Genomic DNA, 50354 nt, shown 5'->3' on the forward strand with positions numbered 1-50354 from the left:
AGGGGCCCTCGTATGCGAGGTGAAGATGCTCCGGAGCGATCGGCATCTAGAAAGGCTACCGGTGAACCGCTGGTGCAGGACGTAATTTCATGCGACATCCTGACTGGAGCCAGCGTTAAATCGTGCTGGATGAGATCTCGTCGATCAGCATGAGCATGTCGTCGAGCCGGTTGCGCATGCGCTCGATCAGCAGGATCAGACCGTGATCTCCGAGCTCGGTGAGGTCAGCCGCGCGCGCTTCACCGAGATCGGCGCGGGCGAAAGCGACTCGGCTGTGCTGGGACTCGGTCAGGTCGATGGGGGTCACGGTTACCTCTGATTACGAGCCGGGGCATTTACGGGTGGGTGCGGGCGTGGGGCTCCCGGTCCGATCAGGCCAGCCCGTGGCCTGGCGCTGAAACGCCCGCCTCCGGCGTTCGGGAAGGCGGGCGGGGCCCCGTTCCTGGGGGCAAGTCCACACAGTTGAACATTCACGATGTGCATACTTCAACGTCATACTCTCACGATCACTCGAACGAGTGAACGAACGATCAGTGCAGGTGTGGCCGCAGATGTACTGTAAACGGTACAGACATTCGATGACTGGACCGGTGCCATGGACGGGTGCCACGAACCGATCCGCCCGAGTGGGTCCTCACCCGCCGCCGGGCCATCGGTGAGGCGATTCGTCAGGCCCGTCGCGGCGCCGGCCTCACGCAGGAACAGGTGGCCCTCCGCATCGGGATAGAACGCCACAACCTCAGCAGCATTGAGATGGGCCACGTCGGCGCCCGCCTCGACACGCTGCTACTCATCGCCGATGCGATCGGCGTCCCGCTCGCCGAACTCGTCCGATAGACCGGCGGCCCGCAGGAGGTCGGCGCTGCGGACCGCCGGGGCAGAGCGCTACTCCTCCGGCTCGGACGGGGCAGGAGCAGCAGGTGGGGGCAGATCGTCCGGGGTGATGGGAGCGCCGTGCCACATCAGCGTTACTCCACGCTCCCCGCAGCATGCTTCCCCCGTATCGGGGATCTCGTGTTCCGTGTCGCCATGGACGCACCACATCACCGACCAGCCTCTCGCCAGGCACGGCGCAGGTTCCTGCCGGTCGCGCACTCCCGGTTCGCCACGCAGTCATCGCAGGGCCAGAGGTGGTCTGTGTAGGCGTCATACGCCGCAGAGTGCGCGGCCTGTTGCTCGGGGGTCCACGGCGTCGGGCGGCGCGTCCAGCGTCCAGCCCTGGCGGTGGTGGGCGTGGGGGTCCCGGTCCGCATCACGACCCCCCTGACAGCCGGGCGGCGCCGACCGCGACGAGCTCGGCCACGCCTTGGAGATCGCAGAGGCGGCCGGGCGCCTGCATGGGGACGGCCCAATACGCCTCGAGCGGAGCGAGCTGAGTAACCCGTGGGACGTGCAGCCATTCGCCTTGTCCCAGGTACCTGGCCGCGGGTGACTGCCAGCGGTCTGCCCGACCGACCGGAACGAGCGGGTAGAACCACCGTTCCGCGTCCTGGATCACGGGTCCGCCGAGCAGCTCTTCCAGCCGTGGGGCGACCCCGGCCGGGGTGTCGTTGATGATCGCCGCATACAAGACATCGGCCGGGATACGGACCGCGTCGAAGCGGACGCCGAGCGGCAGATGCGCGATCCCCTCGGCTGCCCATTCCGCCCACACCTGCGGCGGGGTCCCGTGCGCGCTGGCAAGCCAGTCCGCGCCCGTGCTCGTCCCGATCACGACGCCTCACCCACCGTGCGCAGCAGGTCGGCGAGCAGCGCCGGGTCGACGAGCTGCCCTTCCTCGGCCGGGGGCTGTATCCAGTGCGGGCCCGGCGCGGCCGTGACCTCGGGGACGGGCACAGTCAGATAGCTGTTCAGCCCCAGGCACACGGCGTCCCCGGTCGGCTCCCACCTACTCGCTGTACCGGGGGGCACGAGAAAGAACATGGTCTGGCCCGCAGGGTCACTGATGACGGGCCCGTCGACTCCGGCCTTCTGTACCCGGCGGCCGACGTGCTCCGGCACCTTCACGGCGTCGAAGGATCGGCCGGTGGGCAGTACGACGATGGTGGTCGAGCCGAGCCACCGCGCGGCGTGGTCGGGGTCGGGGTCTGCCGCCGCGAGCCATGCGGTCGCGGCTGATACCGGTGTGGACATGGAACGATCCCCTCATTGCGATCAGTGAGGGGATCGTGCCGCGCCGGGGCCCGCTGTTTACCCACAGTTTGTGGGGATGATTTTCTGTGACCAGCCTTGACAGATCAGGCGATGCCTGCCCACCGGGCGAGCCCCGCGATTGAATCGTCTTGCGACCGGTCCAGCCGAGCCAGAGTCCCGGCCGTCGACCGCAGCGTGGGGTGATAGCGGGAGTGGTTCGGCGAGATCCGCCGAGCCTCCAGCAAATCCCGGTGAGCGCCCGTCCGGTCCCCCTCGGCGAGGCGGGCAGCCGACACGTCGATGTAGTGGTGGCTCGCCCTCTCCGCGGCGATACCGGTCGGCAATTCCCACTCGTCTCGGTCCTGCTCTGAACCCCACTCCCGCAGGCGGGCGAGCGCCTGCGCGGTGTCGCCGAGGTCGATCAGTGCGGCGACTTCGTGGATCCGCAGGTTCGTCGGCCCGAACGACATCTCGTAGTGGTCGGTGTCCCGGGCCAGCATCCCCGCCGCCGCGCGGGCCTCGGCGAGCCGTGCCTGCGCCGCTTCCGGCCGGCCGTCCCGCGCTTCGAGGATCGCGAGCTTCAGGAATACGGCGCCCTGCACGGCGATCTGTTCCTCGGACAGCGACGCCTCGGGGGCGAGCCGCTCGATCTCGTCGACGAGCGATTCGAGGACGCGGCGCCCCGACGAGTAGGTGCCCATACGGACCATAGCGCCGGCCTTGAGATAGGCGCCGGTGACCTGCATGAGCGGGTCGCCGGAGTGCTGGGCTGCCCATCGGACGCGCTCGATCGCGGTGAGGCTGAGGTCGTGGTACCCGAGCTTGTGCGCGAGGGAGTTCGTCGCGCGGTAGCCGCGGGCGAGCCACCAGTACGCGCGCTGCTGCTCGGCGCCCCGGGACTGCATCGCGACGTGGGTGAGCTCGGACAGCAGGCCCGGCAGCAGCGGCCCCATGGGGACGTACTGCCCGTTCTGCCGCATCTCCGCGATGTGATCCATCTCCGCGGCGAGGACCGGCAGCGGCCGGGGGGCGAGCAGCAGATCGTCGGGGTTGTCGTAGGTCAGCAGTATCCGGCGCAGCTCGGGGATCACCGCTTGCACCTGGTCGGCGGCTTCCGCACCGGACCAATACGGCTGCCCGGTCAGCCGGTCCGGGCCGACGTGCAGTGCGCGGGCGAGCTGCGCGATCACGCCCGGCGGTGGGTTGCGGTCGCCCGACTCGTATTTCTCCAGCGAGCTCGGGCTCAGAGCGACCATGGTCGCGAGCTGCCGAACGGACAGTTGGCGGATCTTGCGGACTTCGCGGATGCGCTTGCCGATGTGCTCCGTGCTCATGCTGCTCCCCATCTCGGGTGTGCCGACGGCCAGCGTACGACTGTGGCGTCCGGCGAGACCAGGGCTGTCGGTGAACAGCGGAGTACCCGGGCATGACGAAAGCCCCCTGCCTGGCCCGAAGGCCCGACAGGGGGGAAGATCACGGGTTCCTGCGGTACAAGCCGGGGGCTGGGGGCGACGTGTCGTCGGGTGGCGGCGTAGTCCCACGTCGGCAGACCAGGGCATCCGGGTCGTCGGGCGGGGGCTGGAGGGAGTAACCCTCTGGGCACGCCGGGGCCGGCGCCCCGTCCCGGCCGGGCTCACCCTGCGGACCGCGCTCGCCCGCAGGACCAGCAGGCCCCGTAGGACCGGCGGGGCCGGTGGGCCCCGAAGGACCAATCGGGCCTACGACAGATTTGCCGTCCACGCCTGGTGCACCAGGCTGGCCCGACGCCCCAGGAATCGGGAGACCCGGTTCACCCGGCCGCCCGGACGGGCCCGCCTTGCCACGCTCACCCGGCCGTCCCGCCGGCCCCGGCGGACCCGGTATCGGCACCGGCACCTCGGCCCGGTCCGGCAGATCGGCCACCGCGGCCGCAGGGTCCGGGACCGCCGGGGTCCCGCCGCGCGCCGTGATCTGCGCGCGCAGCACCCGTACATCCGTAGCCAGCACAGACACCGCGTTGCCCCGCCGATCAGCCTCGGCCGCCACGCGCGCCGTCCGCTGCGACTCCGTCTCGATCCTCACCCACACCAGCACCACCGCCCCTGAGAGAATCAAGAGGACCCCGACGACCGCGATCGATCGCCACCGACGGTGAAGCACCCCTCGGGAATGACGGCGGCGCCGGGGTCTGGTCGTCGTCTTCACGGGGTCCGTCCTCCCAGGTCGCGTATCTGATGTTCGAGGTGAGCGATCGTGGTTCGAAGACGACCGATCTCCGCTTCCAGTGCAGCCCGGTCAGCGCGTTCGCGGGCGAGTTCCACGTACGCCTCGGTGAGCTTGCTCTGTAGCAGGTTCCGTTCCTCCTGCAACTGGTCGATGAGCCCGCCGAATCCAGTCATGAGCGTGCCCTGGTGGGTAGCCCGTGCCGATGAGCGGTGTCCGATCAGCGCAGCGGTGGCCGCTGCGAGCCCGACGGCGATGGTGCCGATCGCCCCGAGGGTCGCAGCGTCCACGTGTGCACGTCCTCCCAGAGTCAGTCAGCGGGGTAACGGCGCCTGCACTACACGCCCTTGGCGAGGCTGGCGCTGTTCTCGGCGCCGAAGAACCGGGCGATCATCCCCTTCACGAGGGACCCCGCCGCGGCGATGCCGGCCGCCCCGACCGTCTCCCAGAAGGACGCGGAAAACATGTCCGCAGGGCCGGCCGCGATGGCGACACCGGATGCGGCGACGACGAACGTTGCCGCGGTGCGCTCGGCGAGATCGCGGGCGTACGCCGCGGTGGTCTTGACGATGGCCTCACCGTCGAAGTGGATCGGTTCCATGGGAGTTCCTCTCAGACATTCGGGACGCGCAGCCGCGCCCACGTGGTCGGGCCGGGGATGCCGTCGGCGGCCGCCCCGGAGTAGCCGCACCGGCGCTGCCACGCGGCGTACGACTGACGGTCGGCGTCGGTCCACTTCGGGCCGGGCCCCTGCGCGTAACGGCCGCAGCCCTCGGCAACGAGCCGCCGCCCCATGGCTGTGATGACTGCCGATCGGCGGCCGACCTTGAAGAACGACGCGCCCGGGAACGGCTCGTACGAGGGGCTCGGCGGTGTAGTGCCGCCCGGCCGGGGCGCCCCCTCCTGCACCCACGCGTACAGCGGGCCACCAGGGCAGGCAGTGGCATACCCGTCGCGGTGCCCCTTGATCTCGTCGCCCGCATCGCCCTCGGCGCGCAGGTAGTCGATCGCGTCCCGGATGCCATGCAGCATGGCGTCCGTCGGCTGCGTGAGCCCAGACGAGCCGAGCAGTGCACACACGCTGTAGTGCTGACTGTTCAGCGTCGCGGTGCCGTTGGCGCCGGTCCGACGGTGCGCGCCCCGCCCCTCATACACAGTGCCGTGCTCGCAGACGAGCATGTTGTACGCGACATCGGCGTACCCCTCGGTCTTGTTCGCCAGGTGCGAGGCTCGGACGTCGCGCACGTAGTCGTCGCACCGGTCGTGAGACCGGCTCGTGTAGGCCGTGCCCAGGTAGTGAACCTTCACGCCCCGGGTCGAAGCGATGAGCGCCGCCGCGGACGTAGCAGGGGCGCCCCATGTGGAGCGCCGAACGATTGTCATGGTGCCTCCATGCAGAAAGCCCCGGCCGGGATCGGCTCGGGGCTGCGCGGTTGTGCTGCTGGGGATCAGGTGACGGCGAGCGCCGACCACCGGGTCTTCGTGTCTCGCACGCCGAGGTGCGGGTACATCCCGCCCCGGTACGTCGAGTTCGTGATCGTCACCGAGTTCGGCGCGGTGATGTTCGTCCGAGTGACGATGATCTGCGTAGCCGTCACCTGCACCCGCAGGTGCTGCGTTGTGCCCGGGGTGATCGCCGCGGTCGCCACCGTGCCGATGTTGGTCGGTACACCGGCTGCCACCGAGTAGACGTCGATCGTGCCGTTCGTCCGCACGAGCACGTTGTACGCGCTCGGATTCGCCGCGCCGCCGCCGTTGTCGTCGAACTGCCGGTCGCCGACGCTGAGCGTGAGTTGGTGGGATGCCGAGGCGTAGTCGGACACGTCAAGCACGAAGTCATAGTCGATCGTGAACGCGGCCGGGAGCGGCCCGAGGTAGCCGTGCAGAACAGACACGTACCCGCCGTTCGCGAGGATGTCCGCCTGCCCCGACCCCGAGGCGTCCAGCCCCCACCAGGACGGCGTACCGAGCTGCCAAAAGCCTCTGTAGTCAGGGACGTCAGCGATGCCGGGCATGCCGTGCAGGAACGTCCCTGCGGCGAAATTGTCCGTCGTCCGCAGCGACTGCGCCCCGCGGACGTACCACGGGTCATCGCTGATCACCGCCCACACCCCGGTGGCAGGCAATGCCGCGACCGCGCTGCGGCGGTTGACGGTGTAGACCAGGACCCGCAGCCCGGCCGCCGCCGCGGCGGTGATCGTGGCGTTCGTGGTCTGGCTGTGGTCGACGCCGAGGTACTGCGTCCCTGCTGCGATCAGACCAGCGTAGGTCTGCCCTGACAGCACGCCGTCGACGTCGAGAAGTACGGACGGGATGCCGGCCGCGCGGGCGGCGACGAGCTCGGCCTCGGTCCACGCCATGATGAGCACCGAGTCGGCGAGCTCCTGGCGGAGGATCTCGGCGACCGCAGCCGCGCCACTGCCGCTGTTGTTGCAGTGCACGATCATCGGGATGGTGCCGCCGATGTCGGCGAGGACGTCCGAGAAGAGCGGGATCCGCAGGTCGGATGGCCAGGTGTTGGCGAACCAGGTGCCTGCGTCGATGCGACCGCGCAGGGCGGCCGGGGTCGTCAGTGCCGAGGTGGTGCCGGTGAGGTTGCTGGTCCTATCCATCGTGGTGTCGTGCATCACGAACAGACCGCCGTCGCTCACCTTGTACACGTCGATCTCGATCGCATCTGCGTTCAGGGCTGCACTCATCCGGAACGATTCGAGACTGTTCTCCGGGGCCATCAACGCCGCGCCGCGGTGAGCGAACCAGCGGGGTGCGGTCAGTGAGTCGAGTCCCGCCCACGGGGCAATCGTCCCCGCGGAGACACGCCCCCAGTAGACCGACGTCCCCGCCCCACGCAGCAGCGAGTCGCCCGCCTGCCCACCGGCCGGCCGAGGCAGATACGACGCACCGAGGTCCGGCAGCTGACCCGCCGGGACCTTCCCGCCGCCGTCGAGCGACGCGATCCCGCCCGGTGACCCGATCGCGGACGATGGCACCCCGTACTCGTCGACCATGGCTCGTGCGACCCGGTCCGGCTCGGTCGGCAGGACCGCCCACCGGGCGCCGCCGGAGTCCCACCACAGAGTCGACGTGACCCCGTCGGGCCCCTGCCACGCGAGGCGCCCGGTGCTGTCCGTTGTCACGGTGCCGCCGGTCGCCGCCCCGCCCAGGGTGAGGATGTCGGTCACCTGCGACCCGCCCGTGCGGGCAGTCCACACGGTGCCCGGTCGGCCGGACAGGATGTTGCCGGCGCTGTCGGTGACGACGCTGCCGCCGTCCGACCCGTACTCGTACCGCATTGGGTGCCTCTCAGTTCAGGGGGACGCGGACGCCGTTCAGGGACACCCACGTGGTGGGCTCGCCGATGTAGCGCACCGACCGGTCGGCGCCGACGTACAGGCGGCCGACCGGGGACCCGGTCCACTGAGTGGCGATCGGGTAGTCACCCGACAGCGGAGTTCCGAGCGAGGAAGGGATCGTGCCGAGGGTGGCGTTCGACGTGATCTGTGCGCCTTCGCTGCTGCGTTGGATGCCGCCCTTGAGGGTGATGAACAGCCCGCCCTCGACGGCGGCCGCCGGGACGGTGCCGTACGTCTCGTACCCGGACGCGAGTACGACGTCGGTCCATGCAAGTTGGCTCCACAGCGTCCGCCACCCGGTGGCGGTGCGCACCGTGTACGCCCCGGGGGTGGTGAGCCACGCGAGCGTGCCCTGCGCAGGGGCAGGAAGCGCAGCGTCACGCGCCGCTGCGTTGGCGAATGGGGTGGGCACCCGAACCGACGTCCACACCGCGAGCGCCATGATGTCGGCGGGCACAATGTCGGCGTCGGCACCGGACGGGTAGGGGGCGCCACCAACGGGTGTGACTGGCATGAGAGTCCTTCCTACGGGGCGGGGGTGAACTTGCCGACCACGACGTATCCGCCCCGCACCGGGATCACGAAGACGATGTCGCCGACGGTGCGGTCGGTGTAAGCGACCAGGCAGGCAGCAGGGACCGCGGCGCCTGCGACGGTGATTTCGACCGTGCCGTCGGGGAGCACCGCGGCGACCTTCGCCGAGCCCGGCGTCGGATTGCTCGCGGACGGCAGCAGCGCGTCGATCAACTCGGCCATCTCACGTCCCGTCGTCGGCTCGCGTCGACCGGGTCTCGCACTGCATTGCCCCAGTCGACGAGAGGGTGAGTTTGTCGATGATGTGAAGCTCGGCAGGGCGGTCGTCGGGGACGACCCGCACGACGTCGCCCGGTTCCAACGCCGGGTTCGGGAGTGCCGAGAACGACAGCCCGGCCGAGAGACCGAGCGAGTTCGAAAGCAGCGACCGCGCCGCCGTGTCCGCCTGCGCAGCGGTCCGCAGCAGCGGAGACGAGTAGTGCCGCGGGCGGCGCCCCATCGGCCCTGAGACCCGGGTCGGCGAGGTGGGGTCGGCGTCCTGGACGATGACGGGGCCGATCGGCGTCGACCCGTTGGACGCGTCGCCGATCGCTACGACGATGTTGTACAGCCCAGCGGTGGACGTCGAAGCGGCCGCGGTGATGAGCGCACCGCCGTCCCCGGTGTCGACCGTCCACACCGGTGGGTCCGACAGCGTCGGCACGCGGCTGATGACGAACTGGCCGGTGCCGTCGGCCCACACCTCGACCCCGACCGACCGGGCGAGCGACGCGTCGGTGCCGTCGATGGCCTCCCACCGCTCCCGCTCCCACGTCGTCACCGACACCACGGCGTCGCGGGTCGAGCGGCGCAGGACGGTAGCGGTGGGGACGCTTTCGAGCAGCAGCGCCTCGATCAGGTCGAGCGCCGAGCTGTTGCGTTCGGTGCGAGGGATCAGGAACTTGTCGTCGATCACCGCTTTCTCGCGGCCGTAGCCCTTGACGGAGATACCGCCGACCGGCAATGCCGCGTCCTCTTCGTCGAGCCTGAACCGGCCCTGCGGGATGAGCTCTTCGCTGCCGTCGAGGTAGTCAATGCCGACGTCGAGCTGCACGTAAGTGCCCTGCACGGTGACGCCGTCCAACCCGCGCCGCGCCCCTGGGGCGAACACGGCCTGCATCGTGCGGCGGACGTTCGCCGTACGATCCGCCGTCACCGACCACGACAGCAGCGGGGCCACGAACGGGGCGCCAGCCGGGGGCAGGACCGTCGCCCGCGCTTTCAGCCGGTGGGTATGCCGCAGCGCGGGATCCCACCGCCGGGAGACCGACCACACGTGCCCATCACCCCCCGGTCGTTACGTCCTGGTAGGTCTGGCCGGTGGCCGTACGGTCCGCGTACGTGGGCCACAGCACGGTGCTGTCGTCATACGACCTCCCGGGGATCCGCAGAGGCGTGTCGATCGTCGGCGGCCGGGCCACTGCGGTCATGGGGACATCCCATGTGCGGTGCGGGTCGCCGGCGTCCCCGGCCATCTGCTCGGACAGCTTGCCGGGCACCCAATACGCGTCCTCACGCCCGTACTCCTGCCGGGTCTGTACGAGCACCGTCGTCCCCACAGTGAGCAACTCCCGGAGCGCCAGGCGCTCGGCGAGCGTGGTCGTCTCGATCTGAGCCGCCGAGGTCGGCAGCGACCACGGGTCGACCCGCATCACCGGGGCCGACGAGCCCAGCACATCGAACCGCTCCTGCCGCTCCGCATATTCGAGGGTGGGCCACGCCATCACCCGCACCCGCAGCGACAGCCCCGGCTCGGTGATGCTCTTGATCCACACGTCGCGGGTCGGCTCGGGCTCGGACACGGTCACCGACACCCCCGCCGAGCGGGCGCCGACCACGCCCGCCCATGACACCGGATAGGCGAACCAGGAAGCGGCGAGCCCGAGCGGCGACTCGTGGTCGTACGCCACGGCGACACCGCCCGGTGACCACGCGAGATCACCGCCGCGCACGGGCACCTCGATGCCATCGGCGCCGACCCTCACGAACCGCACCTTCTGCGGCACCGTCGAGGCGGCACTGAAGTTGGCGATCAAGTACACGCCGGCGTGCGCGTCATCCCGTCGGACGGTCAGAATTCCATCCGGCGACACCGCCTCGACGGGCGGCACCGGTGGTAGTACGTCCGGGTCGAGGATGATCGACACGTCACGTCCTCCTTCCTGCTTGTGCCTGCATCACGAGCTCGCCCTGCGCTTCACGGACGACACCTCGAACCACGCCGAGCAGCTCACCGCCTTCGAGGTAGAGCGGCCCCTGCAACACCATCTGCCGCGGCTCGCTCGACGAGCTGCCGCTGCTTGCCGCACGCAGTCCCGAACGGCGGGAGCTACTCGGCACCGGGCCCGCCGCCGCAGCGCCGGCGCCCGCCATTCGCAGCGACGTCTCGTGGTCGAACACCTGCGACCCGGGCCCGAACCGCACGAGCTCGGCCCCTTGCTCGCCGACCCACGCGACCTCACCCGCCCGCGGCCGGCCGCCGCCTGCGTAGCCGAGGTAGCCCTCGGGGTTGATCGTGCGGCCGCCGCGCCGCGCCTCGAAGTGCAGGTGCGGGCCGGTGGTGTTGCCAGTCGCCCCCACCGCGCCGATGCGCATGCCGCGCAACACACGCTGCCCTGCCTGCACACCCATCGACGACAGGTGCGCGTATAGCGAGGACAGCCCGCCGCCGTGCGCGATGCTGACGTGGTTGCCGTACGGCCCGCCGGAAAGCGCGGACTGCACGACGCCGTTTGCGGCCGCGCGGACCGCCGTCCCGGTGGCTGCCGGGAAGTCGGTGCCGGTGTGGTAGCCGGACGACCACATGTTGCCGCGGACGCCGAACCGGGTGCCGAGAGCGGCCGATACGGGGCGCGCCCAGGAACCGCCACCGCCCCCTCCGCCACCGAAGAGCGAACCGGCGACCTTGACGATCTTGTCCTTCAGTCCGCCGAGCATCTTCGACGGAACCTTCGCAAGCATCTGCGCCATGGGCGATGAGCCGATCTCGGCGATCTTCCGCCGGATGAACCCGGTGACCTTCTCCCACATCTTCGACGGGTCCGACAGGAAGTCCACGCCCGACATGACGACGCTTCCGACCTTGCTCGCCGCACCCTTGATGCCGCCCCAGATGTCGCCGATGATCCCGCCGTCGGCCATAAGCTGAGACCCTGCCGCCTGCCACAACGACAGTGCGCGACCCCGATACTTCGGGTCGGTCGGGATCACGAACTCCGGGTGATTCGGATTGCCCTCGCCGACGATCGCCGTCGGCCTATTCGTCACCATCGGGGATGCCGGTCCCCAACCGGGGCCGACGGTGCCGCCTGCGGCGAGTAGCTTCGGTGCAGCAGGCAATTTACCGAGTCCTACGAAACCGGCGACTTTATCCCAGACGGCTTTGATGCCTTTCGTGTACACCCACTCGATGATGAAATTCACCGGCTTGGCCGCGATTCCCTGCACCTGCTTCCAGGCCTTACCGATCGCGTCCTTTGCGAGCGAGAAAGCAGCACCGAATAGCGCGACCGCCGCTTTACCCTTATCGAAAACGGGCTTCAGTGCATTCGACCAGAGCCAAGACGCGACGGCGCCGATCCCCCGGAATGCTGGAGCGATCGCGTTGTGCCAGAGCCACATTCCTACGGCTCCGAGAGCGCGCACGCCTGTGCTGAGCAGAGAGAACACGGGTTTGATTGCATTGTTCCAGAGCCATGACGCTACGGCCGCTATTCCACGGAACGCGGGTTGAATTGCGTTCTGCCAGAGCCACGACGCCAGTACGCCGAGGGCACGGAATACGAGCTGCAATTGGGCGAATGCGGGTTTGATTCCGTTATTCCAGAGCCAGAGAGCAATTGCGCCTATTGCCCGAAAGGCCGGTCCTATGGCATTGGCCCAGAGCCACGATGCAATTGCGCCGAGCGCCCGGAATAGAATGACGGCTGGAGTGATCAGGATTGTCGCGAGGATCGCGAACAGCACCCGCGCGGCCGTGCCGATGAACCCGAACACGGGCGACAAAATCGTCGACCAGAGCCACGACGCGACGGCGCCGACCGCCCGCAGCCCGACCATGAAACCGTCGAGCGCGGGTTTCAGGACGTTGTTCCATGCCCAACTTGCGGCGACTTGGATGCCCGCCCAGGCAGCCTGCACGATCGCCCGGAAAGTGTCGGAGCGCTGGTAAGCGACGACGAGCAACGTCCCGAGAGCGGCAAGCGCCGTGATGATCAGCCCGATCGGGTTCGCGTTCATCACGGCGTTGAGCAGCCCCTGCGCGATCGCGTACCCGCGCGTCACTGCGGCCGCCGCGATCAGCACCCCGCGATAGAGGCTGAACACCGCGGTGACGGCAGCCGTCGCGATCGCCGACGCGTTCAGCGTGATCGTCAGACCGGCCACAGCCACGGCGAGTGGCAGCAGCCACGCCCCGTACTCGCGCACCCACCGGGCACCCGCCATGAACGCGCCCGCGACTGCGGTGATCGCAGGAACGAGCACCGACAGCACGGCGGCGCCGACGGTCTGCACGACCGGCAGCACGTACGTGTTCAGGAACGTGCCGACCGCGACGACCGCGGGGAGCACGTACGTCGTGATGACCCGCACGAGCCCCTGCATGAACGCCCGGCGGAACACCTCGATCGACATCGTCGACGTGCCGTGCAGCGTCTTGCCCATGCGGTCGGCAGCACCGCCGACCGCGCCGATCGCACCGACCGCCTTCGACGGATCGAGCGCGAACAATGCCTTGTTGAGGTCTTCGGCCTGCGTACCGAACAGCGTGACTGCGGTCTGCGACCGGGTGGCCGGATCGGGGATTGCCCGCAGCCGGTCGAGGACCAGGTCGAGGCCCTTCGCAGCGCCCGGTCCGCCCTTGGCGAAGATGGCAGTCATCTTCTCGCCGGACAGCCCGAGGGCCTTGAACCCCTCGGCGCTGGCTTTCGATCCGTCCGTCGCCCGGATCGTGAATTCCTTGAGGGCGTCCGCGACCAGGTCGCCATCTCGGGCGCCGGCCTTGAGGCCCTGCGTGAGCAGCCCGATCGACTGCGACCCGGTCAGCCCGAGGGCTTTGAACTGGACGCCGTACTCGTTCAGGGTGTCGAGGAAATCCTCGCTCTTGTCGGCGCCGGTCTGGAATCCGCGCGTGATCAGGTCGAACGCTTCGCGCGAGTTCCGCGCCAACCCCGTTTTGACGAGCTGCCCGGCCGCCCGAGCAGCCGCGCCGACGTCCGTGCCGAACGCCTCGGCGAGCCCCAGCGCCGATTTGGTGAGCGCCTCGACGTCCTTCTTCGGTGCCTTGGCAGCGATGATGCCGTTCTGCGTGAGCTGCGCGAGCGCGGTGTTGACCTCGTCGACCGACTGCCCGTAGCCCGTGGCGTAGACGTCGCCCGCGATCTTCCCGTACTTCGCCGCGTCCTTCGTGTTGAGCCCGAGCTGCGCCGCGAGCTTCGCGCCCGACTGTTCCTGTGCGACCGCCTCACTGAAACCCGCGGCAAACAGGACACCGCCCGCGGCCGCGACGAGACCGAGTCCTGCTTTCAGCCCGCTGCCGAGGCTGGACAGCATGCCCCGGCTCGTCGCCTGCCCCGCCTGCTGCCCGACCTGCTCGCCGACCTGAGCCGTCGGCCGGGCGATCTGCTGCTGTAGCTCCGCGGCATATCCGCGAGCCGAGGGCACGATCGAGACATACCCGACGGCGACCTCGGTTGCTGCTGCGGCCATGGCTGTGTACCGCCCTTCCGGATGGGTTGGGCGGTACGCCGCTATGCGACCGCGTGCAGGTGACGTTCTCGGTGCGCGAGCAGATCCTCGGCGGTGATCTCCCGCCGCTTCTTCTGCTGTACGCCCGGCCGGTCCATCGGCTCAGGAAAGGGGCTCTGCTCGTGAGGCTTCAGACCGCTGTTGGCGCGCTGCCAATTCGCGACGCGCAGCTCATCAACGACCAGCGCCTGCACGTGCTCGGCGAGCCCCCACTGACTGTCGGTATCACCGAGCGCGACCCGAGTACGGGCACCCGCAGGGAATTGGCGCACGAGCACGCCCAGCTCGCGCCACGTGAGGCGGACGCCCGCACACCCCTCGCACGTGCGGTAGAGATCCGCCAGACGGACCCCGTAGTACTGCCGCAGGTCTGCCTCGACTGCCTCGCCGTGCTCCCTCAGGAGCCGGTCGAGGCCAGCGATTCCCCCGGCTGCATCCCGCTGTGCTTCTGATACGCCTCGAACAGCGGCTGGAGCTTGTAGTTCGGCAGGCCCACCTTTTGGAACTCGGCCCAATCGTCGCCGAGGGCGACCCGGAATGAGCCGACCATGGCAGCAGCGTCGCCGCTCTGCGCAGCGACCATCAGCGGCATGATGTCGAGCTCCATCATGTGGGCCATCGTCCAGCGGCGCCCCTGGTATTGGAACACGAACGGGGTGAGCTCGACCTCGGCTTCCACGGCGTCGAGGTTGAAGTCGAACGGCTTGTCGTCAGGCCGGCGTGCGGCCGCCTTCTTCTGAGTGGTCATGGGCGCGGGTCCCTTCTCTGTGCGCGGGTGCAAGGGGAGTTGAGCGGCGGACGGTCCGGACCCGCGCAGATCGGACCGCCCGCCAGTAGAGGAAGCGCAGGGCGCGCCGGTCAGACGACTACGGCCTGCGGGTCGTCGGTGATGTCGAGATACAGGGTGTCGTCGGCCGCCGGGTAGATGTTGATCGTCAGCTCGTACGCGGACAGCTCACTGTCGGAGAAGGTCGTTTCGCCGACCTCGATCACCTCGCCGCGCGGCAGCACCCTGCGCTTCGTGATCTCGCCGTCTCGCAGCACGAGCAGCATCGCGCGGGGGTCAGTCTTGGGGACCTTGATGACCCGGGTGGTCACCCCGCCCGTGGTGGACGCCGTGCTACCCGGGTTGATGAGCCCGAAGGCCACGGCGTTCTCTTCAAGGCAGGTGACCTTGATCTGCCGCTTGTGCTTGCTCTTCGTGGTGCGGACGAGCTTCCCGCCCCACGCGTAGTGGTCCGCTGTGTCCTGATCGCGGGACTCGCTCGCCCCGTCCTCCGACAGAAGCCCGACGGGTTTCCAGGCGGGGGCCAGCGCCGTCACGATGTCCGTCGGGGCAGTCGTACCTACGGGCGCGACGTAGAAATCCGCACCTTCCCACAGCCGCACATTGGCGGTATCCCCGGCCATCAACGGGCCCCCTTGCTCTCAGTCCTGTCGCCCGCGGGGGCGAGGGTCTTGGACGATGCGCGGGTCGTCTGGTCGGGGTGGCGGGCGAACCCGTCCCTGATGAGTTGCTTAGCCTCGGCGTCGTCGACGTCGGCGGTCGTGTCGGGCTCGTGCTCGATACCGTCCGCGGTCGTCCGCGGGTACGCGAACGTGATCCTCATGGGCTCTTCTCCACTTCGTTGGGTTCGGGGTCCTGGTAGCCCAGGGCGTTAACCAGGGCGACCCGGTCGGTCAGCACGGTGAACCGCACCGTCGGTACCTCGTCCTGTGTGACCGGGCCGACGACGATCGGGTCGTCGCCTGCGAGGTGGAAAGGGAACTCCTCGCCGTCGAAGAACAGTCGGGCGATCCGGCCGTGCCGCTCGACTCGGATCTCGCGGGCCAGCCGCGGGGTTTCGGTCACAACGCCTGCCCTCTCAAGGTCACTTCGGACGTGAACGCGTACCGGGCCTGGCCCGAGGTGGCGTCGGGCAGCCACTGCGGACCGCCCACCGCCGGCCGGGCGAGCGTCGTCGCCCCGTACGTACCGCGGGCAGCGCCGAGCAGCGCCCGGCAGACCTGCATCAAGTCGTGCGCGCCGCCTTCGTCCGGGCCCCAGCAGTGCACATCGAGGCGGGGCCGGTCATGCGCGACCGTGGCGGCCGGACCGCCGAGCCGCTCGATCCGTACGAACCGGATCGGCCGCGGCGACGGCACCCTCGACCCGACGGGCACGGTGATGCCCCGGGCGGTGAGCTGCTCGCGCAGCCACCCGCACACCACCGCCACGGCGTCCGGCATGACCACCGGCGGTGCGCTCACGACGAGCCGCCGTCCAGCCCGCGCAGCAGCGCCCGCCGCGAGTCCTCGGGGTCAGACGTCGCGTAGTCGCCGATCACCGCACCGCGGACACGGTTGCCCTCGGTGCTGATGTCCGTACGGAACTGTCCGTGATCCGGCTCGGCGGCCGCGGTCGCTGCCCGTGCGACGTCCTGCGTCTTGCGGGCGATCACCTCGCGGACGCCGGCGCTCTTCAGTAGCGCGGCGATCCCTCGCCGGTTGGGTGTAATCCGGGCTCGGGCCATGGGTCACCCCTCTACGGTTCGTAGCCTGATCTCGTAGTGGTGCAGCTCGGTCGGCTCATACGCCGGTCCGGGCGGGCCAAGCACCTCGTACACGGCGCCGTGCCAGTGGACGCGGTCGGCGCCGTGCACGGTGAGCACGCCGCCGTCGACGTCGTACGGGTTGCACAGCAGCAGCCACTCGCCGATCTGCGCGTTCCGCTGCTCGGTGTCCTCGGCCCCGGTGTTCTGCTGCATCCACGCAGCGACCGGTGTGCGCGTCGAGGTCGACCAGTCGTCGACCTCGTTGCCGTACCGGTCTGTCGTCCGGCCGGGGTGCTCGACCTCGACCACGTGGGGCAGGAGATCCTCACCGATCACGGCAGCCACCCGCCGCGGCCCCAGCAATCCGCGGGATCATCCCGCCACCCCTGCGGCGCCTGGTCGAGCAGCCCGACCGTGTACGCGGCATCGGCGTCGGGGTCACTGACGAGATCGGGCTGTAGCTGCCCGATCTCGTCGTCGGTGAGGTACAGCCCGCCGTTCTCGCCGAGCGTCTCCGAGTACTGGCCGATCGTGCGCTGCCGGTACCCGCCTCCGTTCGCGATCACCCGCCGCGTCACCGCGATGACGATCGCCCGAGTCGTCTCGGCATCCGGGGTGTACCCGGCCGGGATGTGCCTGCGCATGAGCGCCGACGCGTCGTCGAGGTACGCCTCGACCTGGTCGCGCCGGGCCCCGGCGAGGGTGACGGCGGCGCGCCGCTCGTAGTCCTCGACCGTCGCGAACGCCGCCGCCATCCCCGCTACTCCTCTTGCTCGATGACGCCGGCCGCCTCGCACGCCGCGATGATGTCCTCGCGGGTCGCGTCGTCGGCGACCTCGACGTCGTGCTGCGTGGCGAACGCCCGCCACGCCTCGACGCCCGAGCCCCGCCCGGACCGCGGCGGCGCCTGGCCCTGGTCGGCCTGGTCGTCGAGGTCCTCGACGTCGGCCCGGTCCTGCCACGCGTGGTCGCCGATACGGCGAGCTACGTCCGCAGGGACTTCGTCGTCAGGGCCGTACGCCCGCCCGCCGACGTGCACGTAACCGATCAGGCGCCGACTCATGCGAGCACCTGCGCCTTCATCGTCAGGTTCGGCTCACGCAGCACCGGCAGACCGACCGCAGCCGCGTGCGTCCACATCCGCACCGGGTCTTTGGCCTTCCACAGCGCGGCCACGATGCCAGGCTGCTCGCCCGCCTCAAGCCCGTACTCCTCTTCCAACGACTCGGCAGTGGTGCCGAGCAGCGTCGCACCGAGATCGGACGGCGCGGCCGCCGTCGACGGACCCGCCGCGGGCAGCAGCGCAATCGCGTTGCCCGGCGTGATCCGCGTCGCGACCCCGTCGACCTTTACGCGGGCGTCGTACGTCTCGATCGGCGGGAGGTTCAGCGACCGCAGGATCGAGTTCGCCTGTTCCCCGTTGATCATCGGGGCGGTGCCGGCGGGTGCCAGCGGGAACGCTTGCCGGATCATCTGCTCGCACATCGCGAGGTTCTCGACGACCGCCGTCGGCGCGAGGATCACGGCCGGGGTCTCCCCGTTGATGTCCTCGTAGGTGTGCACCCACGCCCGCAGGTCGTTGATCGGCGTCGCGGCCGCGTGATCCGACCACAGCACCGCGGCAACCACCGAGAGCGACCCCGCGCGCCCGAAGTCCACGGTGGTCTTCAGCTCGGGCACGGCGACCGCGGCGTTCACGAGCGCGCTGCCGCGGGCGAGTTCGAACCTGGCCGAGATGTTCCGGGCGAGTCGCTTTGCGTCCCTCGCGATGAACGGCATCGCGTCCTCGCGGGCGCTGTGCCTCATGCGCAGCCGGTCGTATTCGTTGAGCGTGATCTTCTCGCTGATGGGCGGGAGCTCGCCCATCACCTTCCCGATCCCCTCACGGCGACCGATCTTCGACTCGGCATCCCACGCCCGGAAGCTTGCGGTCTCAGCGAGCCCGCCGCCACCCTTGACGTACTCGTAGACGATGTCGTCGACCTCGACGTTCGGCAGCCACCGCGACAGCGTGAAGCGGTTGACCTGGAGATCGGCGAGCGCCGCCCGGATCAGGCCTGTGAGCCGCTTCGGCTCGATGAATTCGGTGCTCAGTACCCAGCTCATCTAGGTCACTCCCTTTCAGACGAACCGGATCTGGGGAACTTCGGCCTTGCCGGCGGCGTCGACCGCAACCGGCAGGCGCGCCTCACGCACCTTGCCGTGCGTGAGCATCGCCCCGGCCGGGTCCACGGTGTTGACGGTCGGTGCGCCGACCGCGGCGTACAGGAACCCGACCAGGGTCTGCCGCCCGTCGCTCGCCGCGTTGTCGTAGGGCCCGTACTTGCCCCCGGCCGTGATCTGTCCGAGCGGGATCCCGCTCTTGAAGAATCCATCCGGGTAGTGCGTACCGGCGGTGAACGTGCTCGTGTCGAGCACGATCGTTTCGGTCGCCTGTGTGCCGTGCTCGGAACCGAGCCACGACTGATCGTCGGACCCGAATGTCTCGGTCCGCTGGTTGAGGTTCATCTGTTGTCCCTCCCGGGATCAGGTCTTTTGGTCGCCGCCGCCGAGCAGCGACTTATACAGTTCGGCGCCCTCGGCGAGCGTGCCGCCGCCCTTGCTGTCGCCGCCCGCCCGGCGACGCGTGCCCTGGTAGCCGCTCCCGCGCGTCCGGCGGCGCGTGTCGCGCCCGCCGTCCTGGTCGCCGTCGCCGTCGCCCTGGTCGTCCGTGTCGGACTTCTTCGGGGCGAGCCGGTCAATCAACTTCGCGAGCCCGTCTTCGTCGACGTCGCCGTTCGCGTCGATGTACTTCGCGAGGTTCACGTCCTCGACGACATCGGCAGGGTTCTCCAGTCGGCCGGCCGCGCCCGCGAGGAACACCTGCCGTGCGAGCTTGGCCGCGCCCGCCGACCGCTCCTCGGCCACCGCCTTCTTGACCGCCTCGGCTACCGCCTTCTCGCTCTCGGTCGCGGTTGCGGCTTTGAGCTCGTCGCGCTCCTTCGCCGCGGCGGCGTTTTCCTTCGCGCGTTCCTCGTGCTTGCGCGCGAGCGCCTTCCACTTCTCGACTTCCGAATCGCTCTTCCCCTTGTCGGGCTTGGCGTCGGTGTCGTCGCCCTTGCCCTTGTCGGTGTCGTCCTTCCCGCCCTGGTCGCCCTCGCCGCCGTCCGCGTAGAGCACGGGCGACCACGGGGTGACCGGGTACGGGTGCGACCAGGCGGCCGTCTGGACGCGGGGCAGGGTGGAGCGGAGCGCTGCGCGCATGGTGGTGTCTCCCGTGTCGGGTGGGGTGATGGGGTGCGCCGTGTCGGCGCCTGGTCACGCGGCCGGGATGTCGTCCGGGCCCGTGAAGTTGTTGCGGCGAACGGCCAGGAGCGGGCCGATCTCGCCGTGCTCGCGCGTGATGATCACGTCGCGGTAGTCGGGGGCGCGGCCGCCGCGATCGGACTCGCCGATGTCACGGGCGATCGCGTCGTGCGCCGCTTCGAGCAGCTCCTCGTCGATGACCTGCCCGGGGTCCTGGTTGCCGGGCAACGGCTTGGGCTTGCAGTGGCAGCCCGGATGAATCGGCATGAGGTTCTCGACCCGGTACCGCTGCGTCGACGCGATCGTGCAGAGCGCGCAGTTCCGCCCCGACGACAGGCGTCGGCGATAGAACTTCACGCCGCCTCGCTCCATCGACTGCCGCGCCGCATGGGTCCGGGCGAGCTGTAGATCGGTCTCCGTGATGGACAGCAGCCGGTTACGGCCCTGCGCGAGCGCGTCGACGTAATCCGCACCGTGCGACAAAGCCGTGTACATCTGCACGAACGGACGCTGGTAGACCGTCTCCGGTGGGGTGCCGCGCAGCGCCTCGTCGAGCTGCACCCCCACCGGGGCGGCCGCACCGCCGAGCATGTCCGCGATCATCGCCGACAGGTACGCATCGGTGATCTGCCCCATCTGCTGCTGCACGCCGAGCACGACCGGCAGCACCCGCTCGATGAACACCGCGGCGTCGGCATCCCGGTACGAGCCGAGACTGTCGAACGCGGACAGGACGAACGAGATCAGCCGATCCCGCAGCGAACCCGACAGCGCGTCGTACCGCTCGGCGAGCGCCGCCTGCAACGCCTCACCCACCGGGCACCCCGCCGTCGTCCGCGAGGTTGCCGGCCGTCGGTGCTGCACCCGGTGCGGGCAGCAGCGACGCGGCGAGCAGCGCCTGCGACGCCGCGCCCGCCGTGATGCGCCGCACCGTGGCGGGCGTCTCGCCCATCTCCTCGGCGACGACGTCGAGCGGGTAACCGATGCTCTTGAGCTTGGTCGCGGCGTCGGCCTTAACGGCGAGGCTCGCGTGCGCGGGGTTCGCCCACCGCACCTCGGCCTCGGTGTAGTCCTCGGGTACGCCCGCCTGCGCGGCGCACAGTGCCATCACGGACTCGATGCCCTCGCCGAACGCGGCGATGTGCTCGCGCACCTTCGCCACGTGCAGGATGTCGAGCGCCCCGATCGTGTCGGCCGCGATGTTCACCAGGTCGCCGGCGTAGTAGTAGGCGGGGGTTTGCGACAAGATCAGCATGTCGCGTACGTCGCTCGCATGCTCCTTCAGGAACCCGCTCAGATCGGCGGCCGCGAGCTGCCCGAACTGCGCGTCGTCACCCTCGCTCACCCAGATCGCGGACGGGCCGGGCACGAACGGCTGCTCGACCGTGATGAGCCCGGTCACCGGGTCGACCTTCTTCGCGAACTTGTGTCCCTTGATCCACTTCTGCGGGAAGCCTGCGTTCCTCGACGCCGCCATGCGGTTCAAGATCCCGAGATTCACCCGGTCCTGAATGTCGAGCACGCCCGCGAACTCAGGCTCGGGATCCTCGCCGAGGTCCGGCATACGGGCGAACTCGACGAGCGGCAGCATGCCAAGGTCGTGCGGCTCACCCTGGTCGTCACCGATCCACTCCCACGAATCGGGCCCCCACGGCAGCCGGCGCCCACACCGCTCGCGCGTCCGGTACGGAAACGACACGTCGTCGAAGAACACGACCGCGTATCCGTGGCCGTCGATTTCGTCGTGCCAGGCTTTCAGCCCGACCGACGGCTCGCCCGTCTCGGGGTCCGTCCACACGATGCACTCCCGCGGGTGCTCCGCGGTGATCAGCGGCGACGGGCGCCCGTTCTCCTCGACGCGGGTCGGGTGCGGGCCGACGAGCATGTACCCGACGCTCTGTGTCATCGCGACCCGCCACACCAGCTTCTGCCGCGAGTCGAGACGGTTCTGCTGCCACCACCGCGACGCCCGATCGTCCGGCTCACCATCCGGGCCGGTGACGCCGAGGGCGAGCAGCCGGTGCACGGAAGCGTTCGCGATCAACTGACAGAAGTTCGTGCGCGACTTGCGCTGAAAGTCGATGAACGCCTGCGCCGCATTCTTCGGCAGCTCGGGCAGCGGCGGCCGCCCCTTGTAATACCGCCACCACTCGTTGAGCTGACCCTCGCGGCCCCGCATCATCCGGCCCAACTTGAGCAGCCACCAGTCCGGCGAGTCCGGGGTGTCGTCGAGCATCGTCGCCCCCTTCCGGGCTCGTCAGAACGTGAACCCGCCCATCGACTCTTCCTCGACGGCGACCCCGGCCGCGATCGCGTCGAGGCGGCACTGCCACGCGAGGACCGCGGCAACCGCGGCGTCGATCTTGTCCGGGCTGTCCGGGTTGGCTTTCATGATCTGGATCCCGGACCGGGTCTTACGCCGCCGGGCATTGAGCAGGTGCCGTACGAGCGCCGACGAGCCGTCGTGCGTGAGCTCCTGCTCGGCCAGCGCGGTATGGAACTTCTCCAGCGCCCGCACGATCAACGTGCTGCGGCCTCCGGTCATCCACCACTCGATCGGGTGCTGCCGAGTCGCACGCACCTTCAGCCGCGGCCCGTACGCCGCTTCCCAGTCCGCGACGTGGCTCTCCCACTTGGCAGGGTCGGCGTAGAACCCGACGACGTCGTACGTCGCGAACGCCTCGGCGATCGCGGCGAGCACCGCGACGACCGGCACCTGCCACTCGATCACCGCGCCGTCCGGCCCAACCTCGGGGCGCTGCGGCTGCTCCCACACGCCGAGTGTGAACACGTGCCCATCGGACAGCCGGCACCCGATCAGGGCCGTTGCGTCCGTCACCCCGCGCGCCCGCTTCCGTGACCCGTCGAACCCGAGCGTGATTCGTTCGCCGGGCTGGACCTCCTTGCCGAGGTCGGACGACGCCCGCACCTCAGGCTGTGTCAGCCACGCGTCGGACGCGTGGGTGATCTGGTTCAGGAAGTCGGCGCGCAGGTCTTGCGGCTCGTTCGAGGTGTCCCAGAACGCGGCGGTGATCCCCTCGATCGGCGACCACCCGGGCGGGCACGGCGGATCGTGCAGCACGCACCCGTCGGGGTGATCGCTGCTGTCGCCATACGCGTACCGCAGACCAGCGACGAGCGACCGCTCGTCGCTCATGTCCGTCTCGGGCGGCGCCTCCCGGTGGTCGACCAGGATGCCGCGCGCACGCGACCGCCCGTCGAGGATCGCCTGATAGTCAGCCGCGGACTGCTCAGCGACGGACCCCTCACCCGGGGTGAAAGCGTTCGGCGTCTCGATGACGCTGCCGCCAATCTTCACCGCGTTGAAGCGCAGCGTCTTCGCGAGCTTCCGCCCGCCGTTCGTCTCCTTCCACTCCTCGGTCTGGTCCAAGCTCGCGAAACAGGCCGGGTCCCCTTTGGCACTCGTCGCCGACGAAGTGATCGGGGTGATCTCGCCACGCGGCAGGTAGATCACCGTGTCGAGGACGTCGAGCCCGTAGTCGGTCGACAGCGACTTACCGCGCGCCATCTCCAGAAGCGGAGTCCACGTGTTGTCGGTCTGCTGCTCGGTCACCGCAGCGATACGTACGAGCGGCGTCCGGACCGAATGCCACGGCCGGCCGACCGGCTCGCCGTACGCATCCCACCCGTCGGCGACGACGTCGGCGCACGCCTCGGCGAGCGCGATCGCCCCGACGAACGGCGACTTTCCCCACCCTCGCGGCCGACTCAGCAGCGCCCGGTGTACGACCCGCTTGCCGGTCACCGGGTGCAGCTCGTAGTACGCGAGCGCGAAATCCGCCTGCTCCTTCGTGGGCACGAACGGCTCGCCGTCGTCCCGGCCGGGCTGCGCGAGATTGGCGATCATCCAGTCGAGGACGTACCAACCCAACGTGGGGCGCTCGCCCTCGAACTCGGGGCCGCGCCACGGCATGCCGCCCCCTACGTGTCGTCTGCCGAGCTCTTCCCGCCCGGCAGTGATCGCAGCTTGGCCGCGCCGAACCGCTCGCGCGCCGACGGTCCGCCGCTCGAACCGCGGCCGCCGTCGAGCCCGTCCGCCTCGGCGAACACCATCCTGAGCCTTGCCCTATCCGCGGGCGTCGCCCCGAACGCCGCGACCCGCAGCCGCAGCTCGGCGGCCGCGGACAGATCACCGCGCCACAGCCGCGCGTGCACGAGCGCCGTGTCGAGCAGCACCTGCCAGTCAGACGACCCGAAGTGCTCCGATTGCGGGCTGTCGATCCAGGTCTGCCACCACTCGCGGGTGCGCTCGGGCCACACGAACTCGACGAGCTGCCCGTCGCGCTCGATCCGGAACTCAGGCAGCTCGGGCGCCCCGGCGCTCTCCCACCTGAGAACGGTCTGCGGGATCGCGTCCTTGTTACGCCGCACCTTTCGGTCCTTCGGGGCCGGCCCCATGCCTGCCATCACTCGCCCCCATTCTCTGCCCGCACCGCACTGAGCTTGTTCTCGATCGCCCACACGATCTCGTCCCAATCACGCAGCCGGTCAACGCCGAGCGCATCCGTGACCCGATCCATGAGCCCGAGGTCGCGGTGATGCTGCTCGTCGACCCACCGTGCGAACTTCGACTCGACCTCGACGGCCCGCGCGTTGATGCCGTCGGCCAGGTCGACGCGTTCAGCCGACTCGCCAAACGGCAGCAGCGCGTTCGCCGGGATCTCGACCGTCTCGGCCGTGACCACTACGCCGCGCGCGCCCATCTGCTCAGCAGCCACGGCCCAGTAATCGCGCACCGGCGCGTGGTCCATCCCGATGATGATGCGGCGCGGCGCGCACTCGTCGACGACGAGCACGAACGGCGGCCGCTCGTCGCCTGCCCCCTCGGGCAGTTCGAGGACCTGAATGCGGGTCATCCCTGCACCGCCTCGGCGTCGACGTCCGTCTCGCCCGGCGCGAGCTTGGTCGGCTCGTATGTCGCCTCGAACACGTCCGGCTTGCACGGGTAGAACTCACCCTGCACGCCTCGAATGATCCAGTCGCCGTACTCGAACCGGACCCACGTGTCGTGCAGACGGTCGTACACGCGGAACTCACGGCCCACGTCATTGAGCTGCACGAGACCGTTCGTGAAGTCACTCATTTCGCACATGGCCATGTCTTCGACCCATTGCAGAGCCGAGATCATGATGGGGCGTTTGCGGAACAACGGCATAGCTGTACCTCCCGTGTCGGGTGCGCCGCAGCACACCCGTGTCGGGGCGCTACAGCAAAGCGTCGATCAAGTGCTGCACCGAGCTGAGACGCTGCGGCGTGCCGCCGAACGTCGCCCCGGTAACCGCGATGTACCGGCCATCGGCGTACAGCTCCACAGAGCCGCCGCCGTCGAGCGTGATGCGCCTGCCGTGCGGCAGCGCGCCGAGTCCCCAGATGTGCAGCCCGGTCCCCGAGCGGGACACCTCGACCCACGTCGAGTCGGCAGCAGCGTCGAAGATGTTCTGCGCCCACGCGGCGAGTCCACCGTCGGGCGCGATGCAGTGGTCGAGGTCGAGGCACACGACGCCGTCGCCGTTCAGGACGAACCCGAGCCCGGCGCCGGCCGCCGACGCCGCGGCGTCCGCGTGGCGCGACCAGGTCGAGGGGTCCGTGCTGCTCGCCACCGAACCGCCCACGGTGAGCGGCACCTTGCGGGCGCTGTGTCGGATCCACCGCGGCCGGCGGGTGAGCTCGGCGGGGACGGTGCGGCGCGCGCGATGCGCTGCGGCGCGACACCGGGGCGTGCAGTAGATCGCGTGGCGCCGCGCGGTGATGCGCAGCGGCTGCTCGCAGTGGGCGCAGGTCGGTGTCGGCATGCCACCAGTCTAGCGCCGCGTACGCTTTCAGGTCTCTGACCTGCATGTATCAGTCGCGTATCAGTGAGGCGACAGGGTGAGACGCCGTGTGTGGCCCCTCAACCGCCCGGCATCAAATCACCCTGCCGCCCTCACGCTCGCCCGCCAGCGAGCCGCCCACGTGCCGCCACGTGGCCGTTTTCGCCAGACCCGTACACAACCAGGCCCGCAGCACCTCCCGAGGCTCCTGCGGGGTGGGGAGGGGGAGTCACCCCCCACCCCTCGGCCGGGTCTGGCCGTTCAGATGAGCCCGGGGTGCCTTTCGGGCGGCCGCCGAGCTCGGTCTCGCCACCGCGCGGTGTTGCCCTCGCGGCTGCTCTTCTTCAAGTGATGGTGCTCGCACAGTGCTTGCAGGTTCTCGTACCGGTGATCGTTGCCCGGCTTGATGTGGTCGACCTGGTTGGCGTGGTGACCACAGACCCGACCGCCTTCGCGCCATCGGCATCGGTACTCGTCGCGGTGCAGGACGTACGGGCGGATGACGGTGTGCCAGTCGGCCGGCAGTTCGTCGCGTCGTGTGCTGCCTGCCCACTGGCCGCTCATGCTTGGTCGTCCTCAAAGTCGGGCTCGATGTCGGGGTCGGCGCGTTCGATGGTGGAGTCGAGGGCTACGAACCCGATCGGGTTGGACTGCTCGGGCTCGGGGTCGGTGCCAAGGGCGGCGAGCAGTCGTAGGGCGGTGGCCTCGATGTGGTCGAGGGGGGTGTGCTCGGTGGGGTGGGTGTGGATGTCTACCCGGCGGGTGCCGTCGGTGAGGCGTACGCGCATGGTGGCGGGTCCTCTCGACGGGGGTGGGGGGTGTTGTGTTCGTGGGTGCGCAGCAGGATCGTGCCGCCCCATGTCCGGCGGTCGATGGTGGGTCCGGTGCAGCCCTTGATCAGGCAGACGGCGCGCACTGAGCGGATGGGGGTGCGGGGTGTGGGTGTCGGGTTCATCGGTCACCTGGGAACGCGAAAACCCCCGCGGGGGGTGGCGGGGGTTTCGGGGGGTTTCTGTTTCCGGGCATGCGGAACTGCGCCCAATCTTGCGACACGTGGTCGTGATCGTCAAGCGTGGTGGGGTGAGAGAGGGGCGGTTCGGGCGTGTGCCCGGTACTGCCGGTGGATGCTCTCTCACCCCCGCCCCCATAGGTACTGGAGTGGAGTGGAGTGGACCCCGCGCGCGCGAGTCCCGAGGGAGTCCCCCCGGGACAGAATGCGTTGAGCTGCGGGGATGTGATTATTCGGCGTGCGATTCGATCGCGTTTCGTCCTCGATTCGTCGACGATTCGCACTCGATTCGATGACGAAACGCAGGCGATTCACTCGCCCGATGGGCTCGCGTCTACCTCGATGGCGAGCCGCTGTAGTTTCCCCGCGAGCGACAGCCGGCCGGTGGGCACGTCGGTACCGCTCGCTCCGGCCGCGTAGGCGTCGGCGACGAACTCGGCGAGCTCGTCGAGGGTCAGGTGCTTGCCCGTGGGGACGTGCTCGATCTTCTTCCGCACTGGTTGCCCCCCTCCTCTCGTAGGTGCGCCCCGAGAGGCTGGGACGAGTCGGGGCGCGCGTTCAGCATGACGCAATCAGGCGTCGTGCGGGGTCACGGTCGCAGTCGGCCGCCGGTCCCGTTGGGGGTGCCGGGTACGGGCTTGCCCCGACCGTTCGTCGGCTGGAGGTCGCGGCCGCCGGCTGCTGCTCGGCTCTGCTCGTTGAGGTCGCGCAGCTCGCTGATCGGCATGCTCTTCTTCAGTGCCATGATGGGCAGTCCTGTCTCGCGTGTTCGGGATGGGTGGGCCCGGGGCGGCCGGTCGCCTGGCAGTGATGCGGCCGCCTCGGGTGTCTGGGTTGTTAGCGCTCTTCGCCGTCGTCGTGCTCGGCGGCCGCCGTCTCCTCGGCGGCGAAGCGTTCCTCGTCTGCGGCGTCGAGCGCGAACTCGCCGTCGCGGTCGTACTCCTCGATCTCGTCGGCGCTCATCACGTCGCGGTTGGTCATTCCTTCGTACGGGTCGTGGTCGTGGTTCTCGGTCACTTGGGTCCCTTTCGTGGTGGGTCAGATCAGGCGGTTGCAGGCTGCGGCGATCAGGCAGCCGAGCAGCAGCAGCGCGAGCAGTGCGCCGATGCCGAGCTCGTTCTGTTGATCGGGTTCGACCGTCTCGTCGTCGGGGTGGTGGCCGGAGTGTTCGCGTGCTCGGTGCCATGCGCCCTCGGCTTCGGCGGCGCGGCGGGTGGGGGCCGGGGGCGAGGTTGTCCGGCACTGTCCGCACCGGTATCTGTAGGACACACGGGACCCCTTTCGAGGGTGATCCAAAACCCCTTTCGGGGTGAGTAGTTGGGGTGGTAGTTCGGGGGTAGTTGGCGGGTAGTTTTCGCAGGTCAGATTGGGACTACTTGCGCCACAACCGGCGCTTAGGGCGAGCGTCGGGCGAGGGGTTGGGAGAGGGGTTCGCCGAGGGGTCGACAGGGGCGTCGGGCGGGGGGTTGGTGAGGGGCTCGGCGAGGGTGCTGAGAGCAGCCCGGAATGCCTCGCCGTGGACCCCGACGGACAGCCCCGAGCGGGTGTTCAGTCGGTCCCGTACGGGGATGCCCAACCGGGTGCAGATCGCGCGTACTTCGGGGATGCCCCACGCGGGGTCGACGCCGGTCTCGTGGTAGTGCTCGACGATGGTGCGCAGGAGGACTCCGTTCCGGGTGCCGATCAGGTCGGTGACGGTGGTGATGAACTCGGCGTCGGTGGGGGGCTCGACAATCTCCTCGGCGTCGTCCTCGGCTGCGCCGGCTTCTTCCGTCGCCTCGTTTTCGATCTTGCCGGGGGGAGGGACAGTCGCGACTCGCAGGGCGGCCCATGCCCACGCGGGGATGAGCACGGCGACCGTCCACGGTGCTTGTCCGATGCCCCATCCGGCAGCGGCGAGGGCCCACGCGAGCCCGGCTGCGTGCCACAGCCGGTCGGTACCGTCGCCGTCCGCGACCCAGCGCCCGGCGCGGCACAGGAGCATCCACGACCCGGCAACGAGCGCCCGCCACGTCTCGCGCTCGGCGGCGATGGGGGCGGCCGCCTCGGCGTACGCGGTGCGAACGATGGTGCCGAGGGTGGCGCGCGCCTGTTGCGTCTGGTCGCTCATCAGGCGAGCCCCTTGAAGAAGTCGCCGATCGAGACGCAGATCATCGCCCATGCGCCGCCTGCACCGCCGAATACGGTCGCCATGACGATCCCGGTCACTGCCGATGCGCGGGGGCTGAGGGTGACCATGTAGGCGATCAGGACCAGGACGATCGCGATGGCGCCCGGCTGTACGTCGCCGAGCGGTCCGCTGCCGGTTCCGATCTTCGCGGCGTCCAGCGCGCCCTTGGTGAAGTTGTGGGGGATTCCCCAGATTTGGCCTGCGGCGATCAGCATGGTTCCGGTGCAGAGTGCGAGGGTGAGCGCGACGGTCTGCGACATTTTGATCTTGGACTTTTTGCTGGTGCCGAGGACGAGCGCGGTGAAGAGGACGAGCGCAATCCCGCCCGTGCCAAGGCTGCCGATGACGGTCGCTCCGGGCCCGGCCGCGAGGGTGGTGTTCATGGTGTCCTTCGAGGTCAGAGTGTGGCGTTGGGCCCGTACAGGGCGAGCGCGAGCACGGTGGACGCGAGGGGGACGCGGGCGATCCAGCCGACGAGCTGCACGAGCGCGGGCTGCTCACGGTTGCGGCACCGGCGGGTGCGGATCTCGGCGACGGCGCAGACGGCGATCAGTCCGAGGCCGATCACGACTCCTTCGCGCGGGTCGGCCGCTCCGTAGTGCGTGAGCCTGCCGAGCGCCCACGGGACGATCCCAACTGCGTAGCCGACGCCTGCCGCGCCGGTGTTGTACAGCCCGACGGAGAGGCGCCGGCGCTGCTTGGGGTCGGCTGTGATGCTCTTCGCGATCTGGTCGATCCCGGCGCGCATCTCTGCGATGTGCGACGCGGTTTCGGGGTCTGCTGCTGTCGCCACTGTGGTGGGGGGCTCTGCGGCGTCGGCCGACGCGTCGACCTGGTCGGCCTCGGGCTCGTCGTCCTGGTCGAGCTCAGGCTCAGCGAGTTCGCCGTCGGCCTCGGGTTCGTCGTCCTTGACCAGGGTGAGCACCGGTTTCGGGTGCCGCCAGTCCGGCAGCCGCGCCCCGCCGCGAGGTGCTGCTGCGCCATCGGTCGGCTGCTCGGGGTCCGGTACCGCGGTCGGGGTGGGTACGGCCGGGGGGTGCGCGGGCGGGGCGGGGATCATCCACATTTTGAGGGCGGGCTGCTGCGGGAGCGGCTCGCTGCCGTCGACCCGGCGGCGCAGCATGTTGCGGATGCGGCGCTCGTCGGGGTCGAGTTCGGCGGTGCCGGGCGCGGTGGTGTGGTCGTTGGTGGTCATCTGCGCCCCCTAGTTGTAGAAGCCGGTGCCGGGCTCGGGCTGCGACTGCTCGGCGCGCTGCTGTGCGCGCTTCATGGCTTTCAGCCGGTCGCGCGCGTCGACCGTGCGCACGTATGCGTCGTCCGTCTCGATGCCGTGCCGGTGCAGGTGCCTGGCGACCGCGGCGGCGCTCGCGTCCGTGGGGAGCACCTTCCGGACGGCGCGCACCGCGTCAGCCTTGATACGCCCCGCCTCGGCGACCGCATCAGCGATGATGCGGTCGGTCGACGGCGGCTCGTCGAGGGCGAGTTGCTCACCCGCATCTGCGGTCTGACCTGCGCGCATCACCGCATCACTCGTGTCCGTATCGGGCTGCTCGGGTGCGGCGGCCGTGGCCGGTGCGAGGGGGGCGGGGTCGGGCTGCCGGACGGTGATGACGACGTGCTGCGGCGGGGGCGTATCAGTGTGGTGCGGTGCGGCCGCATCACGTGATGCGGCTGCCGATGCGGCGGTGCGACCGAGGACGATCGCGACGTCGAGGTCGGTTACGTTGTGTCCGTACTGCGCGAGGACCTCGGCGAGCTGCCCCAGGGTGAGGTACGGCCGGGCGTCGTGCACGATCTTGATCGCCCTCGACGGGGGCAGCCCGGCGAGCTCGGATTCGAGCACCTCACCCGGTGCGCGCCGAGGCGGCTCGGCGGGGGGTTGGGGCAGCTCGGCCTCGGGCTGCGCCTCGACGAGCTGCTGCACCGTCGCCTCGGCCGGGCTGCTGCCGTACAGGGCGGCGTGCCGTGCCTGCGCCGTGTCGAAGCGGCGTAGTTCAGCGCTGATCACGGCTTCCGCGGCGAGTTCCTGCCGTCGCTGCGAGAGCCACGACCGGGGACCTTCGCCGAGCGGGACGGCGTACAGCCTCATGACGATCATCCACAGCCCTTTGGCGACCACGGAGACGGCACCGCCGACGGCGCCGATCGCGATGTCGCCGAAGATCCAGCCGTGCGCGACGATCGCGCCGACGCTGCCGGCGAGGAACGCCCACCCGGCGTTGCGAGCGGGTTCTGCTCGCTTCGGGTCGTGGCGCTCCAGCCACTCGACTGCCATGCAGGCGATCCACGCTGCGTCGAAGACGGCGGCCGCGCCGTATGCGATCGCGGCGACGGTGACGACGGCGAGCAGATCGCCGATGCTCGCGGTTGACCAGATGATCGCCAACGTGGTGACGAGCACCGCGAGGGTGACGACGCCGAGGCGCAGCGCGCGGTCGAGGTCGCGGGCCGGGCGCGGCACGTAGACCCGGTAGGTCTCGGGGGTCTCGCGGGGGTCGTTGTTGATGTCGGTGGTCGTGGTGCGGGTGCGTTCGACGGCCTTGTACCGGACACCGGGGATCGGGGGGCTGAGGTGGACGGCCTTCGGTTTCTTCACGACCGACCCCCGTTCGCCCGGCGGTCGTCGTGGCGCTGCTGCCGCTCGCTCGTCGCGCGGTCGGCTGCGCCGGCCTGGTAGTCGCGCCGGCATGCGTCGACGGTGGCGGGCTGCTCGATGATGCCCTGCGCTCGGGGGCTGTGCTTGGTGTTGTCGCTCATCGTGCGCCGCCTACGAGGATGTCCAGCACCCGGGTGAGGGTGTGCGGGAGGTCGGCCGCGGTGTCGGCGCCTGCCTGCCACTGGATGAGCCATGTCCCGGGGGCGATCCGTTCGTCGTCGGGCAGACCGGGGTCGGTCTCGGCGTCGGTGGGCTGCCGGACGACGTCGATGGTGTACGGCCAGGGGTCGGCCTGCTGCTGCGAGGCGATGATCAGCAGCGCGTTGTGTCGTGTGGCGGACACGAGGCAGGTGGGGTCGAGCCCGAGGGAGGTGAGGGCGTCGAGGGCGTCGAGGCGGTCGCGCAGGGCCTGCGCGTATTCGGCTCGGGTGCCGGCGGGCGGGAGGTCGGCGAGCGCGGTCTGCGCGGCGGCGGTGTCGTTGTCGACGATGACCGCGGTGTCGTAGATGCCGTGGTAGCTCCACGTGGCGAGCCGGACGGCGGTGCGCTGGACGTGGTCGGTCATGGGGTGCGTGGCGTAGTGGGGGACGCGGTCGATGCGGTCGGCGACGTCGGTGAGGATTTCGCGGATCCGTCGGGCGTCGTCGGTGGGGGTGGACTGGTGGGTAGGGTCGTTCACGTCTGTGCTCCTGGTCTCGTCAGGGGTTCGGGCGGCCCGTTGGGTGTGTCACCACCTGCGGGGTTCTGGTCGGGGCCGGTGTGTCACCACCGGCCCCGACCGTTCTGAGCACCGGTCGGTGTGTCACCACCGCCCGGGGTCTGTCTGGTCACTCGCGGAAGCACTCGGCGCAGGTGGCGGCCGGCTCTTCGGGGTGCGTGTCGCAGGTCGCTCCCCACACGGTGTCGTCGTCGTCCTGGTACTGCTTTGCCGCTTCGTTGGCGACGTCGACGGCGCAGTCGTCTGCGTAGGTGCAGCCCTCGGCGTTGAACACTCCGAAGGTGTCGCGGCCGCCGGAGTGCTGGCAGGCGGCGACCGGGTCGCCGGTGACGCCGCTTGCCGTGTGGTTGCCGTGTACGCACTTCAACTCGGGCGTCGGCTCGTGGACCGGCTGCGGCGACTCGATCACGCGAAGGCTGCCAGTCCACACAGCATCGACGCCGCGCCCGTTGCTCAGGATCGTCGAGCGATCGTCGCCCCACGGCGCCCGGTCGACGCGCCACCGCTGAACGGTCGGACGGTTGCTGATCACGACTGCCTCGACGAGCGCACCGGCTGTGATCTCTTCCCGCGTCGCCAAGTTTTCCGGGGCGAGGATGAGTTCGGATGCCGTCGCGTCGCACCGTACGTCGTGCCACTCGCGCGGCTTGTTATCCGTCGTCTCGACGCTCGCGATGATCCGGTCGTAGTGGCTAAGCGCGCGCAGCACCTTGACCGGGCGGCCGCCGTCCTTCAACCAGCCGACCCGGTCGCGCAGGTGGTCGACCTCGACCGGGTCCCCGGTGCAGGCGACGCACCGTGCGTGTCCGCGGGGGGTGTCGTATGTGGCGATCAGAGGGGCGCCGCACAATGCCCGAGCGACGTACCGGTGATCGTCCGGACGGCCGGCGTCGGGGTCGACGACGTGCGCACTGATCCAGTGCCCGGCGTTGCCGTACTCGACGGCGCTGCGCTCGACGCGTGCGCGGGTGACGTTGGGTCCGGCGATGTAGTCGAGATCGTCGACGACGGTCCAGCCGCGCAGTTCGAGCGTCCTGCGGTCGCTGCGGTCGCTGCGGTAGGGCAGGGCGAACCGCTCGATCGGGTCGGCGAATCCCCGCTGAAAGATCAGGTACCGGTCTTCCCAGACACGGGGCCGCGCCTGCACGTGCCGCTCGATCTGCACGGTGAACACGGCAGCCGGCTCGGCGGGCGTCGTCTGCTCGGTGAGCTCGTCGACCGCGGCGCCCCACTCGGCGACGTCGTGCTGCAACTCGGTGAGCTCGGTGCCGACGGTGCGCATGTCGGCGAGCAGCTCGTCGGCGTCGGCGTTGCCCTGCGCGATGTCCTCGGTGAGTTGATCGAGGCGGGTCTCGCGTTCGGCGTTGGCGGCGTCCGATACGGCGGCCGCGCGGGTGTCCTTGCCGGTGACGACAGTCCGGCGCTTGTCGCCCTCGATCGCGTCGACGTTCCATGCGCCGGTACCGGTGGCGTGGCGGTACGCCTCGAACGGCCTGTCGCCGATGTCGAAGCGGTAGGCGGGGTGTCCGTCGGTCGTGATCTTCGTGAACTTCGGCTGCTGCATTGCGCGGTCCCTTCGTGGGGTGCTGTGAGACTGAATGTACATCGCGCCCTTATGTACATCAAGCCTGTTGGCTAAAGTGGTCGCCATGGACGCCAACGCCACTGACCACGCGATCGCCGAAGCACGCGCCAACATGTCCGAACTACTCGCCTCAGTCCGGCTATTGCGGCGCTCGTACTTCCTCACCAGCCGCGGAACCCGACAGGCTGCTGTCGTGCCCGTCGAACTCGGCGAGTTGGTCGAGCGGGCGGGCGGCCCCGATCAAGCTGCCGCGATCTTGCAAGCGCACTTCGACAAGTAGCCCGCTAGGTGGCGTCCGACGCCGCTGCCGCCCTGGGGACGGCAGCGGCGTTTCGCACGTTCAGGCAGCGACACCCCGCCCCCTCGCCGCCTCGCGCTGCCGGCGCCGCGCCTCGGCACGCTGCGCCCGCAGCTCCGCCTCACGCTGCCGCACCTCTGCCGCGTCGAGCGCCCGCTGCAACCCGGCGAGCTGCGCGGGTGACGACCACACCCGGGCGCGCCGGTCGACGTCGAACGGCACCGGGGCCGCGCAGTCGATCAGGCCGGTTGAGCACGTCACGCTCGTCACGGTGCCGGCGTCCATGTGGGCCACCAGGTCGCCCGAGCACCACGGGCACGGCAACGGCAGCACCGCGGTGCTGTACCCGATGCCGAGGACCCGGTCGAGGCGTGCCGCAGCATCCCGGGCGTACGCGTCGATGCGGCGCTGCTCCGCGTCATGTGTGGCGCAGCACGGCGTATCCGTGAGGCGGCCGAGCAGCCACTGCGCGGCGGTGGGGGCGGTGCGCTGCGCGCGGTCGGCGTGGTGCCAGTCCGCGGGGTCGGCGGCGTCGCGGGAGGCGATTGAGTCGGCGAGGGAGCACAGGGCGATCTCGATCGCCCGGCAGGCGTCGGCGATGTGCAGGCGGATCGGCACGGGCCGCTCGCCGAGCTGCGCGGGGTCGCGGTCCGCCCGGATGGGGTGTGCGGCGCCTTCGCCGACGTGCTCGCAGTGCGCGCACTGGTAGTAGAGCTGCCCGGTGTGGTGGCGGGTGGTGATGAGCTGCTGCGGGTGGTGGACGGCGTGCGCGATCGCGGCGGCGAGCTGCTGCTCGGCGGTGACGTCGGCGGCGTCCTGGTCGTCGAGGGCGCGCAGGTATTCGATGCCGGGGCGGGACGGGGGCCAGGTGCCGCCGGGGCCGGTGGTGTCGAGGGCGGCGCGCAGGTGGTCCCAGTGGTTGAGGATGTGGTGCAGGTTGTCGGCGGTGGTGCGGGCGGGGCGGGTGTGGTTCATGGCGGGTTTCTCCTGCGGTGCGTAGGGTGATCACACCGCGTGGGGCGCCCCGTTCATCTGGCCGGATGGGGGCGCCCCGTCGTCGTGTCAAGGGGCGTGTCTCTGGGGTGTGAGCCACGGCGGGGGATCGTTGCGGTGGCGCCACGAGTTGAGGTGTTGGACGGGGTGGCGGGCTATCCAGACCAGGCGGTCGGCTGTCTTGATGGCGCCCGCGGTTCGGTGGCGGATCCCGGTGGGGAGGGGGAGGCCGCTCTCTCGGCGGACGCCGTCGAGCGCGGTTTCGCGCATGGCCCAGCTGAGTGCCCGGTAGGCCGGCTGCCACCGGCCGAGGACGTACCCGAGGGTGAGCGACCCGATCACGGTGAACAGAAGGCTCATGCTGCGGCGTCCGTCCCTCGTGGGCAGTGCCGGTCATGCGCGAGCCCGGCCGACGCCGGCCACGTGTCGCAGCACGTCACGAACTGCGGCGCCGCGCCACGCTGCGCCGGGATGTGGTGCTGCCACTCGGCGCGCCGCAGCCGTGCGGCCGCGGTCCGGTAGTCGTGGTGCGCCCGCTCGGATGCGTCGCCGAGGAACAGCGACACGAAGATCGTGAACGCGAACGGCGCCCACAGGCTGTGGATCGCGCACACCACGGACAGCAGCCCGAGCGCGAGCGCCACGGCCAGGAGGACGCGGGAGGTTCGGCGGTGGCGGCGCATCGCGTCCCGGTAACGGCTGATCTGGTCAGGCATGGTGCACCTCGGTTGTCGGTCGGTAGGTCTCGATGCCGGGCAGCTCGTCGACGGCGCGGTACACGTCAACGGGCCGGGGCGTGCGGGTGGCGGGGCGCCCGCACCCGGCGAGCAGCAGCACCTCGGGGTCGTCGGTGTCGTCCTCGAAGTAGGCGGCGAGCTCGTCGTCGGTCATGCGGTCGAGGTCGTCGAGGGTCTGCTCGTCGACGTCGTCCGGGCCGTACGGGTCCGTGGCCATCACGCCGGCTCTTCGGGGTCGAGGAACTCGACCTCGGTCGCACCGACGTGCCCGTGGATGAACTCGACGGACACGCGGCCGCGGTCCCAGAACACGATGGACGGGTGCTCGCCGCGCCACCGGACCGAGGCGGTCCCGTCGGGCCACAGCACGCCGTCGGCGACGTCACCGGTGCCGCTGATACCGCTGATGTCGCGGCGTCGGCGCAGGACGAACCGGCGCTGCCGAAGGTGCTGGTGGGCGTGAACGACGGTACGGCCGGTGAGTTCGAGGGTGGCCGCGTCGATCAGGTGGCGGGCGGTCTCGGCGTCATGGAGTAGGGCGGCGAGCGCGCGCAGCTGCTCGACGGCGGGCAGGTCGGCCTCGGTGTCGGTCATCGGTCTCGGGTCTCCTCGGCGGTACGGGCGGCGTGGGCGGCCGCAATGGCAGGTGTGCAGATCTGTGCGAGCAGGTCCTCGCTCACCCCGCGGCGGCATTCGGGGCCGACGCCGAGGACTTTCGACCGGTCATCCGTTAGGGCGCGGCCGCACTGACAGCACCGAGTCGTCAGGTCGGCGAACCGGCGGCGGCACCCGGCGGGGTCCTGGTCGAGGGCGGCGTGCATGGTTTGCAGCCACGCCCGGTATCCGGCCTGCCACTCGCGCAGCCACGCGATCCGCTCGTCGGCGTCCGAGGGCGCGTCGCGCTTCAGCGGGCGGTCCGGGCCGTACCAGGCTTTCGACGGCCACGCGGTGACGGTCTCGCCTCGGACACGCCAGTACGTCATCGTCTCGGGGTTCGCGGGGTCGAGTGCGGCGTAGTAGCCGTGCGGCAAGGTGGTCATCGGCGGTTCCTCTTGAGTGCGCGAGCTGCCGCGCGGCGTGCGGCCCGGTTGGGGGGCGGTTCGGGTTCGGGGGCGTCGTCCTCGACGACCCGCTCGTCGGTCGTGGAGACCCACAGCTGCGGTGTCCGGGCGTGCCATCCGGCGGGCAGGCGGCTCGGGCCGGTCATCGCGGCCGCCACGGGCTGGGGGTGGCGTCGCTGTTCAGGTACAGCGGGTGGCTGGGCTGCCCGTTGCCGGTTACCGAGAGGCAGGCGAGCCGCCCCACCCCGGGCAGTGCGCAGACGGCGGCGACGCGGTCGAGGTGGGCGTTCGCACCCCATGCGGCGATGAGCGGACCGTCCGCCTCGTGCGCGGCCGCGGCCGCGTCGCTCAAGTGCCGGTCGTTGTCCGGGCCGACGCGCAGCAGCTCGTCGGCGGGGAGGTTGCTCGGGTTCGTCGCCCGCCAGGCGTACAGGTTCACGATGATCAGCGAGCCGCAGCCCCAACGCTGTGCGAAGCGGGCGCACTTGCGGGTCGTGGCGTCGTCCTGGTCGGCGTCCGCGGTCGACGGGTTGAGCATGACGAACGTCGCCGGTACGGCGTCGGACCACTCGCGGGTGAGCCGGTACCGGTAGCGGTCACACGCCGAGATCTCGGCGGTCCGGTGCCGTATCGGCTGCGGCTCGGGCAGTGGCGGGGGTGGGGTGATCAGCGGGGCCATGGCGGTACTCCGATCAGCGTGTGACGGGCGAGCACGGTGGGGTGTGGGCCTTGAGTCGGTAGGGGGTGCGTTCGGCCCTCAGCGGGGCACACAGCGGCTCGGGCGTCATGCGCCACCCGTCGTCGGCGAGCGCCGCCACCACGAGCCGGCCGACCGCCTCGGGCGGGGCAAGCGGGTTCTCGGCGACGACCGCAGCGATCACGGCGGCCGCTGCGTCGGGGATCACACCCGCTCCCGGGCCGCGCGGATCCGGTCGCGCACCGCGAGGTACTCGGCGGTCGGCTGCCCGGCGCTCGCGGGGATCGCCCCGCCGACGAGCGCCCGCAGTTCGAGCGGCTCCTCGCACCCCTTGCGGACCCCGTCGCGCTCGGCCCGCAGCGCTGCCCGGTACCCGGCGTGGTCGTCGGGGTCGACGTGCGGGTGCCTGTTGGGCTCGAACGTCCCGACGTGTCTGTCGAGTCGGCCGCGGGCGACGATGCGCCAACGGGCGGCGATGTCCTTCGGCATGACCGGCCACGCGCTCTCGGCGTAGTGCTCGCCGACCGCCTGCCCCGCGAAGTCGAGGGGGACGTCGCGGAGGATCGTCGCCCACATCGTGAGCTGCGCCGCCTGCTCGGTCTCGTCGGTGCGCACGACCCGGTCGTCGACGAGCGCGATCCCTGTGAGGAGTTCGATTGTCTCGTTCATGTTCACGCGGTACCGCCCTCTGCGAGGCGTGAGCGCATCCGGTCCAACCCGGCGCGCTGCTGCTGCGATTTGGTCATCTGCTGCTGTGCGAACGGCACGACCACCCCGCCGGCCGCGGGCTGCTCGGTGCGCTCGTTCTCGACCCACTGCTGCCACCGGCCGCCCCACGCGGCCGCCCGGCGACCGTCGTCGAGCTGCCTGCGGACGAACCGGCGGGTGACGACGTCGAGCTGCTGCTCGGTAAGCGGCTGCCGCCCGGTGTCTTCTCGGGCGAGCTGCGCGGCGCGTACGTCCTCGATGCTGGGCTGCCAGTCGGCGGCGATCAGAGAGTGAGGCGGTTCGGGCGCACGCCCGCTACTACCGGTACGTACCTCTCTCTCCTCAGCCCCCTCTTTATGGAGTGGAGTGGAGTGGAGTGGAACGCGCGCGCGTGAGGTCCCGAGGGAGTCCCCCCGGGACACATCGCCGGGACCTGCGGACTCTTCAGAATCGGGCGTGTGATTCGATGACGATTCGTCGTCGAATCCTTCGCGATTCGTCTGCGATTCGTCATCGAAAAGCGAAGGATTCGCAGGCGAATCGCTGCCGGTCTGCCCCGCGCGCTGCTTCGCCTTCTTGTCCGCAGCACGCTTTCGCCGGGCGAGCACCTCGACGCGCGAGAGGTTCCCCGACTCGCGATAGTCGTGCATGTAGTAGTCGCCGGGGCGCGGCTGCGGGCAGCGAGAGCAGTGGTGTCCGTGTTCGTGCCACAGCCCCACGGCGAGCAGCTTCGTGATCTGCGGGGTGCTGCCGTAGGACTTGGCCACCTCACCGGGCACGTGTCCGTCGGTGAGGTGCTGCGCCACATACGAGCCGACGCGCATCCACAGCCCGAGCGCGGCGTTCGTGGCGCGCATCATCTTCGGGTGGCTGTGTGCCCCGTCGTCGACGGTGAAGTACGGCATCGGATCTCCAGGTTCAGAGCGTGAGTTGCCCGGCGGGGACGGGCGAAGGTCTGCGGGGGCGGCGCTGCGCGGCCGGCCTGGCGGGCGTCTGCGGGGCGGTGCACTTGTGGTCGATCACGTGGCGCCGCGGGCACGGGGCCGACCGGGTGTGGCAGCTCGCCCACCGCAGGTCGAGGCCGTCGCGCGTCTCGTGCACGCACCAGTCGAGGCGGTCCTGCTCGCGCAGCGCGCCCGCGGCGGCCGCCGACATCGGTGCGGCGTCGGCGACCACGCTGAGCGCCGCAGTGCGGCCGACGAGCTGCCGCAGCACCGGGGCGGCGCAGCGAGGGCAGCGCGCACGCCGCGCCCCACTGCGACCGGCCGGCCGTGTCATCCGACGTGCTCGACTCGGGTGCCGCGGCGCTGTTGCTGCGCGGTGTGCGCCGCGTACTCCGCTTCGGTCGGCATCGTGGCGAGCGCCTCGGCGACGGCGAGCTCGACGTCGTGGTCGGCGAGCCCCGACTCGGCGTCGAGGGTGCCCTCGACCTTCCGGCGCCGCATCATCGCGCGCATGACTTCAGCGAGGTGCTTCGACTGCCGGTCGTCCGACCCGACCTCGGCGAGCGTGATGCGCAGCTTCACTGTGGCGTCCTTGTCCTCGCCCTCGGCGTGCCCGGTGTAGCTCGTAGCCCGTAGCTGGACGACCGCGAAGATCGAGGCGCCGGGGCGCTCGAACAGCCCCCGTCGCAGCGCTTCCGGGATCGCGGCATGCAGCCCGGCCGCGCCGCCGTCGAGCTTCACCTCGACGTCCTGATCCTTCGACAGCTTGGGCATGTGCTCACTTCCTTCGGGTCTGTTGCTTGCGGCGCTGGATGTCGCGCAGTCCGGCCGCCTGTCGTACGTCTTCGTTGGTGCAGGTGTCTCGGCGGTGGCGCTCAGCGCGGAGTACGAGCTGCTGCACCGCCTCGGGGCCGATGGCGTCCTCGGACGGGGCGCCGCAGGCGCATGACCAGTCCGCGGACACCATCGACGTGTGTCGGCCGTCGAACCGGACCCGCAGCCCGGGGCCCGGGTTGGGGTGTCCGATCGTCGGGCCGACACCGGTCATGACCGGCCGGCCATTTCGCCGAAGATCGCGTCGAACGTGGCCTCGGTCCGTTGCCGCATCGGCCGGTCCTCGACGTGGTCGGGAGCGACGCAGCGGACGTGATCGCAGGCGGCCTTGACGTAGCCGACCGGCGGGCGGTGGTGGCGCATGATGAACGCGATGCGCGCGGCCGTTTCCAGCCGGCCCGCCCACCGCACCACCGGAACTCCTTCGGCAGTACGGCAGCCGGTCCACTCCAGGTGGCCACCCGTCTCGGTCTCCTGCACTCGCTGTCGGAACAGCTCTTGCGGGCCGCTCGCCGGGGTCATCGGATCACCGCCTCAGGCCACTCGACCTTGAGCAGCCGATCCCGCTGCGCCTGCGGCATCCCGAACAGCGGCTGCCCGAGGGCGTCATGCCCCGCCACGCGCAGCCACCAGGCATCGCACTGGTCGCCGCCCTTGTCGTCGGCGAACTCGACCCCGGCGACCAGGTACGCAGCCGCAGCCATGCGCGCCTTGTCGGCGCTCCCGTGATCGGTGGCGTAGCTCTTGAGCGTCGCCGGGACGACGTACGCGAACGGCACACCGGCGTCGATCAGTTCGCACAGCACCGGGCCGTGCACCTTCGCCGTAAGGCCGGCCGACATGGCATGCATCGGCAGGTCCTCGAGCACCGCGACGTCCGGCCGGTGCTCGGCGAGCACCCCGCGGATGCGGTCCCGGATCACGACGAGCCGCCGCGCGCCGTCCTTCGACCGGGTCCGGATTCGGAACGTCGAGCCGTCCGGCAGGCACACCCCGGTCGAGGTGAGCGACAGATCCAGACCGAGCACCCGCAGCCCGGCCGGAGCGACCGGGACATCGGCGACCGGCGACTGCGCACTAGGGCTGAGCAGCCCAGGAATGCCCGTCACAGCGCACCCCCGGAGTTCTCCCCGGTCGCAGGACTGATCGGCCCGTACAAGGTGCGCAGTACGTCCAGAGGGACGCGCGGGCCCGCAGCATCAAGGGCCTGCATCATCGGCGTACCGATCTTGTCGAGCTGCCCCGACCACGCCCACAGCGCCTCGGTACCGGCGGCCGCCCACGTCACCGACAGGTCCCACCGGTGCCCGGTGCCGTCGGTCCACACCACCCGGTCGGCGTCGAGGCTGCTGTGCTCGGTGCGCAGCGGCTCGTCGCTGTGGTTCTGCTCGGTACCTGCGGCCGGGTTGCAGGGGTGGGGCGGGTGCGAGGCGGCGAGCTGATCGGCGACGTGCATGAGCGCTTCGGCGACCGCTCCCAGGCACCCGTCCGAGTGCCTCACTTCGAGGACACCCGCAGTGGTGACGGTGATGACGAGCGCGTGCTCGTCGAGGTCAACGAACTTGATCTTCATGCGTCCCCCCGGGCTTGATCGGCCACGACCCGTCGACGACGGCGGCCGGGTCGGTCTTGCGGAACCACTCCTGAAGCGACGCCGCTTGCTGGGCAGCCCATGCGATCTGCTGGGCGTGCAGGTCGTCGGTGCTGAGCCCTTCGAGCTCGTGCAGCCGCGGCCGCTTGTGCCACCGGATCCGCTCGGGCCACTGCGACCGAGGCATGTGCGCGAGCGTCCCGATCCGGTACAGGACCCGGGCCGACATCAGAGCGTCGTACGAGCAGCCGTGCGCCTGCGACTCGTTCCACTCCAGCTCGTAGACGTGAGCGAGGGTGATGAGCTGCCGTGCGCCCTGCGTCTCCGACGGGCGTTTGCGGTACGGCAACACGTGCTGATCGAGCACCCGCGTGTCGAGGACCCGCAGCGGGGTGTCGCCGAGCCGGTCGAGCAGCGGTTCGACGTCGTGCCGGCGGCACTCGCGGTCGAGCAGCGTCAGGTCGTACGGCACGTTGTGACCGACGAGCGGGTCGCCCATGCCGATCCGGATCGCGAGTGCTTCGGTGACCTGGTCGACGACCTCGGGGGCGGGCTGCCCCTTCGCGCGGGCGTGCTCGGTGGTGATGTGGTGCACGGCGGTTGCCTCGGCGGGGATCTCGATCCCGGGGTCGGCGAGCCACTCGTACGAGTCCGAGCCGCCCCCGCCACCGAGCCCGAGCATGGCGGCAGTCACGATGCGGTCTGCCTCGACGTCGACACCCGTCGTCTCAAGGTCGAACGCGACGAAACTTTGCTTGTGCCACATCAGCGGGCACCCCCGCCCGGCTGGGCTACCTCGGGCCATGCCTCGCCCGTCGTGTCTGCGGGCGGCTCGTCGTCGACGAACTCGCCGTCGACGATGTCGTCGTCCTGCCCGAACCCGTCGTCGTCCTGGTCGTCGCCGAGCTCACCCGTCGACGTGTCGATGCCCTTCGCGATGTCGTCCGCGATCCGGCGCAGCTCCTGCGACAGTTCGTCGGACCCGTCGCGCGCCACATGCCCGGCGCGGTTCGCCCGGTGCCACACCGCGCGGGCGTCCTCGACGGTGCGGCACCCCCGCGCCTCGGCGGCGTAGTCGGGGCGAGGCGCCTCGATCGCCCGACGGTCCACGCCGCTCGGGTCCAGAGCCGCCGCGGTGGACAGCGGCCCAGACAGCGCCTGCCGCAGCGTCGGCAGCGACGGCACCACCATGACAACGGGGAAGTGCTTCGGCTTACCCGCCCGCATGATCTCCCGGTGCTCGATCCACATGCGGACCGGCATCAACCCCTTACCGCCCGTCGCCTGCAACACGGTGTCGATACCGCCCGCCATGACGTCGGCCGCATAGTGGCTCTTCGACTCCAGCCGCCACACGCCGAGGTCCGGCAGATCCGGCAGGAACACCCCGATGCGGCTCGTCGGCTTGCACACCGACCCCTGCTTGACCTCGTTCTGCTCGTGCCAGTCAGGCCCGAACTTCGCCCGGCACAAGCACGGCTTCCGGGAGAGCTGCTCGGTCTCGCCGTCGCAGCGCCGGGCACAACCACCGCCCGACCACAGCTCGTACGCCTGCGACAGCGGGTCACCCGCAGGCAGCACGGCGCGCAGCTCGGTCGCGGTCGTGATCACCCGGTACTGCGCAGTCTTCTGGTTCTGCGGCGTCCACTCCTCGACGTTCCCGCCGTACAGAGCGGCAGCCCGCTCGACGTACGCGCGGCTGTGGCTGGAGAGTACGAACGTCTTCGACTTGACCGGGATCGGCCGCCCGTCCGGCTTGGGGTTCGGCCGGCTGTACCCGGTGCGGATGCGCCCGAGCTCGGCCGCCTGCCGCTTCATGGTGAGGATTCGACTGCCCATCAGGCGGCCGCCTTTCGGTCGGTGGCACCCGGCGCCCACGACGGCAGGACCGTCGGGTACTTGCTCGGGGCGGTGTGCAGATAGCGGGCGGTGCGCGTCGCGCCGAGGAACGCGCGGAACTGCTCGCGCTCCGAAGGCACTTCGATCAGCCGGTGACTGCGGGGCCGCAGGTTCAGCAGCCCGGTACGGCGCACCCGAGGGGCATCGCCGTCGGTGTCGTCCGGCAGCAGCCACACCGGGGCGTGCCGCAGCGCAGCGAGCTGCAACGGCTGCTCGGCGTACACGACCGTGTCCGGCTTCTTCACCGAGGTCTTGTAGTCGATCAACCAGAGCTGCCGCCGACGGTGTGGGCCGGTCGGCAGCCACACCCACAGATCACCGGTACCGGCGTACCCGTACCGGCGGTGCAGCACCGTCGTCTCGATCGCCTCGACGTCCCGCTCGAACTGCACCCGCCACAGCCGGAACCACGCGGCGAGCTGGATCGCGTACGGCTCGACTTCGGGGTCGGCCGGGTGCGGTGTGTTCAGCACGAGGGACACCGCCCGCTCGTGCACGCGGGTGCCGAGCCTCTTCGCCCGCTCGGTGTATGTGCGATGCACGGCGACGAGCTCGCGCCGCAGCACGGTCGGCTCGGTCCGGGCACGGCGCGCGGTCGAGATCGGGTCGGCAATCACCGCGTCGGCCGTCATGCCGGCCGCCCACGGAACGAGCGCTGGTTTCGAGATCGAGTCAAGCGCGTTCGTGACGCTGATCAAGTCGGGGCCCCCGGCGGGGTCGGTGTAGTACCGACCCCGCTCGGTCGCCACCGCGTGGCGAGGATCAGGCACCGGTCACCGCCGACTCGGTCGTGTGCCCCATCTGGACGCCGCGGAAGAACGCGGCGATACCGGCGCGGCTCGTCGCGCGGGCCGTGCTCGCGTCCGGCAGCACCCGAGGGCGGACCGGGCACCGGCACGGCAGCACCTCGGGGAACTCGCACGGCAGGGCGTGACGGGTGGACTCGCCCTCGTGCGGCACGCTGCCGCGGGTGTCCTTCTCGTCGTCCTGGTCGGCCGTGAAGGTGACGGCGATGCCGTCGCCCCAGTGCTCGGCGAGGAACCGCTGCACCGCGGGCATGATCTCGTCGCGCAGCGTCGCCGCCTCGTACGCGTGATCGTCGGGCGTCCAGTTGCTGCCGGAGCGCGGGGTGATGACCAACCTGCTGGCCAGGATGCTCATGCGACACCGTCCTCGGCGTCGGCGTTCAGCAGCTCGACCAGGTACGCGCCGATCACAGGCCACTCGACCTCGACCACCGGCACGCGGCAGCACGAATACACGCTCGCGTCTTCCGGCTCGTGGTCGTCGTCGAGGCAGACCGGCGCGATCGCGTCGTACTCGTCGCCCCCCTGGTACTCCGTGATGACCTGTCGCCACATCGGCCGCGCCTCATAGCTCAAGCCCTTGAGCAGCGCGCGGGCGGCGAGCCGCGCGTCGGAAAGGGTGCTCATACGGCACCCCCAACGGCGAGCAGCGGAATCCCGCGCTCCGCCCGAAACTCGTCGGTCGCCCGCTCACAGCAAACCGGCTCGCCCTCGACGCTGTGCTCGTCCTGCTGGTACGAGGGGCTCGCCGCCTCAGCCGCAGTCAGCTCCTCCCAACCGTGCAGGCAGAACGAGCACGTGTGCGTCTCGGTGCACGTGACGGTCGCCTCGGCGACCTGCGGGCGCTGCCGCAGGTCCGCCGCGATCTCCGCGCAGCGACGCCGGTAGTCGCCCTCGATGTCGTTGCTCACGAGCCGGTCGCCCATGGACACGAACCCGAAGTTCCCGAGACGTCGGGGTAGAACGGCGAACGTGATCGGCTCGCCGACGGCGACGAACTCGGCAAGCTCGTCAAGGCCGGTCAACCCGAGGTCGGCCGGGCGGCGAACGGTGAGGGTGACGAGCACCCGCCACTCGTCGCGATGGGTCAGCTTCATGCGTCGGCCTCCGGGTCGTATTCGGCGGCGACCTCAATGCGGGTGACGGTGTAATCCGTCGTCTGCTCATCGCCCTCCGGGCCGACGATCAGCTCGTACGGGTCATCCGGCGCGGACTCGTCTCCAAGCCAGTCGAAGACCTTGCCCTCGAACTCGGGTGAGTGGTTCTGGGCGTCGGCCTCACAGTGCATCCGCGCGGCGTCCGCGTTGGTGTAGGTGCCGAGCGGGGTCATGCCCCACGCCGCGCGGTAGACGTACGCGACCGCAGGCTCGCTCTCCAGCACCGGCCGCGAGGCGACGTCGTGCCCGGTCTGCGCCGCTACCAGCGCGAGGGTGGCGTGTACCTGCGCCTCGGCGACGCTCCGGTCAGTGCGGTACTCGTTCTGCAACAGCCGTTCGGCCATGCGGTAGTGCTCGGGCCCGGTCATGCGGCAGCACCACCCTTGACCGCCGCGGCCACCGCAACCGCCTCGGCCGCGGCCGCAGCCTTGACCAACTGCCACGCCTGCAACGCCTCGCCCGACCAGTGCCCCACCGGCAGCGCCCGCACCGCGTTCACGGCGAGCCCCTCCGCCAGAACGAGCCCACGCTCGCCGTACAACGACGTCCGCTTACTCGACCGCTTGACGAGCTCCGCGACGAGCCGCTCGACCGGCATACCCGCCCTCGGCAGCTCGGGGTCCGCGATCGCGACCAGGTCATCGAGCAACACCCCGCCGTCGGCGAGCAGCGCCGTCACGACGTCCTCGACGACCGCCTGCGCGAACCCGCTGAGGTCGAGCTGCGACCCACCAGGGATCGCGCGGACACCGACCGGGATCGGCGCCGAAACCATCTGCACCTGCGTCTCGTCAGCCACGGTGGCCACCCTTCGCGTGGAGCGCCGCGGCGAGCAGCGCCGGAACCCCGTGCCCGATGAGCCGACCGCGCACGCCGCCGATCTCAAAGCGGCAGACCGTCGAAGAGCCGGTGTTCGTCATGCGGCCCCCGTCGATCCCGAGCGCGACAGTCCAGCGCTTCCAGTCGGCGAGCGACTGCGGCGTGACGACGAGCTGCACCTCGCCACCGGCGGCGCTCGCCTCGGCGAGCGGGGCCGGCATCATCGCGAAGCGGGTCGGTGCCACGTCCGCAATCGCCTTCGCTTTACGGCACTGCAAGGCCAGTGCGACGGCGGCCGGGGACGGTGTCGGGCGGTTCTTGCCGGGCGCGGTGAACGGGTCGGTGATCGTCATCCGGTCACCGCCGAACGGATCTCGGCGAGGACGTCCTCACCGGACACGACCGGGACGTGGACCAGGACGCGGACCGGCTTGCCGTTGAGCCGCTGCGGGGTCTGCGTGTGCAGCGTCCACAGCGACGCGCCGCCGAGCTCGATACCGCGGCGCACGGTGCCGCCGAGGGCGTACAGCCACTCGCCGAGGTCGTCGACGTCCGCGAGCGTGATGTGCACGGCGTCGGGGCGGGCGACCATCGTCGGGGCCGGGAGCGACAGGTTGTCGATGACGACCTGTACCGCGAGCCGGTTGTCGCTGGTCACACCGAGGTGGGTGCGGGGGATGTGTTCGGTAGGCTGAGCGCTCAACGCGATCGCCTCACTCTCTCTGTTGGGGTGTTCGTGGTGGGGCTGCTCGGGCCGGCAAGTCGGAGCGGCCCCTTTGGCGTTATGCGGCGGTGCGGTCAGCCGCGGCGGGCCCGTTGACGACGGAGTCCGGGGTCCGCGTGAGGATGCGCCGAAGGTTCACGACGAGCGATTCCGGGGCTTCCGGGGCCTGCGCGACTCGCTCGCGGATCTGCTCGATCACTGCGTCGCCGAGCAACTGCCGACGTTCAGCGGCGTTCACGCTGCGGCCGCGAGATCGACGCGGTCCATGAGTTCCTCGACCGTCACCCGGTAGGCCACCGCGAGTCGCATAGCCGTATTCAGGTCGGGTTGGGCCGCGCCCGAGAGGATGCGGTACACGCTGGACTCGGCGATTCCGGCAGTCCGGGAGATCGCGTAGCCGGTGCGGTCGCCCGCTCGGGATGCGGCCGACAGCAGCGATTCAACGTTCAGCCGGAACATGGGCTCGCCCCTCTCAGTGCCTGTAGCAGGGAGTTCCTTGCTCATGAGGGAGACTCTGGCACAACAATCCCTCCCTAGCAAGGGAACTTGCGGCACAGGGAGGGTCAAAGTTCGTTCGCACAGGCATTCGAAGGCATGTGTAAGCTGCATCGTTGCAGGTGATTGGCCTGTTACCGACACTTGCGGGGCAGGGATTTTGTGGCTACTCCCTACCTAGGGAGCTAAAGTTTCTGGACATGACCAACCCACCCCCCCTCACGCGCGCGCAGCGGTTCGCAGCGCTCATCCACCCAGCAGCCGAAAGGGCCGGCTACACCGGCTTCGGCTCCAACAGACGACTCGCCACCGACACCGGCATGTCCGAAAGCAGCGTGTCGCGGATGCTCAAGGGCGAGTCCATCCCAGACATCAAGTTCTTCCCTGCACTCTCCGCCTGCATCGACCTACCCGTTGTAGCCATGCTGGTCGTGATGGGGATTCCTCTGTCGTCACTTCAGCCACTGTCCGAAACGGATCCATCACAGGTACGCTCGCGATCTATCAGTCTTGAGGAGGCGGCCGAGCGTCTCGGGATCACGGACCCCGTGGGCCAAGAAATGCTTGCCGCCACCGTCGACCGAATTAAGCGATCGCATGAGCCGCGCCCCGCCACCGATGATGGCGACGCGCACGGAGGCACGGCAGCGCACATGTAAGGGGTGGTGGCGATGGATCTCACGGCGGGCACCAAAGCAACGGCGGTAGCGGCGGCAGCCGTTGTAGCCGGGGGAGTGGCCGTAATCCTGTACGGCATCGCGCGGGACGAACTCTCGCGATCGCTGGGTGGCGCATGCCTGACAATGACGGCGCTCACGCTTATAGCGCTCATCGCAATCAGGCGATGGACCACCAACACGGACGCCGAACGAGCCTCCCTCGCCGCCGCAACGAGGGAAGCAGACACCGAGCGGATGCGCAGCGTAGCCAATCAAGCATCTTTGGAGGCGGAACGGCAAAGGCTGTTGAGGGACGCGGCAAGCGAACGCGCCAGGCTGGCAGCAGCTATGGACGTCGAGCGTGCAGCCATGCGTGCCCAGTTCGAAGAGGAGAAGAACCGTCTCGTCTGCGAGACCTTCGAGGCCGCCTACAACCTGTTCAAGGAATCAGGGGGCGAGTTCGCCCCCTGCCCCGACCACGCAAAGGTCATTGGACTGTTCGGAACAGCAGCGCCTAAGCGCGCTCCCGTGCCGGCCCCTTCCCCTTCTGCGCCGGAACCGTCGCCAACCCACGAACGCGGCGCCACTCGCGGATGAACCCCGGCTCGCCAACGAACCGCAACGTGACCCGCCCCGGGTCGATCCCCCGGCGCCCCCTCACCGGCGCCGGGTTCACGTACACGTTCACCGTCGCTCGGTAGATCACCCGGCGCTGCTCAATGTCCAGCCGATCCCACGCCGCCTCAACCACCTCCCGCGGCTTCCCGATCAACCCCTGAAGTAGCGGCGGCACAGCGCGCACCGAGTCGATGTCCGCCTGAGCCTTGTTGATCAGCGGTTGCAGTCGAGCCTCAATCGCGGCCAGGGACGACACCGAGATACCAGGGGTCCCGTCATCCGCGATCGTGGACGCAGACTCGCGAGCCTCGCGGAGCTGGCGCGTGAGTGCCTCGTGCCTCTTCCGTGCTGCATCCGCCTTCGACTGCTCCTTGCCCGCGTCGAACGCAGCGGCAGGCGCCTTCGAAGCCAGCCACTCCACCACCGCTTCTTCCACGTACGCCTCCAGCTTCTTCGCCCGGATTGACACATCCGCCTTGGCTGCGCACAGATAGACGTCCTCGCCGTCAGACTGACTCGACCTCACCCCCGGCGCGCCCTCGGGCACGGGCGCAGGGCACTTCCCACACCGGGCGATGCCGGCGAGCTCGTGCTGCACCGACCAGTCCACGGATGCCCTGTCCTCGGAGTCGAGGATCGCCTGCACGGCCTTGAAGTCTTCGTACTCGACAATGCCGTCCCACTTCGCCTGCGTGTAATCCCTGCCCTGCCAGACGCGACGCCCCGCGTACGACGGGTTCCGCAGCATCTCGTACACGTGGTAGTACTCCCACGCGCGCCCGTCGACGGCCGCGTCCCGGGTCGCTGCGAGGTGCCGATAGATCGAGTGGATCGTCTTCCCACCGAGGAACGACGTGAACGCGTACTTCACGGCGTCCGCCCTCTCGGGGTGCGGGAACTGCCCAATGAGCTTGCCCGTGTCCGCGTCGTACCGGCGCATGTACCCCCAGAGGATCCGACCGTGCGCGCCGCCCGCTGCGGCATTCTGCCGCGTGGTGCGAGCGTTCCGGAGCTGGATCCCGTCGGCTTCATCCTCGGCGTTGACGGCATCCAGCGCGGTCGCCTTACGGTCGGCGCGCTTGCTCAAGTCATAGACGGCGCCGTCGTAGTAGAGCAGTACGCCCGCAGTCATGCACGCGTTGCGAAGCTTCACGTAGGCGTCGAGATCGCGGTAGTACCGCGACGCCTCGAAAGCGACCAGGATACGAGGGACACCATTTTCGATGCCCTCAAGCATCTCTTCGTACAACTCTCGCGTCTTCTTTGCATAGCGGGACGCTGACCGGTCGATCTCGGGGAACTCCCGGACGATTGGCCAGCCGAGGCTGTCGCACAGGGTGCGACCCTCAACGAGTTGCGATGTGACGCTGGTCCCCTCCTTCGAGGGGTCCCGGCTTGCCCGTCCGTACAAGTACGCATAGAAGGGGCCCTCGTATGCGAGGTGAAGATGCTCCGGAGCGATCGGCATCTAGAAAGGCTACCGGTGAACCGCTGGTGCAGGACGTAATTTCATGCGA

General features: G+C 70.0%; 80 protein-coding genes. 4 read left to right on the forward strand and 76 right to left on the reverse strand.

From position 1 onward, the window contains the following. Positions 1-115 precede the first annotated feature (115 nt). A complete protein-coding gene (locus ACFWVV_RS31830) occupies positions 116-307 on the reverse strand; it encodes a hypothetical protein (RefSeq protein ID WP_384342974.1) in 192 nt (63 codons plus the stop codon). A 296-nt stretch (positions 308-603) separates the two neighbouring features. Here ACFWVV_RS31830 and ACFWVV_RS31835 point away from each other — a divergent pair, with 296 nt between their 5' ends. Then, complete coding sequence (locus tag ACFWVV_RS31835) at positions 604-837, forward strand: helix-turn-helix domain-containing protein (RefSeq protein ID WP_384342976.1); 234 nt, start codon at positions 604-606, stop codon at positions 835-837. A gap of 415 nt (positions 838-1252) precedes the next feature. Here ACFWVV_RS31835 and ACFWVV_RS31840 read toward each other — a convergent pair whose 3' ends face one another. The 45 genes from ACFWVV_RS31840 to ACFWVV_RS32060 form a co-directional block, all read right to left on the reverse strand. Next, positions 1253-1714, reverse strand: a complete 462-nt coding sequence (locus ACFWVV_RS31840; RefSeq protein WP_384342977.1) for a hypothetical protein — start codon at positions 1712-1714, stop codon at positions 1253-1255. Continuing rightward, positions 1711-2133 carry a hypothetical protein gene (locus ACFWVV_RS31845; RefSeq protein ID WP_384342979.1) on the reverse strand — a complete coding sequence of 141 codons (423 nt, stop codon included), beginning with the start codon at positions 2131-2133 and terminating at the stop codon, positions 1711-1713. The genes ACFWVV_RS31840 and ACFWVV_RS31845 overlap by 4 nt, the downstream gene beginning before the upstream one ends. A gap of 104 nt (positions 2134-2237) precedes the next feature. Further along, entirely contained in the window at positions 2238-3467 is a 1230-nt protein-coding gene (locus ACFWVV_RS31850; RefSeq protein ID WP_384342981.1) for a helix-turn-helix domain-containing protein, read from the reverse strand. An 846-nt stretch (positions 3468-4313) separates the two neighbouring features. Next, complete coding sequence (locus ACFWVV_RS31855; RefSeq protein WP_384342983.1) at positions 4314-4625, reverse strand: hypothetical protein; 312 nt, start codon at positions 4623-4625, stop codon at positions 4314-4316. Positions 4626-4672: 47 nt separating this feature from the next. Beyond that, positions 4673-4936 carry a hypothetical protein gene (locus ACFWVV_RS31860; protein WP_384342985.1) on the reverse strand — a complete coding sequence of 88 codons (264 nt, stop codon included), beginning with the start codon at positions 4934-4936 and terminating at the stop codon, positions 4673-4675. 11 nt (positions 4937-4947) lie between these two features. Continuing rightward, positions 4948-5718, reverse strand: a complete 771-nt coding sequence (locus tag ACFWVV_RS31865; protein WP_384342987.1) for a peptidoglycan-binding protein — start codon at positions 5716-5718, stop codon at positions 4948-4950. Positions 5719-5783: 65 nt separating this feature from the next. Beyond that, positions 5784-7628, reverse strand: a complete 1845-nt coding sequence (locus ACFWVV_RS31870) for a glycerophosphodiester phosphodiesterase (protein WP_384342989.1) — start codon at positions 7626-7628, stop codon at positions 5784-5786. A 10-nt stretch (positions 7629-7638) separates the two neighbouring features. Continuing rightward, positions 7639-8202, reverse strand: a complete 564-nt coding sequence (locus ACFWVV_RS31875; protein ID WP_384342991.1) for a hypothetical protein — start codon at positions 8200-8202, stop codon at positions 7639-7641. Between the two features lie 11 nt (positions 8203-8213). Continuing rightward, a complete protein-coding gene (locus tag ACFWVV_RS31880) occupies positions 8214-8444 on the reverse strand; it encodes a hypothetical protein (protein WP_384342992.1) in 231 nt (76 codons plus the stop codon). Between the two features lies 1 nt (position 8445). Continuing rightward, complete coding sequence (locus ACFWVV_RS31885) at positions 8446-9537, reverse strand: DUF5047 domain-containing protein (protein WP_384422863.1); 1092 nt, start codon at positions 9535-9537, stop codon at positions 8446-8448. A 7-nt stretch (positions 9538-9544) separates the two neighbouring features. Continuing rightward, positions 9545-10408, reverse strand: a complete 864-nt coding sequence (locus ACFWVV_RS31890) for a hypothetical protein (protein WP_384342996.1) — start codon at positions 10406-10408, stop codon at positions 9545-9547. Between the two features lies 1 nt (position 10409). Further along, positions 10410-13970: a peptidoglycan DD-metalloendopeptidase family protein gene (locus ACFWVV_RS31895; protein WP_384342998.1), complete on the reverse strand. Its 3561-nt coding sequence runs from the start codon at positions 13968-13970 to the stop codon at positions 10410-10412. 41 nt (positions 13971-14011) lie between these two features. Beyond that, positions 14012-14281, reverse strand: coding sequence for a hypothetical protein (locus ACFWVV_RS31900; protein ID WP_384343000.1), 270 nt, complete (start codon positions 14279-14281; stop codon positions 14012-14014). Between the two features lie 125 nt (positions 14282-14406). Then, positions 14407-14757 (reverse strand): hypothetical protein, encoded by a 351-nt coding sequence (locus tag ACFWVV_RS31905; protein WP_384343002.1) that lies wholly within the window; start codon positions 14755-14757, stop codon positions 14407-14409. 110 nt (positions 14758-14867) lie between these two features. After that, the gene (locus ACFWVV_RS31910) at positions 14868-15419 is read right to left on the reverse strand and encodes a hypothetical protein (RefSeq protein ID WP_384343004.1); all 552 of its coding nucleotides are present in this window, start codon (positions 15417-15419) and stop codon (positions 14868-14870) included. After that, complete coding sequence (locus ACFWVV_RS31915; RefSeq protein WP_384343006.1) at positions 15419-15619, reverse strand: hypothetical protein; 201 nt, start codon at positions 15617-15619, stop codon at positions 15419-15421. The genes ACFWVV_RS31910 and ACFWVV_RS31915 overlap by 1 nt, the downstream gene beginning before the upstream one ends. Next, the gene (locus tag ACFWVV_RS31920; RefSeq protein WP_384343008.1) at positions 15616-15861 is read right to left on the reverse strand and encodes a hypothetical protein; all 246 of its coding nucleotides are present in this window, start codon (positions 15859-15861) and stop codon (positions 15616-15618) included. Before ACFWVV_RS31920 ends, ACFWVV_RS31915 begins: the two co-directional genes overlap by 4 nt. Then, positions 15858-16259, reverse strand: coding sequence for a hypothetical protein (locus ACFWVV_RS31925; protein WP_384343010.1), 402 nt, complete (start codon positions 16257-16259; stop codon positions 15858-15860). The genes ACFWVV_RS31920 and ACFWVV_RS31925 overlap by 4 nt, the downstream gene beginning before the upstream one ends. Beyond that, positions 16256-16522, reverse strand: coding sequence for a hypothetical protein (locus ACFWVV_RS31930; RefSeq protein ID WP_384343012.1), 267 nt, complete (start codon positions 16520-16522; stop codon positions 16256-16258). Before ACFWVV_RS31930 ends, ACFWVV_RS31925 begins: the two co-directional genes overlap by 4 nt. A gap of 3 nt (positions 16523-16525) precedes the next feature. Then, positions 16526-16879, reverse strand: coding sequence for a hypothetical protein (locus ACFWVV_RS31935; RefSeq protein WP_384343014.1), 354 nt, complete (start codon positions 16877-16879; stop codon positions 16526-16528). Beyond that, positions 16876-17298 carry a hypothetical protein gene (locus ACFWVV_RS31940; protein ID WP_384343016.1) on the reverse strand — a complete coding sequence of 141 codons (423 nt, stop codon included), beginning with the start codon at positions 17296-17298 and terminating at the stop codon, positions 16876-16878. Before ACFWVV_RS31940 ends, ACFWVV_RS31935 begins: the two co-directional genes overlap by 4 nt. A gap of 5 nt (positions 17299-17303) precedes the next feature. After that, positions 17304-17606: a hypothetical protein gene (locus ACFWVV_RS31945; RefSeq protein ID WP_384343018.1), complete on the reverse strand. Its 303-nt coding sequence runs from the start codon at positions 17604-17606 to the stop codon at positions 17304-17306. After that, a complete protein-coding gene (locus tag ACFWVV_RS31950; RefSeq protein ID WP_384343020.1) occupies positions 17603-18649 on the reverse strand; it encodes a major capsid protein in 1047 nt (348 codons plus the stop codon). Before ACFWVV_RS31950 ends, ACFWVV_RS31945 begins: the two co-directional genes overlap by 4 nt. A gap of 15 nt (positions 18650-18664) precedes the next feature. Beyond that, a complete protein-coding gene (locus ACFWVV_RS31955; RefSeq protein WP_384343022.1) occupies positions 18665-19051 on the reverse strand; it encodes a head decoration protein in 387 nt (128 codons plus the stop codon). An 18-nt stretch (positions 19052-19069) separates the two neighbouring features. After that, positions 19070-19786: a hypothetical protein gene (locus ACFWVV_RS31960; protein WP_384343024.1), complete on the reverse strand. Its 717-nt coding sequence runs from the start codon at positions 19784-19786 to the stop codon at positions 19070-19072. 54 nt (positions 19787-19840) lie between these two features. Then, a complete protein-coding gene (locus ACFWVV_RS31965) occupies positions 19841-20644 on the reverse strand; it encodes a hypothetical protein (protein ID WP_384343026.1) in 804 nt (267 codons plus the stop codon). After that, positions 20637-22064 carry a phage portal protein gene (locus ACFWVV_RS31970; RefSeq protein ID WP_384343028.1) on the reverse strand — a complete coding sequence of 476 codons (1428 nt, stop codon included), beginning with the start codon at positions 22062-22064 and terminating at the stop codon, positions 20637-20639. Before ACFWVV_RS31970 ends, ACFWVV_RS31965 begins: the two co-directional genes overlap by 8 nt. A 21-nt stretch (positions 22065-22085) precedes the next feature. Continuing rightward, positions 22086-23762 (reverse strand): terminase, encoded by a 1677-nt coding sequence (locus tag ACFWVV_RS31975; protein ID WP_384343030.1) that lies wholly within the window; start codon positions 23760-23762, stop codon positions 22086-22088. 8 nt (positions 23763-23770) lie between these two features. Continuing rightward, positions 23771-24220: a hypothetical protein gene (locus ACFWVV_RS31980; protein WP_384343032.1), complete on the reverse strand. Its 450-nt coding sequence runs from the start codon at positions 24218-24220 to the stop codon at positions 23771-23773. Positions 24221-24255: 35 nt separating this feature from the next. After that, positions 24256-24705, reverse strand: a complete 450-nt coding sequence (locus ACFWVV_RS31985; protein ID WP_384343034.1) for a hypothetical protein — start codon at positions 24703-24705, stop codon at positions 24256-24258. Beyond that, complete coding sequence (locus ACFWVV_RS31990) at positions 24702-24932, reverse strand: hypothetical protein (RefSeq protein ID WP_384343036.1); 231 nt, start codon at positions 24930-24932, stop codon at positions 24702-24704. Before ACFWVV_RS31990 ends, ACFWVV_RS31985 begins: the two co-directional genes overlap by 4 nt. Positions 24933-25053: 121 nt before the next feature. Continuing rightward, entirely contained in the window at positions 25054-25641 is a 588-nt protein-coding gene (locus ACFWVV_RS31995; protein ID WP_384343038.1) for a bifunctional DNA primase/polymerase, read from the reverse strand. Positions 25642-25920: 279 nt separating this feature from the next. Further along, positions 25921-26223 carry an HNH endonuclease gene (locus tag ACFWVV_RS32000; protein WP_384343040.1) on the reverse strand — a complete coding sequence of 101 codons (303 nt, stop codon included), beginning with the start codon at positions 26221-26223 and terminating at the stop codon, positions 25921-25923. Further along, positions 26220-26447, reverse strand: a complete 228-nt coding sequence (locus ACFWVV_RS32005) for a hypothetical protein (RefSeq protein ID WP_384343042.1) — start codon at positions 26445-26447, stop codon at positions 26220-26222. Before ACFWVV_RS32005 ends, ACFWVV_RS32000 begins: the two co-directional genes overlap by 4 nt. 532 nt (positions 26448-26979) lie before the next feature. After that, positions 26980-27165: a hypothetical protein gene (locus ACFWVV_RS32010; protein ID WP_384343043.1), complete on the reverse strand. Its 186-nt coding sequence runs from the start codon at positions 27163-27165 to the stop codon at positions 26980-26982. Positions 27166-27257: 92 nt separating this feature from the next. Next, on the reverse strand, positions 27258-27413 hold the full coding sequence (locus ACFWVV_RS32015) for a hypothetical protein (protein ID WP_384343045.1): 156 nt from the start codon (positions 27411-27413) through the stop codon (positions 27258-27260). 92 nt (positions 27414-27505) lie between these two features. Further along, entirely contained in the window at positions 27506-27685 is a 180-nt protein-coding gene (locus ACFWVV_RS32020) for a hypothetical protein (protein WP_384343047.1), read from the reverse strand. A gap of 21 nt (positions 27686-27706) precedes the next feature. Continuing rightward, on the reverse strand, positions 27707-27937 hold the full coding sequence (locus tag ACFWVV_RS32025; protein WP_384343049.1) for a hypothetical protein: 231 nt from the start codon (positions 27935-27937) through the stop codon (positions 27707-27709). A gap of 103 nt (positions 27938-28040) precedes the next feature. Next, the gene (locus ACFWVV_RS32030; protein WP_384343051.1) at positions 28041-28778 is read right to left on the reverse strand and encodes a hypothetical protein; all 738 of its coding nucleotides are present in this window, start codon (positions 28776-28778) and stop codon (positions 28041-28043) included. Further along, complete coding sequence (locus tag ACFWVV_RS32035) at positions 28778-29221, reverse strand: hypothetical protein (RefSeq protein ID WP_384343053.1); 444 nt, start codon at positions 29219-29221, stop codon at positions 28778-28780. Before ACFWVV_RS32035 ends, ACFWVV_RS32030 begins: the two co-directional genes overlap by 1 nt. A gap of 14 nt (positions 29222-29235) precedes the next feature. Next, complete coding sequence (locus ACFWVV_RS32040) at positions 29236-30033, reverse strand: hypothetical protein (protein WP_384343055.1); 798 nt, start codon at positions 30031-30033, stop codon at positions 29236-29238. 9 nt (positions 30034-30042) lie between these two features. Beyond that, the gene (locus tag ACFWVV_RS32045) at positions 30043-31434 is read right to left on the reverse strand and encodes a hypothetical protein (RefSeq protein WP_384343057.1); all 1392 of its coding nucleotides are present in this window, start codon (positions 31432-31434) and stop codon (positions 30043-30045) included. Continuing rightward, positions 31431-31595 (reverse strand): hypothetical protein, encoded by a 165-nt coding sequence (locus tag ACFWVV_RS32050; protein ID WP_384343059.1) that lies wholly within the window; start codon positions 31593-31595, stop codon positions 31431-31433. Before ACFWVV_RS32050 ends, ACFWVV_RS32045 begins: the two co-directional genes overlap by 4 nt. After that, a complete protein-coding gene (locus tag ACFWVV_RS32055; RefSeq protein WP_384343061.1) occupies positions 31592-32173 on the reverse strand; it encodes a hypothetical protein in 582 nt (193 codons plus the stop codon). The genes ACFWVV_RS32050 and ACFWVV_RS32055 overlap by 4 nt, the downstream gene beginning before the upstream one ends. A 148-nt stretch (positions 32174-32321) precedes the next feature. After that, positions 32322-33776, reverse strand: coding sequence for a hypothetical protein (locus ACFWVV_RS32060; protein WP_384343063.1), 1455 nt, complete (start codon positions 33774-33776; stop codon positions 32322-32324). A gap of 85 nt (positions 33777-33861) precedes the next feature. Between ACFWVV_RS32060 and ACFWVV_RS32065 the strand changes: the two genes are divergently transcribed. Next, positions 33862-34077 carry a type II toxin-antitoxin system prevent-host-death family antitoxin gene (locus ACFWVV_RS32065; protein ID WP_384343065.1) on the forward strand — a complete coding sequence of 72 codons (216 nt, stop codon included), beginning with the start codon at positions 33862-33864 and terminating at the stop codon, positions 34075-34077. Between the two features lie 60 nt (positions 34078-34137). Here ACFWVV_RS32065 and ACFWVV_RS32070 read toward each other — a convergent pair whose 3' ends face one another. From ACFWVV_RS32070 to ACFWVV_RS32210, 29 genes are all read right to left on the reverse strand, one after another. After that, complete coding sequence (locus ACFWVV_RS32070) at positions 34138-35070, reverse strand: hypothetical protein (RefSeq protein ID WP_384343067.1); 933 nt, start codon at positions 35068-35070, stop codon at positions 34138-34140. 87 nt (positions 35071-35157) lie between these two features. After that, the gene (locus tag ACFWVV_RS32075) at positions 35158-35448 is read right to left on the reverse strand and encodes a hypothetical protein (protein WP_384343069.1); all 291 of its coding nucleotides are present in this window, start codon (positions 35446-35448) and stop codon (positions 35158-35160) included. Further along, positions 35445-35804, reverse strand: a complete 360-nt coding sequence (locus tag ACFWVV_RS32080) for a hypothetical protein (RefSeq protein ID WP_384343070.1) — start codon at positions 35802-35804, stop codon at positions 35445-35447. Before ACFWVV_RS32080 ends, ACFWVV_RS32075 begins: the two co-directional genes overlap by 4 nt. Further along, the gene (locus ACFWVV_RS32085; RefSeq protein ID WP_384343072.1) at positions 35797-36042 is read right to left on the reverse strand and encodes a hypothetical protein; all 246 of its coding nucleotides are present in this window, start codon (positions 36040-36042) and stop codon (positions 35797-35799) included. Before ACFWVV_RS32085 ends, ACFWVV_RS32080 begins: the two co-directional genes overlap by 8 nt. Then, positions 36042-36419, reverse strand: coding sequence for a hypothetical protein (locus ACFWVV_RS32090; RefSeq protein ID WP_384343074.1), 378 nt, complete (start codon positions 36417-36419; stop codon positions 36042-36044). The genes ACFWVV_RS32085 and ACFWVV_RS32090 overlap by 1 nt, the downstream gene beginning before the upstream one ends. After that, entirely contained in the window at positions 36416-36865 is a 450-nt protein-coding gene (locus ACFWVV_RS32095) for a DUF6011 domain-containing protein (protein ID WP_384343076.1), read from the reverse strand. The genes ACFWVV_RS32090 and ACFWVV_RS32095 overlap by 4 nt, the downstream gene beginning before the upstream one ends. Further along, the gene (locus tag ACFWVV_RS32100) at positions 36862-37032 is read right to left on the reverse strand and encodes a hypothetical protein (protein ID WP_384343078.1); all 171 of its coding nucleotides are present in this window, start codon (positions 37030-37032) and stop codon (positions 36862-36864) included. Before ACFWVV_RS32100 ends, ACFWVV_RS32095 begins: the two co-directional genes overlap by 4 nt. Next, entirely contained in the window at positions 37029-37565 is a 537-nt protein-coding gene (locus ACFWVV_RS32105) for a DUF1643 domain-containing protein (RefSeq protein WP_384343079.1), read from the reverse strand. Before ACFWVV_RS32105 ends, ACFWVV_RS32100 begins: the two co-directional genes overlap by 4 nt. 13 nt (positions 37566-37578) lie before the next feature. Next, positions 37579-37791: a hypothetical protein gene (locus ACFWVV_RS32110; RefSeq protein ID WP_384343081.1), complete on the reverse strand. Its 213-nt coding sequence runs from the start codon at positions 37789-37791 to the stop codon at positions 37579-37581. Next, on the reverse strand, positions 37788-38252 hold the full coding sequence (locus ACFWVV_RS32115) for a hypothetical protein (RefSeq protein ID WP_384343083.1): 465 nt from the start codon (positions 38250-38252) through the stop codon (positions 37788-37790). Before ACFWVV_RS32115 ends, ACFWVV_RS32110 begins: the two co-directional genes overlap by 4 nt. Positions 38253-38254: 2 nt before the next feature. Further along, entirely contained in the window at positions 38255-39196 is a 942-nt protein-coding gene (locus ACFWVV_RS32120) for a hypothetical protein (protein ID WP_384343085.1), read from the reverse strand. A 13-nt stretch (positions 39197-39209) separates the two neighbouring features. Then, positions 39210-39506 (reverse strand): hypothetical protein, encoded by a 297-nt coding sequence (locus ACFWVV_RS32125; RefSeq protein WP_384343086.1) that lies wholly within the window; start codon positions 39504-39506, stop codon positions 39210-39212. Positions 39507-39565: 59 nt separating this feature from the next. Continuing rightward, positions 39566-40009, reverse strand: coding sequence for a hypothetical protein (locus tag ACFWVV_RS32130; RefSeq protein WP_384343088.1), 444 nt, complete (start codon positions 40007-40009; stop codon positions 39566-39568). A gap of 4 nt (positions 40010-40013) precedes the next feature. Then, on the reverse strand, positions 40014-40283 hold the full coding sequence (locus tag ACFWVV_RS32135) for a hypothetical protein (protein WP_384343090.1): 270 nt from the start codon (positions 40281-40283) through the stop codon (positions 40014-40016). Next, positions 40280-40591 carry a hypothetical protein gene (locus tag ACFWVV_RS32140; RefSeq protein ID WP_384343091.1) on the reverse strand — a complete coding sequence of 104 codons (312 nt, stop codon included), beginning with the start codon at positions 40589-40591 and terminating at the stop codon, positions 40280-40282. The genes ACFWVV_RS32135 and ACFWVV_RS32140 overlap by 4 nt, the downstream gene beginning before the upstream one ends. Beyond that, a complete protein-coding gene (locus tag ACFWVV_RS32145; protein ID WP_384343093.1) occupies positions 40588-41178 on the reverse strand; it encodes a crossover junction endodeoxyribonuclease RuvC in 591 nt (196 codons plus the stop codon). The genes ACFWVV_RS32140 and ACFWVV_RS32145 overlap by 4 nt, the downstream gene beginning before the upstream one ends. Next, positions 41175-41642, reverse strand: a complete 468-nt coding sequence (locus ACFWVV_RS32150; RefSeq protein ID WP_384343095.1) for a phiSA1p31-related protein — start codon at positions 41640-41642, stop codon at positions 41175-41177. The genes ACFWVV_RS32145 and ACFWVV_RS32150 overlap by 4 nt, the downstream gene beginning before the upstream one ends. Further along, entirely contained in the window at positions 41623-42426 is an 804-nt protein-coding gene (locus tag ACFWVV_RS32155; protein ID WP_384343097.1) for an exonuclease domain-containing protein, read from the reverse strand. Before ACFWVV_RS32155 ends, ACFWVV_RS32150 begins: the two co-directional genes overlap by 20 nt. Continuing rightward, on the reverse strand, positions 42426-43499 hold the full coding sequence (locus tag ACFWVV_RS32160; RefSeq protein ID WP_384343099.1) for a hypothetical protein: 1074 nt from the start codon (positions 43497-43499) through the stop codon (positions 42426-42428). Before ACFWVV_RS32160 ends, ACFWVV_RS32155 begins: the two co-directional genes overlap by 1 nt. Continuing rightward, on the reverse strand, positions 43499-44329 hold the full coding sequence (locus ACFWVV_RS32165; protein ID WP_384343101.1) for a hypothetical protein: 831 nt from the start codon (positions 44327-44329) through the stop codon (positions 43499-43501). The genes ACFWVV_RS32160 and ACFWVV_RS32165 overlap by 1 nt, the downstream gene beginning before the upstream one ends. Then, positions 44322-44720: a hypothetical protein gene (locus tag ACFWVV_RS32170; protein WP_384343103.1), complete on the reverse strand. Its 399-nt coding sequence runs from the start codon at positions 44718-44720 to the stop codon at positions 44322-44324. The genes ACFWVV_RS32165 and ACFWVV_RS32170 overlap by 8 nt, the downstream gene beginning before the upstream one ends. Next, positions 44717-44992, reverse strand: a complete 276-nt coding sequence (locus ACFWVV_RS32175) for a hypothetical protein (protein WP_384343105.1) — start codon at positions 44990-44992, stop codon at positions 44717-44719. The genes ACFWVV_RS32170 and ACFWVV_RS32175 overlap by 4 nt, the downstream gene beginning before the upstream one ends. Next, positions 44989-45462 carry a hypothetical protein gene (locus tag ACFWVV_RS32180; protein ID WP_384343107.1) on the reverse strand — a complete coding sequence of 158 codons (474 nt, stop codon included), beginning with the start codon at positions 45460-45462 and terminating at the stop codon, positions 44989-44991. Before ACFWVV_RS32180 ends, ACFWVV_RS32175 begins: the two co-directional genes overlap by 4 nt. After that, entirely contained in the window at positions 45459-45890 is a 432-nt protein-coding gene (locus ACFWVV_RS32185) for a hypothetical protein (protein WP_384343109.1), read from the reverse strand. The genes ACFWVV_RS32180 and ACFWVV_RS32185 overlap by 4 nt, the downstream gene beginning before the upstream one ends. Then, the gene (locus ACFWVV_RS32190) at positions 45887-46321 is read right to left on the reverse strand and encodes a hypothetical protein (protein WP_384343111.1); all 435 of its coding nucleotides are present in this window, start codon (positions 46319-46321) and stop codon (positions 45887-45889) included. Before ACFWVV_RS32190 ends, ACFWVV_RS32185 begins: the two co-directional genes overlap by 4 nt. Continuing rightward, entirely contained in the window at positions 46314-46694 is a 381-nt protein-coding gene (locus ACFWVV_RS32195; RefSeq protein WP_384343113.1) for a hypothetical protein, read from the reverse strand. Before ACFWVV_RS32195 ends, ACFWVV_RS32190 begins: the two co-directional genes overlap by 8 nt. Continuing rightward, positions 46691-47044: a hypothetical protein gene (locus ACFWVV_RS32200; protein WP_384343115.1), complete on the reverse strand. Its 354-nt coding sequence runs from the start codon at positions 47042-47044 to the stop codon at positions 46691-46693. The genes ACFWVV_RS32195 and ACFWVV_RS32200 overlap by 4 nt, the downstream gene beginning before the upstream one ends. A gap of 79 nt (positions 47045-47123) precedes the next feature. Continuing rightward, positions 47124-47279: a hypothetical protein gene (locus ACFWVV_RS32205; protein WP_384343117.1), complete on the reverse strand. Its 156-nt coding sequence runs from the start codon at positions 47277-47279 to the stop codon at positions 47124-47126. Between the two features lie 20 nt (positions 47280-47299). Next, entirely contained in the window at positions 47300-47569 is a 270-nt protein-coding gene (locus tag ACFWVV_RS32210; RefSeq protein WP_384343119.1) for a helix-turn-helix domain-containing protein, read from the reverse strand. Between the two features lie 191 nt (positions 47570-47760). On the opposite strand from ACFWVV_RS32210, the gene ACFWVV_RS32215 reads away from it, so the two are divergent. Together ACFWVV_RS32215 and ACFWVV_RS32220 are read left to right on the forward strand one after the other, a co-directional pair. Beyond that, entirely contained in the window at positions 47761-48219 is a 459-nt protein-coding gene (locus ACFWVV_RS32215) for a hypothetical protein (RefSeq protein ID WP_384343121.1), read from the forward strand. A gap of 12 nt (positions 48220-48231) precedes the next feature. After that, positions 48232-48816, forward strand: coding sequence for a hypothetical protein (locus tag ACFWVV_RS32220; protein WP_384343123.1), 585 nt, complete (start codon positions 48232-48234; stop codon positions 48814-48816). Here ACFWVV_RS32220 and ACFWVV_RS32225 read toward each other — a convergent pair. Beyond that, positions 48734-50305 (reverse strand): recombinase family protein, encoded by a 1572-nt coding sequence (locus ACFWVV_RS32225; protein ID WP_384343125.1) that lies wholly within the window; start codon positions 50303-50305, stop codon positions 48734-48736. The genes ACFWVV_RS32220 and ACFWVV_RS32225 overlap by 83 nt on opposite strands. Positions 50306-50354: the final 49 nt, after the last annotated feature.

This window comes from Streptomyces sp. NPDC058663, from assembly GCF_042716745.1.
In the GTDB taxonomy this organism is placed as follows: Bacteria; Actinomycetota; Actinomycetes; order Streptomycetales; family Streptomycetaceae; genus Streptomyces.

Coding starts and splice junctions, on each gene's coding strand:
- ACFWVV_RS31845 (WP_384342979.1), bottom strand. CDS start 2,133: ATGTCCACACCGGTATCAGCCGCGACCGCATGGCTCGCGGCGGCAGAC.
- ACFWVV_RS31850 (WP_384342981.1), bottom strand. CDS start 3,467: ATGAGCACGGAGCACATCGGCAAGCGCATCCGCGAAGTCCGCAAGATC.
- ACFWVV_RS31860 (WP_384342985.1), bottom strand. CDS start 4,936: ATGGAACCGATCCACTTCGACGGTGAGGCCATCGTCAAGACCACCGCG.
- ACFWVV_RS31865 (WP_384342987.1), bottom strand. CDS start 5,718: ATGACAATCGTTCGGCGCTCCACATGGGGCGCCCCTGCTACGTCCGCG.
- ACFWVV_RS31870 (WP_384342989.1), bottom strand. CDS start 7,628: ATGCGGTACGAGTACGGGTCGGACGGCGGCAGCGTCGTCACCGACAGC.
- ACFWVV_RS31875 (WP_384342991.1), bottom strand. CDS start 8,202: ATGCCAGTCACACCCGTTGGTGGCGCCCCCTACCCGTCCGGTGCCGAC.
- ACFWVV_RS31880 (WP_384342992.1), bottom strand. CDS start 8,444: ATGGCCGAGTTGATCGACGCGCTGCTGCCGTCCGCGAGCAATCCGACG.
- ACFWVV_RS31895 (WP_384342998.1), bottom strand. CDS start 13,970: ATGGCCGCAGCAGCAACCGAGGTCGCCGTCGGGTATGTCTCGATCGTG.
- ACFWVV_RS31905 (WP_384343002.1), bottom strand. CDS start 14,757: ATGACCACTCAGAAGAAGGCGGCCGCACGCCGGCCTGACGACAAGCCG.
- ACFWVV_RS31910 (WP_384343004.1), bottom strand. CDS start 15,419: ATGGCCGGGGATACCGCCAATGTGCGGCTGTGGGAAGGTGCGGATTTC.
- ACFWVV_RS31915 (WP_384343006.1), bottom strand. CDS start 15,619: ATGAGGATCACGTTCGCGTACCCGCGGACGACCGCGGACGGTATCGAG.
- ACFWVV_RS31930 (WP_384343012.1), bottom strand. CDS start 16,522: ATGGCCCGAGCCCGGATTACACCCAACCGGCGAGGGATCGCCGCGCTA.
- ACFWVV_RS31940 (WP_384343016.1), bottom strand. CDS start 17,298: ATGGCGGCGGCGTTCGCGACGGTCGAGGACTACGAGCGGCGCGCCGCC.
- ACFWVV_RS31945 (WP_384343018.1), bottom strand. CDS start 17,606: ATGAGTCGGCGCCTGATCGGTTACGTGCACGTCGGCGGGCGGGCGTAC.
- ACFWVV_RS31950 (WP_384343020.1), bottom strand. CDS start 18,649: ATGAGCTGGGTACTGAGCACCGAATTCATCGAGCCGAAGCGGCTCACA.
- ACFWVV_RS31955 (WP_384343022.1), bottom strand. CDS start 19,051: ATGAACCTCAACCAGCGGACCGAGACATTCGGGTCCGACGATCAGTCG.
- ACFWVV_RS31960 (WP_384343024.1), bottom strand. CDS start 19,786: ATGCGCGCAGCGCTCCGCTCCACCCTGCCCCGCGTCCAGACGGCCGCC.
- ACFWVV_RS31970 (WP_384343028.1), bottom strand. CDS start 22,064: ATGCTCGACGACACCCCGGACTCGCCGGACTGGTGGCTGCTCAAGTTG.
- ACFWVV_RS31975 (WP_384343030.1), bottom strand. CDS start 23,762: ATGCCGTGGCGCGGCCCCGAGTTCGAGGGCGAGCGCCCCACGTTGGGT.
- ACFWVV_RS31985 (WP_384343034.1), bottom strand. CDS start 24,705: ATGACCCGCATTCAGGTCCTCGAACTGCCCGAGGGGGCAGGCGACGAG.
- ACFWVV_RS31990 (WP_384343036.1), bottom strand. CDS start 24,932: ATGAGTGACTTCACGAACGGTCTCGTGCAGCTCAATGACGTGGGCCGT.
- ACFWVV_RS31995 (WP_384343038.1), bottom strand. CDS start 25,641: ATGCCGACACCGACCTGCGCCCACTGCGAGCAGCCGCTGCGCATCACC.
- ACFWVV_RS32000 (WP_384343040.1), bottom strand. CDS start 26,223: ATGAGCGGCCAGTGGGCAGGCAGCACACGACGCGACGAACTGCCGGCC.
- ACFWVV_RS32005 (WP_384343042.1), bottom strand. CDS start 26,447: ATGCGCGTACGCCTCACCGACGGCACCCGCCGGGTAGACATCCACACC.
- ACFWVV_RS32015 (WP_384343045.1), bottom strand. CDS start 27,413: ATGGCACTGAAGAAGAGCATGCCGATCAGCGAGCTGCGCGACCTCAAC.
- ACFWVV_RS32030 (WP_384343051.1), bottom strand. CDS start 28,778: ATGAGCGACCAGACGCAACAGGCGCGCGCCACCCTCGGCACCATCGTT.
- ACFWVV_RS32035 (WP_384343053.1), bottom strand. CDS start 29,221: ATGAACACCACCCTCGCGGCCGGGCCCGGAGCGACCGTCATCGGCAGC.
- ACFWVV_RS32040 (WP_384343055.1), bottom strand. CDS start 30,033: ATGACCACCAACGACCACACCACCGCGCCCGGCACCGCCGAACTCGAC.
- ACFWVV_RS32050 (WP_384343059.1), bottom strand. CDS start 31,595: ATGAGCGACAACACCAAGCACAGCCCCCGAGCGCAGGGCATCATCGAG.
- ACFWVV_RS32060 (WP_384343063.1), bottom strand. CDS start 33,776: ATGCAGCAGCCGAAGTTCACGAAGATCACGACCGACGGACACCCCGCC.
- ACFWVV_RS32065 (WP_384343065.1), top strand. CDS start 33,862: ATGGACGCCAACGCCACTGACCACGCGATCGCCGAAGCACGCGCCAAC.
- ACFWVV_RS32070 (WP_384343067.1), bottom strand. CDS start 35,070: ATGAACCACACCCGCCCCGCCCGCACCACCGCCGACAACCTGCACCAC.
- ACFWVV_RS32075 (WP_384343069.1), bottom strand. CDS start 35,448: ATGAGCCTTCTGTTCACCGTGATCGGGTCGCTCACCCTCGGGTACGTC.
- ACFWVV_RS32080 (WP_384343070.1), bottom strand. CDS start 35,804: ATGCCTGACCAGATCAGCCGTTACCGGGACGCGATGCGCCGCCACCGC.
- ACFWVV_RS32085 (WP_384343072.1), bottom strand. CDS start 36,042: ATGGCCACGGACCCGTACGGCCCGGACGACGTCGACGAGCAGACCCTC.
- ACFWVV_RS32090 (WP_384343074.1), bottom strand. CDS start 36,419: ATGACCGACACCGAGGCCGACCTGCCCGCCGTCGAGCAGCTGCGCGCG.
- ACFWVV_RS32095 (WP_384343076.1), bottom strand. CDS start 36,865: ATGACCACCTTGCCGCACGGCTACTACGCCGCACTCGACCCCGCGAAC.
- ACFWVV_RS32100 (WP_384343078.1), bottom strand. CDS start 37,032: ATGACCGGCCCGAGCCGCCTGCCCGCCGGATGGCACGCCCGGACACCG.
- ACFWVV_RS32105 (WP_384343079.1), bottom strand. CDS start 37,565: ATGGCCCCGCTGATCACCCCACCCCCGCCACTGCCCGAGCCGCAGCCG.
- ACFWVV_RS32115 (WP_384343083.1), bottom strand. CDS start 38,252: ATGAACGAGACAATCGAACTCCTCACAGGGATCGCGCTCGTCGACGAC.
- ACFWVV_RS32120 (WP_384343085.1), bottom strand. CDS start 39,196: ATGCCGTACTTCACCGTCGACGACGGGGCACACAGCCACCCGAAGATG.
- ACFWVV_RS32130 (WP_384343088.1), bottom strand. CDS start 40,009: ATGCCCAAGCTGTCGAAGGATCAGGACGTCGAGGTGAAGCTCGACGGC.
- ACFWVV_RS32135 (WP_384343090.1), bottom strand. CDS start 40,283: ATGACCGGTGTCGGCCCGACGATCGGACACCCCAACCCGGGCCCCGGG.
- ACFWVV_RS32140 (WP_384343091.1), bottom strand. CDS start 40,591: ATGACCCCGGCGAGCGGCCCGCAAGAGCTGTTCCGACAGCGAGTGCAG.
- ACFWVV_RS32150 (WP_384343095.1), bottom strand. CDS start 41,642: ATGAAGATCAAGTTCGTTGACCTCGACGAGCACGCGCTCGTCATCACC.
- ACFWVV_RS32155 (WP_384343097.1), bottom strand. CDS start 42,426: ATGTGGCACAAGCAAAGTTTCGTCGCGTTCGACCTTGAGACGACGGGT.
- ACFWVV_RS32160 (WP_384343099.1), bottom strand. CDS start 43,499: ATGGGCAGTCGAATCCTCACCATGAAGCGGCAGGCGGCCGAGCTCGGG.
- ACFWVV_RS32170 (WP_384343103.1), bottom strand. CDS start 44,720: ATGAGCATCCTGGCCAGCAGGTTGGTCATCACCCCGCGCTCCGGCAGC.
- ACFWVV_RS32175 (WP_384343105.1), bottom strand. CDS start 44,992: ATGAGCACCCTTTCCGACGCGCGGCTCGCCGCCCGCGCGCTGCTCAAG.
- ACFWVV_RS32180 (WP_384343107.1), bottom strand. CDS start 45,462: ATGAAGCTGACCCATCGCGACGAGTGGCGGGTGCTCGTCACCCTCACC.
- ACFWVV_RS32185 (WP_384343109.1), bottom strand. CDS start 45,890: ATGACCGGGCCCGAGCACTACCGCATGGCCGAACGGCTGTTGCAGAAC.
- ACFWVV_RS32195 (WP_384343113.1), bottom strand. CDS start 46,694: ATGACGATCACCGACCCGTTCACCGCGCCCGGCAAGAACCGCCCGACA.
- ACFWVV_RS32210 (WP_384343119.1), bottom strand. CDS start 47,569: ATGAGCAAGGAACTCCCTGCTACAGGCACTGAGAGGGGCGAGCCCATG.
- ACFWVV_RS32215 (WP_384343121.1), top strand. CDS start 47,761: ATGACCAACCCACCCCCCCTCACGCGCGCGCAGCGGTTCGCAGCGCTC.
- ACFWVV_RS32220 (WP_384343123.1), top strand. CDS start 48,232: ATGGATCTCACGGCGGGCACCAAAGCAACGGCGGTAGCGGCGGCAGCC.
- ACFWVV_RS32225 (WP_384343125.1), bottom strand. CDS start 50,305: ATGCCGATCGCTCCGGAGCATCTTCACCTCGCATACGAGGGCCCCTTC.